We start from the raw sequence: 43,065 nt of genomic DNA, 5'->3' as shown, positions 1-43,065 counted from the left end.
AAGACGGGCTGGTACAGCGAACCAGGCGGCCGCAGGTTCTACTCCAACAGTTCTGGCGTGATGCAGAAGGGTTGGCTAAGGCTAGATAATAAGTGGTATTACCTGATGTCGAATGGCGCGTTGGCCACGAATCGTTGGATCAGCGGCATCTACTGGGTTGGTCCTGATGGCGTAATGGCTACCAATGCGTGGGTGGACAACAATAGGTATTATGTGAATGCTAGTGGCGTGTGGGTGCCAGGCGCCAAGAGGTAAGGCGCTTGCAACAACATGAGTTCGCACGGAGGAGGCTTGGATGTCCAAGCCTCCTTTCGTAGGAGAGGTCAATGAAGATAGCTTTGGTGTTCGATGGGCTAGGGATCGGTGGTATAGAGCGTGTTGGCGTGAACTATGCAAGGATGCTCTGTTCCTTGGGTCACGATGTAACGATCTTCAACTTGCAGCCCGATCTTGCAGATATGGAAGTTGAATTCCCGGAAGAGTGCGACATCATAAGGTCCTCATTCTCCAAATATGCTCTCCCAGAATCCTTTTTTGCTGTTACCAAAAGAACTTGGGGAAAGTACGTATATCCTCCCGTTTATCTTATTGCGAAGATCGGTCTTCTCATTAAGAAGCTTTGTTGGAAAACTACATGCAAAGAGGACCACTTTGACGTTGCCATTGCTTTTGCGGGGCATTTTCGAGATCTATCATTTGTAGCATACGAGTTTATCAAGGCGTATCACAAAATCGCATGGCTTCATGGTTCGCTTGCTGATTATCTATTGCTTTCGTATTCCTATGGGTTTCTTTACAGGAAAATTCGCAATCTCTGTACGCTTTCGGATGCTAATCAAGGATATGCGCTTGAGGTTTTTCCAGAAGTAGCTCGAAGCGTTCGAATAACCAAGATATATAACCCCATTCAGACCGAGCCGTCTCCTTCCAATTGCTCTCTTACTGGCCAGCTCAAGAACAGTGAGGATGATCTGCTCGTCATGGTCGGCCGATTCGACAAGGACAAAGATCAAGAGACGGTTATACGTGCTCTGAAGATCTTGCATGAAAAGCATGCGAAGCATCCAAAGCTTCTATTTGTCGGGGATGGTCCCACCCGTACTATATGCGAGCAATTGGCCCACGACTTGGGGTTAGCAGCTTCGATAGACTTCGTTGGGGCGAAGAGCAACGTGGATGACTATCTTCTCGCAGCTACGATAGCCGTTCACTCCAGCTCTGCCGAAGGATTGCCGACCGTCCTGTTGGAGGCAATGAGAGACGGCGTTCCTATTGTGGCGACGAACAGCCTTCCGGGAGTATCAGAGATCTTAGGAAACGATGAATATGGCTTAACGTGTGCTGTGGAAGACCCCGAAGACATGGCTGCAAAGATACAGCAGATGCTTGAAGACCCCGAGCTTCGATCTTGCTATGTGGAGCAGGGTTTGAAGCGAGTTCAAGATTTTTCGTTCGACACTATATCTAGGCAGCTTGAAACGATTCTCTCGCAGCTTGTTCCTGCCTCGTAGTGATAGGAACAAGCATTGCCTCAATCGGTCAATTGCTCGAACTCATCTTGGAGGACGGAAAACCAAAGAAGGTCGTGAAATGCACTGTCGATCCTAAGAGCTTGTCGGGAACGTCCTTCGTAACTGAAACCAACCTTTTCGTAGAAACCTCTTGCGCGTCCATTCAGATCAAGAACATTAAGATAGACTCTATTAAGTTCCAGTTTTTTGAAGGCGACATCGAGAATATCCAGAGTTGCTTGATAGGCCAGTCCTGTTCCATGGGCGATCGAGCGGGTGCTGATGGCATACTCGGCACAGCGGTTGGTCATGTCGATATTCTTCAAGCTTATGGTTCCCATATATTTATCATTATCGTCGATGATGGCGAGATGAAGGGCATCTTCAACACCTTGTGATCCATCGATGAAAGCCAGAACTTCGTTCGTACCCATAGAACCAAAATCGGTTTGGAAAAGCCCCGCTATTGCCGGATCGTGCATCCATTCCAGCATGCCTGGAGCATCCTTCGGATCAAGGGGCCTGAGCGCTTTGTACCCATCGCTGTATTGGAGTGCCGAGATCTTGCTCATAGAGAATTCCTCCTTATGTCACCGTGGCTTTTGCTAGCAGGAGTCATTCGCTCTGCTCCTTTGTACGAGAGAGCGAATTTTCTGAACTGCTCTTTTCAGTTCAACTCTGTAGAGAAGAGCGAACACAACACAGAGGGCGGCGCATGCGATCAGGAGAGGAGCAAGCTGTCCGATCAAAAGGAAACGCCATGCCAGGAAAAACATGGTAAAAGCTAGAAGTCCAACATAGAATCTTCCCGAAACGTTAATCAGCTTCATCCTTGTGAGGACGATCAAGGCGACAGCGTTTATCAGGAGATATCCGGCTAAGGTTGCGATCGCGGCCCCTTCGATGCCTATGGTAGGAATCATGACGAGATTCAGAGCGATGTTCATGACGACGCCAAGGGCGAGCATGAGCAAAGAGGGCCATGTTTTCTTGATGATAAGCAGTTGATTGGCCAATACTTGGAATAGCATCAAGAGCAATGGTGCCAAGAATAGATAGGGAGCGGCTGTTATGCCGGGGAGGTATTGGCTGGGAAAGAGCAGATCGAAGAGTGGGGCGATGAAGACAATGAGCCAGGCAGATACTATGAAGGAGATGGCCCCTAAGTATTCGTAGATCCTTGAGGTCATGGAAACTTGATCTTTGTCATGCATGGTAGAGAATGCGAAGTATTGCCAGCCTTGCGCAAATGCAGTGTAGACCAGCTGGCTCGCTTGGCCCACCATAGCAGCGATTGCGTAGATGCCCTCTTCGGAAATCCCAAGGATACTCGTGATCATCAAGCGATCTGCTGAGCTAAAAAGCCAATAGCAGAGAAACGTCGGCATGAGAGGGATGCCTATCTTGAGCATAGGAAGAAGGTATGGGAGGCGGAACTGTTTGATGCCGAACCATGATCGATTCAGGAGGCCAAAGACAACAAGGGATACGAGAGCTGCTGCCGCTGCTGCAACAGGGAGCGCTATAACATAATTGCCGGTGATCAGCAGTGGCACGGATATTCCGTAGGAAAGAAGAGAGGTGACAAGGTTCATCACGATGAAGGTGATACGTTTGTTCTGGATGCGCGTTGGTGCCTGGATGATGGAGCCACTGCCTCCGATGAACGTTGAGATCGACGCTATGATCACCAATGACACACATTCGGTTGTTCCGAAGAATAGCTTTGCAATAGGGTCAGAGAACAGCAGCATGGATAGGGCAACGACAAGCGAGAACCCGAGCACGAAGAAGAGTGCAGTAGAACAGATGGCTTTCTCTCGTTCGATGTCGTCGTCGTCAAAGAAGAAACGAAACATCGCATCATACATTCCCATAACCGAGAATGCTTGTGCAAACGAGACAATCGTGTTCGTCATGTCGCTCATGCCGAAATACTCTGTGCCTGGCATGAGGCGGGTCACGATGGGCACCATGATGAACGGGACGATCTTGGCGAGCACTCCGCCAAGCCCGTAGATGAGCATATTCTCGATGAAAAGGCGTGCTCGGCTCATATCACCGGGCGAAGTTATTGAGGCAATCTATGACGTGATCGATCTGAGCATCTTCCAAGCCATAGAATAGAGGAAGACTAAGTTCGGTACGGCTGATCTCTTCTGCGATAGGAAATTCTCCAGGTTTGTGATGCAGGTCTTGATACGCTATCTGATGATGGATGGGAATAGGGTAGTGGATCTGTGTTTGTATCCCCTGCTCGTGCAGATAGGTAGCAAGATCATCTCTCCTGGGATGCCTGATCGCGAAGATATGCCAGACCGGATCGGCTCCATCGATCATGATGGGAAGTGTGATGTTAGGATTGGTGATGCCGCTCAGGTATCTTTGCGCGATCCTTTTGCGCTCAGCGTTCATATCTTCAAGATGGGGAAGCTTTGCTGAAAGGAATGCGGCCTGTATCTCGTCTAGTCGTGAGTTGTTGCCCTTCATGATGTGATGGTATTTTCGATCGGATCCGTAGTTCCCAAGTTCTTTCACTACTCGAGCAATCGCTTCGTTATTGCTCACAACAGCACCACCGTCTCCAAGAGCGCCAAGATTCTTTCCGGGGTAGAAACTGAAAGCTCCTGCATCTCCAAAGGAGCCTACACGCTTGCCTTTGTAGAGAGCTCCATGCGCCTGCGCAGCATCTTCGACGACGAAGAGTTTATGGTCGTGTGCGATTGCAAGAATAGGGTCCATATCAGCTGGCTGTCCATACAAATGGACCGGTATGATCGCTTTCGTCCGATTGGTGATGGCTACTTCGATACGTTCAGGATCTATGTTGTACGTGTTGATGTCAGGCTCGACGAAAACAGGAACAGCACCGCAATACGAAACGGCCAATGCTGTTGCGATGTAGGTATTCGAAGGAACAATGACCTCATCTCCTGGTCCGATACTGAGCGCCTTCAATGAAAGGTAGATGGCATCGAGGCCGGTTCCGCACCCTACGCAGTGAGCCGTTCCGCAATACGAAGCAAAGGCTTTCTCGAAAGCCTCATCTTCTTCCCCGCGAATGTACCAGCTATTGTCCAAGACGCGTTCAAAAGCCGATCTGAGCTCAGAGCCAAGTTCGCGTTCGATCTCGCGAAAACTCACAAAAGGAACCGATATCACCGTCTTACTCCGATCTGATCGAGGAACGTGTCGTAGTCCCGAATGTAGTCGTCTTCGCTATAGTGCTTTGAAGCGAGCACTAGCAGAACGCAATCTGGTGAGAAGTTGTACATTTCACGCCAGATCATGCTATGCAACAAGATGCCTGTGAAAGGGTCCGTCAGTTCGATCGTCGTTTTTTCGTAGCCATCGTCGAGCAGGATCGTACATGAACCATGTACGCAAATGAGAACCTGCTCTAAATCCTTATGGGCGTGTGCGCCACGCGTTACTCCTTCAGGGACATCTCCTATATAGTAGATACGTTCGATGTTGAATGGGATATCCTGACTTCCTTCTAGGGGAACCAAGAATCCTCGCCCATCTCCGCGAGGATCGAACTTCAGTGTCTCTATATCGAGCATTTCGAGTGCGCCTTCCATATTCGGGTTCGATATGGATATTCTATTGCAATCCTTCGATGAAACCTAATGCTAAACCTTGTATAGACTCGATATATGCCCCCGACCTTTGTTCTGCGTGACTTCTTTGATCGAGGATCTCTTGCGTGTTCTTGTCGCGAGCACGAAGGCGTTTGCAGATGGCTTTGTCTTGATAGAACCGAACCGCTCGTTTGATCTTTGCTGGCAAGGATGATCCTGACGTGGTGGGATAGTAGCGCTCCTTCAGCTTCATCACATCAAGCTCATAGGGGGAGGGCTCTTCGGTCCTTGAAGCGTTTCGGTGGCTCGTTGAGACGCCGCTACCTACTCTGTATAGCACATAGGGCCGCGCATCAATGCGTACAGGGAAGGGTCGAGTTCTCTCAAGGAAGAGAAACGACCACATGGGGTAGTCTTCCAGATACGTGTAGGCCTCGATCGCTCGCAGCAGATCTGAATCGATAAGATCCTTCCCAAGGAAGGCACCTGGGGCGCTGATGCAGTTCTCAAAGCGAAGCTTCTTCAGGATCGTAGGACGCAGTGCATCCTGTACTTGCGCGTGGGCGAAGAGAAGAAGGTTGTCGATATCGGGCGCGGGAACCACGGTGGCATCTCTGAACCAGAAAGGCTGAGTGAGGGTGAGACCGGGCTTTTCTGCGATTTGAAATACATTGTTGTCGAAATAGAGGTCGTCTCCTGCCAGTATTTTGAATCGATTCGATCTGACAGAGCGCAAAGCCCTCGTATAATTATGGGCGACACCAAGGTTTTTTGTGTTTGATATGATCTCCACATCGGAAAAGAGCATTCTATTCTGTTCAAGCCAGGCATCGGCGATCTTGACCGTATCATCGGATGATGAGTCGTCGAAGAGTCGGAAGACGCATGCCTCGCCGTCAGCATATGAGTGTATGACATGTTTAATACTTTCCAAATGCTCAACGATACAACGTGCGTGATTGTATGACAGAGCAATGAACTCCATAGGGCTCCTTTTGCATCGTCGTGGCTGTCCTTATAAGATATCTAGATGATACCTTGTTAAGGCCGAATCGGCATCGGCTCATAGGCAACGGATAAAAGATGATAGGATCGCACGTGACTGAGCCTTCTCGGATCGCAGTTATCATGTCCACCTTTGCGGAACAGCCGGAATGGCTTCGCGCCAGCATAGAGTCCATTCTCATGCAAACCTTACGTGATCTTCGATTCTATATCGTGCTGGACAATCCAGACAATCACGAAGTGAACGCTATCGTACAAGCATACGCCGACCAGGATGAACGTATCGTCGTACTGGCAAATGAAAGCAATCAAGGGCTCACGAGAAGTTTAAATCGTGCGATCGAAACATCAGAAGAGCCGTATATAGCCCGAATGGATGCGGACGACATCGCGCAACCCAACCGATTGCGGAAAGAACTTCACTTCTTGCAGGACAACCAACTCGATCTGGTTGCTTCGGGGGCAGACGTCATCTCTGATGGGGGACTTGTTGCAGGCCGAAAACTGCCGACGATGTTCACAGGTGCGCTGAGCGAGATCGAGGGATTCACGAACGTCATGTTTCATCCTACCTGGCTTGCAAGGCGCGAAGTGTATGAAGTGCTTGGCGGTTATCGAGAGATATCAAGCTGTGAGGACTATGATTTCATTCTGCGAGCTTTCCAACATGGATTCAAACTTGGACGAATGGCAGACATGTTGCTCGCCTATCGTTTTGCAGAAAATGGCATATCCTCTTCTAGCTGGATCATACAAGAGAAGAATGCACGTTTTTTGAAGGATTGCTATCGTAAAGGTAGGAACATCGGGGATATTCCTGTAACGGAGATAAATGATGTAAGCGCTGGATCTTCTGAGGAAGACAGCCTGGGGTACTCGTTTGCGAAGAGAAGCTACGATGGGCTCTTTGCTGCGGTGGGAAGCAGGAAAATACCGACCGCCCTCGTAATTTTTGCCAGAGGGATGTTGGGAAGTCGTGTGTTCCGTCAAAAAATGGCAGATGCATTGCGCGAGCGCGTGATGATCCCAAAAATTTGCAAGCGCTATGAAGGCGAGGCTTTGCATGAATAAGGTGATCATCCCCACAGGATATATGGGGTCTGGGTCGTCTGCATTGACGGACCTGCTCAGTGAGTTCGATGGTTTTGAAGCTCCGCAGGGTAGTTTTGAATATGTTTTCTTACATTGCCCCAATGGGGTCTTCGATCTGGAGGACAAGCTGCTTGTTGGGAATAATGCGCTCCGTAGCGATGAGGCGCTTCGTTCTTTCGAGATGGCGATGAGTGAGCTGTTCGATACGCCGTTTTGGTGGGTTGGAGATTATCGGCGCAACCTCAGCCCTCGCTTCATGGAGATCACACATGCCTATATCCACAAGCTGACACTCGTTGAATCAGAAAGCTTTTGGTACCCCCAAGAGCGTCGCGGCTGGGGAGTGTTTCCTCGTCTTGCGTTCAACAGGATATTGAGAACGGTCACGCAAGGAAAGATCTTTCCCCAAAAACCGTTGTTGTACGGGCGGATGCGTTTTTCGCTTCCAACGCCGGACGCATTCTATCAGGCAAGCAGAGAGTACCTTGCGGATCTATTCATGGAAATGGGAAGAGATCGAACGAATCTCATTCTCGATCAGCTTTTGTTGCCATTCAATGCGTGGCGCAGGGAGCGGTATTTCGATGGTGATGCGGAATGCTTTATCGTTGATCGCGATCCGCGCGATGTGTTCATCTTAAATAAATATGTATGGTCGAAGAGCAATTCTCAAATCCCTTATCCAGAAAAAGTCGATGAGTTTTGCGAATACTATAGATGTATGAGAAGATCGGAGAAGATCGTTTCGGATCCGCATGTGCATCGCATGCATTTTGAAGATTTCGTATACGACTATGACAACACGGTGCAGAGAATAGCACATGCGCTGGGCGTGTCTACCAGAGACCATGTTAACCCCTTGTCGGGTTTCGATCCGAAGCGTTCGATCAATAATACGCAGCTTTTCTTGCTCCCCCAATACAGAGATGAAGCTTCAGTGATGGCGCAAGAATTGTCCGAGTATCTCTATGAATTTCCATATGAGCGCCATCCGATCGGCGGGGATGACATATTTTGATCAGAGCATGTATTTGATCAGGGGCATCCATCTGAGGTGATACGCTGCCCTGCATGCGATGCGCGCCCAGCCCGAATAGGTCAGATCTATTTTTGCTTTCTGCAAAAGAGGAAGATAAGACGTGTGCTTCGACGGCTTTTGAGAAGGTTTTGACTCTTCGATGCAGGTGAGCAATTCTTTGCCTATGGAGCTGCGGTATTCCTTTGACCAGGTGATTTGCCGAGTTGCAGAAAACAGCATTTCAAGGCGAAAGGCATCAAGATCATCTTGGTCTTGGTACTCGGCATGCTGTGCATATATGCAAATCTCGTTCATGTTGGCGATCAGATCGTGAGCCTTCTTTGGCGAAAATGTCATGGTCAATATGGAGTTGCTTCTTATATAGTGATAAAGAGGCCTGTGAACAAAAGCAACGCGATCGCTATGGAGAAACGAAAAGGCTGTTACGGGCATATCTTCAGCAAATCGATGGTCCTCGGGAAACCTCAATCTCATTTCAGAAAAAAGGGTCCTTTTGATCAGCTTGAAGCAAACACTGTTCAACACGGGAGGGACAAGTGATGAAAAGCAGCTAAAAGCCTCAAAGCCAGTGGCTACTGATTCCTTGATCGGTAAGGAGAGCGTATCTGTTTTACGGCACGTGTTCGCTGAATCGAATACATCGATGTATGCTTCGCAATTCGCAACAAGCGCTCCGGTATCGGAGAGCGCCGCTGTCATCATTTCGAGCATATCGGACTCGATGAAGTCATCGCTATCGACGAAAGAAAGATACGCGCCAGCAGCTTGCTCAATCCCGGTATTTCTTGCCGCACCGAGTCCTTTGTTGTTTTGACGAATGAGACGAATGCGGGGATCGCGTTGAACGTAGTTTGATGCAATCTCTGCAACATCATCGGGACTTCCATCGTCTACCACGATGATCTCAAGATCTTCCATCGTTTGGGCAAGGATGCTGTCGAGACAACGTGGGAGGGTGCGAGCCGTGTTATAAGCCGGTACGACAACGCTGACCAAAGGACCGCTCATCGTGTTTCCTCGGTTTCTTGGCTTCGGGAGGATTCTTCAGCGCGGTTATCCAGATCATTGCTTTTCTGACCGTTCTGATAGAAATGATTCAACACTTTCGCAATAGGGCGCGGCCAGAACTGGCTGAGCATGAACAGGTCCTCAGCCGTTCGCGTATCATCCACGATCAATGCTGATGTTTCCGAATCAGGATGGATGCGGTGGAACATCAATATCTCTGAATCGTAGTAGAACTGCCCATCCAGCAAAGCGATCTCGCTCCAGGCTTGCCAATCAAGATTGCTTTTCATGTTATCTTTGAACACTGGTTTGGGAATGTTGTTCATGGCAAGGGTTACCGAGGGACAGCAAATGGCAGAGCCAAGCGAAAGCGCCCTTCGTCGCGCCTTTTTGGAAGAAGCCCGTTGTCCATCGCACAATGGCGCGAGCAGTCGGCGTTTTACGGTGAGCAGTCGAGATTCCGTGACCGTCTTCTCGTTGCGAATCTCGCCATAATCGGTAAAGAAGAGCAGAGGGGTGCTCATCGAGCACATGGCTTTTCGCATGTGAGTGGAATATGCGGATGCATAGACATCATCTTGGTGTGCGATGGTCACATAGGGGGTCATTGCCTGCTCTAGTGCGAAGTTCCAATCGGAGGCAATGCCTGGGCCATTCGGATTTACGAAAAGTGGAATCTCGAATCGTTGAGCTGATGAACGAATGTGCTCGTTTGGCGTGGAGGTGCATATGATGAGATTGGAGGGATCTTCTTGGTTTTTCAGAGAGACAATGCACTCTTCAAGATACGGACTCTCCTTATATGCGCATATGGCAAAAGTGTGATCAGTCATCTTCAGCCAATCGCTCGTCGTTCTGGTGGCGTTCGAACTTCTCGATGGCGAGCTGCTGGGTGAGCTCTTTGATCTTCGTGTCCGATTGGGAGATGCGCACGCTCATAGTGAAGCATTGGATCAGCAGCACGAAGATGAAGAACAGGAATACCAGGTTGATGGGAGACTGGATGCCCAGCAGGTTGGTGAAGAAGAACACGATCTGCGGGAAGATGCTGATGATGATCAGCAGCATGCTCAAACAGACCCAGAAAATGGAATCCTCGATGCGGATGCGCGATTTGCGGACGCGGCTGATCACGAACGCGAGCGTGCCGATCGAGATGATTATCAGCAATATGCGCATAGCAAGGGACATGTCGCCTTAGGGTCGCTTTCGATTCCGATTATTCATTCTATCTGCATGATTTTACGGCAAGAACAGTTGATTGGCGATAGAGTTGGTGTGTCAATGGGGAATCTCAAAATTACTAACTGGTATATATGAGATATTATGTAACTGATATAATATCAAAAATATCTATCAGCAATTATGAGATTAAGGAAAGCGATGGATTTTTCCTCGTTCCCTGATAGCGGAAAGCAGTATGCAGGCAGTGAACGTAAGCGGGGCATCGTCATGGATGATGGCCTTTATATGGTTAAGTTTCAAGCTGAGGATGCCTTCGGAAAAAGATTCAACCACGTTTCCGAACATCTCGGTTCGCGTATATTCGAATTAGCAGGCATGAAGGCCCAAGATACGCTATTGGGTACTTATGAAGAACACCATGTTGTTGTTTGTCGTGATTTCAATGTCGGCGACACACAATTCGTGCCCTTCAACGATGTAGGTGAAAGCACGCTCGAAGAGGACAAGGATCGGTACCAATACGAATACATCGACATCATGAGAATGCTTGAGGACAATAGCAAGCTTACGAATGTGGATGAGACTATCGCTACCTTTTGGCGCATGTTCATCGTGGATGCTTTTATTGGCAACTTCGATCGACATGGAGCGAACTGGGGCTTTCTCAAGGAGGATAACAAGTATCGGTTGGCTCCGGTCTTCGACAACGGATCTTGCCTTTTCCCTCGCTTGCGTGATGACGATGCAATCCGTGAGGTGATAGAGAGCGATGAAGAAATGAAGAAGCGCATTTACGGCTTTCCAACATCACAGATCAAGCTGGATGGGCAGAAGAGCTCGTATTGTGAGGTTATCTCTTCGGGTCGGTTCGCTGAATGCAACGATGCGCTGGAGTATGTTCTCGATACGTTGGACATGCGGGATGTGCGCGATCTCATCGAAAGTATTCCAGGAATCAGCGATATGAGACGCTCGTTTTATATGAAGATGCTCGATATGCGCTATCAGCTCATTCTGCTTCAGGGCGCGCAAGGCGATGGGAGGGCTTCGCAATGAGGGAGGCTGTCACTCGTGGAATCATCTGCGTAAGGGATCCGGAAACCCTTATGGAATATTGGGTTGCAAGAATCACTTATACCGAATACGAAGACGGGACCTATGTGTACGGCATTCGACCCAATTACAGCGTGATAGAGCTGCTCGAGGCCCCGCTGTTCCAAGGGATTCCTGGCATCAACCTTGATCTGCGGCGAGCAGAGTATGTACGAGAGAATAAGACACCAGTCTTTGTCAGCGAGCGCGCCCCGGCGGAGAACCGCGAAGACCTTTGGAAGCTGCTCGATGAGGTGGACATGCCGTATCTGAATAAACTGGAGTGGCTAATCAGGACGGAAAGGACGTACTCGGGAGATAATTTGTACGTGGTTGCCGATTCGAATGCGGCTATGGAAGAAGTGGTTGACCTTGCTGCGCGAGATATAGGGCCAAGGTCATCCGACGCCCTTCGTGCGATCCTTGAGGCTGTTTGTGCGGGGAAGGTCGTATGTGGTGATGGTTTCAAAATTGATGACTCGAATCGTGTAGAGATGCATGCGCTTTTGAAGATGCTCTACGTAAAGGAGAAGAGCTATTTGGATGCACGGCGCAAGGAGAGTCTTGATGTGGCGAAAAGCCAGAAGAAACTCGGTCGGCCGTCCAAGCGTGTTGATCAGCTGAAGCTGATAGATGCGATTGAGAAGTACGCACGCGATGAGCTGAGCGCAGAAGAAGCCGCACAGGTAGCGGGCGTTAGCCGCGCTACGCTCTTTCGCAGGATGAAAGCGTTCGGTATAAGCAAGCGGTGATCATGAGGCCACTTTCTTGCGGAAGAATTGCATGAGCAGGATGGATATGGTCATCTGCATCATATAGACCGACGAGCGCCACGGGTTGAGGTAGCTTTCGCCGGCGGTGCGGTCGGCCATGGTCACCGGCACTTCGACCACCTGGGCGTCGGCGCGCTTGATCAGATATGAGATAGTGTCAGGCTCTGGGCCGTAGTTCAGGCCCTTTGCCATCTGCTTGATCATGCGCGCATTGAAGGCGCGCATGCCAGAGGTGGGGTCGGTGATGGTCTTGCCGGTGGTCAGCTTGATGGCACCGCGGATCAGGCTGCTGCCGAGCGAGCGCATGGAGGCACCCTTCTTGCCCTCAAGGAACCGCGACCCTATCACGATATCAGCATTTTGAGCAGCCTCGGCGAGCGCTGGAACGTATTCGGGTAGATGTTGGCCGTCGGCATCGAATTGAATGGCGCAATCGTAGCCGTGCCGCAATGCGTATTTCATGCCCGCTTGAAAGCCGCCCGCAAGCCCGAGGTTGGTGCTCAGGTCCAAGAACGGATAGCCGTTTCTGCGGCAGATCCCCACCGTTCCATCGGTGGAGCCGTCGTTCACGATGAGGATGTCCACCTCAGGCACGGTGCGGCGGATGGATTCAACCGTGGATTCGATCGATTCCTCTTCGTTGTATGCCGGTATGATCAGCAGGGTCTTCAAGCGCTCACCTGTATCGTAGTTTCATCAGTGTCGTGCATGAGCATGATTTTACGGCAAGATAGCACGATTTGCTAAGATGGCTGTTTTGGAAAAGGAGATTTACGTTTAAGGGGAACGCTATGAGCGGTTGGAGTTGCCAAGAAGGATATCTTTGGCAGCTCGACGGGCTTGGGCGTCGGCTTGGGTCCATTCATCATAGGCAGCGTGCGTGCGTTTGCTCTGAAGGCGTGCACGCAGTTGCTCGGCAGCTTGGCGCAATGCGTAGCGCAGACCGAACGTGTGGCGCCGCAGAGTGAAGAGAGCGAGCATCAACTGCCGTGAAGAGATACGTTGGTTCGGATCCATCACGGCGCGCACGATGGGGCCTGTGATCTTGGCGTGCGTCTGTTCGGTCAGAAAACCCTGATCGAAGTACCGCTGCCAGAGTATGCTCAGTTTACCTGCGGCATCGTCGAAAGCGCCCGCGTTCGCGCTGTGTATAAGGCTGCCGAGCATGAAATCCATGCTCCAGACGAACATCTCATGGGGCCACCGAGCGAGATAACCTGAACTGCTCCAGTGGCTTAGGATCTTCTCGAGGGCATCGATATGCTCATCGGAGCGCATGCTCAAGTCGTCGAAACGCAACGCCATCAGCGAATTCTTGCGCTTCACGCGATATCCGATCAGCTTGTCGGCTATGAACACAGTCTTCTTCGACAGCGGGTAAGCCTGAAAGAGGAATATCTGATCCTCAGCGAAATCGGTGTTCTCATCATAGCGGATGCTGTTCGTTTGCAGGAACTGTCGGCGAAATGCCGTGCGCCATGTGAATGGATGAGACCTCTCTTTGAAGAGGATGTCTGGGTGGAAGGCATCGTATTCCGCGTCGTGCGGCGAGAGCACTTCGGTGAGCCACGCGGACCCTTCCGAGGGCGGATAGGCATCGGCCCCATAGACGAGCGCGTCGAAAGGGGCGGCCGTGTAGGCGGCTGCGATCGTTTGCAGCGCGTCGAGGCGCATGAAGTCGTCAGAATCAAGGAAGGTGACCACATCGCCCATTGCACGGTCCATGCCGGTGTTGCGTGCTTTTGAGGGGCCGCTGTTCGGTTGGTGAACGGCGACGATGCGGTCATCAGTTGCGGCAAGCGCATCAAGCAAGGCGCCTGATCCATCAATGGAACCATCGTCCACACAGATCAACTCGAAGCTCGGGTACGACTGGTCGAGCACCGACTTCACACTCCACGCAAGGTAGTCTTCCACGTTGTAGACGGGCATGATCACCGAGATGCGAGGGATGTTCTCGCGTTCACCGTCTGTTTGAGCAGCGGCTGGACGCGCCGTGTGTTGTGCCGTTCGTTCAGTAGTTCTCATTGCGCACCTTGCTCGTTATGGCGCGAAGCACCAAAGGTAACCCACCTGCTCGGAAGCAGCGCACCAATGTTGAGAGTTTTCCGTGCTGGGCGCCACGTTCCTTCTCTTCGCAGAAGGCGATCGGGTCTGCGATGATGGCTTTGCGGTCGATGACCTTCCAGGGTTCCAGCAGATCGTAGGCGTTCGCTCCCGATCTATCTTCGGCGCGGAAATCCTCAGCCATGCGCCGTGCGAAACTCGCTCGCAGCTCAGGTGCTAGTCGCTCATAGTTCCACATATACGCATCGTAGCGCGCTTTCGCTGCAATGGGACGCAGTTCCTCTGCGTCTGCCCGCACGCTCACGAAGCGTGCGATTTCGTCGTATTCGTCGCATATGCAGAATGCCTTGGCTGGCGAATTGACCGACGAGGCTTCGTTGTCTTGGCGGTAATGGAGAAGCGCTCGGTCGATCAGCACCGCGCGCTGCGCGCAAGCCCACACCTTGAAATTAAACGCCGTGTCTTGGAATGACGCACCCGGCGTTTCAGTGAAACGGATTTTGTTCTGTTCTAAGAAGCTGTGCTGATAGAGACCTGACCAAATGGAGGGCTTACGATAGAACACATTGGTGAACATGCGGGGGTCATGCACGCCGGCATCGTTCGGCTTCACCCAGCCGAAGCGCTTGTCGCGCGGTGTTGGCATGGACCAATAGAAGTAGAAATCCGCCTTCGCCACGTCAGCATTTGCAGCCGTAGCTGCATCGTAGAGCACTTCAAGCGCATCAGCATCGAAGAAATCATCGGATTCCAAGATGCCGATATACTCGCCGGTGGCCGCATCAAGTCCCTGATTCATGGAGGCGCCATATCCGGAATTCGGCTTGTCGATCACGCGGAAGCGCGGGTCGCTCAGATATTCGTCGATGATCGCACGGCTGCCATCGGTCGATCCGTCGTTGATGCAGATGATCTCGATATCGTGCAGTGTTTGGGCGGCCGCGGAGTTCAAGCATGTGCGCAGATAGGCGTCTACGTTATAGACGGGAATGAGCAAGCTGACTTTGGGGCACCTCGTTTCACTCATGCGCTCGCCTCTTCGTCGAAGCATTCTCGTTATCACTTTCGTTGAACGCTTTTTGCGTAACTTCTCGTTTCACGCGCTCTAAGGAGCGCGCCCGGTATGCAGCATCATCAGCGTACCATTGTGCGTGCTTACGGGTGGAGTTGGCGTTTCGGCTATGACGTAAAGCCCTGATGAGGGAGATAGGAGCAATTCGTTTCAAGATGTTCTTGATGTGTCTTCCAAACGTGGGCTGGGCTTGAGAGGTGCGGCCTGTAAAGAAATGCTTTACAGCGTAGAGGAACTGCTTATCATCATAGACGTCCTTGTAAACCAGAGCGGCAAGATCGCGGGATCTCCCATCGAGAGCACGCAGAACAGCATCTTCGTCACCAAACCATGAATTCCAAGACTCCTTGATCGCCTCGAATACGTCAGGGCGTTGTTCGGCATCAAGTTCATCAAGGGGAGGCACCAAGAATTCAACCGACCAATCGAGCAAGTCGGTCCCGTATTCTCCCATGAGTCCGAGCGATTGCCAGTCTTTTGCAATGAGGGTGACTAGATTGCAATGCTCTTTCAATTTGCGCGCGTGGTCATTGCTGCGAGCGGTCGTCAATGACCCTTCGCGCCCGATCCGGTATAGATACAGCTTATCTCTGATGAAGGCAACTTTGTTCGCGCGAGGATACAAGGCAAAATGGAATACTTGGTCTTCTCCGAAGGGCACGTTCTCGTCGAAGGATATGCCCTGCTCTTTCAGAAAGGATCGTCTTACAGCAGTGCGACATGCATATGGATGCGAATGCTCCTTGAAAAGAATATCGCCCGAAAAGCTATCGTATACCGCATCTCGCGTTGTGGTCATTTCTTCGATGAAGCTATTGAAACAGAAGTCTGGGTAGCATGTTGCGCCGAAGGTGACCACGTCTGCGCCGGTGTTTTGGAATGTTTGCAAGAGGATCGCGCATGAATCAGGCAAGATCAGGTCATCCGAATCTATGAAGCAGAGGTAATCGCCCGTGGCTGCCCGGATGCCGACATTGCGAGCAGAGGAAAGACCGCCATTGGCTTTGTTTACCACGCTGATGCGATCGTCAGCTTGAGCGTATTGCTCTGCTATTTGTTTGGAGTTGTCGGTCGATCCGTCATTAACGCAGATGATCTCGATATCCTCCATGGTCTGAGCACGTAGCGACTCAAGGCATTGCGGCAGGTAGTCCTCAACGTTATACACCGGCACTATGAGGGAGAAAGCAGGCATGCGGATTCAGCTACCTTTTCTGAAACGCGCGGAGCTTATGCATATATGTAAGACCGCCTGTTCCCAACGCGTGTAGCACCGTTTTTAGGCGTGGTCGTTCAGGCCCATAAAATGAGATCGCTTGAAAGAAGTCGGGATCATTGATGATCCAATCCATATCGCGCAGGTTGTACCACTCGAATTTCTCAGGGTTTATCTCTCCCGCATCTTTATGCGCCCTAAACTGCGAAGAGAACTCTGCAAGGAATTCTCTTCGGAGATCTTCGCTCAGGCGGAAGAAGTTCCAAAGGTAGGCGTTGTACTTCGTGCGCAGAAACACCTCGTGTAATCGCTGCGCGCGCTCCTTATTGGGCAGTTCGTCGATCATATCTTCGATGGCCTGGTATTCCTCGCATACGCAGAATACCTTGCCAGGGGAGTTGACGGAAGACGCTTCGTTATCTTGCCGGTAGTGCAGATGTGCTTCGTGAATGAATACGACGCGTGTGGCGTGAGCTAACACGGCGAACGCGAACGATGCATCTTGGTAAGACGCACCCGGTGTTTCATTGAAGCGGATGTTGTGGTCTCTGATGAATTCCGTGCGATAGAGAGCCGACCAAATAGAAGGTTCGATATGAAAGACTCGGTCATCGTCAATGGGGTCGACGACTTTGCCGCACATATCTTCTTTCACGAGGCCCGAGAGAACATTGCGCTCGCTCGGGGTGCTCCAGTAATAGTAGAAGTTCCCTTTTACCATGTCGGCGTGGTGCTCTTGAGCGGTTTGATAATACAACTCCATCATGTCAGGCTCTATGAAGTCATCCGGCTCTAAGATGCCGATATATTCGCCGGTCGCCGCATCAAGCCCTTGGTTCATGGAGGCACCGTACCCAGAATTCGGCTTATCGATCACGCGGAAGCGCGGGTCGGCTAGGTACTCGTTGATGATCGCGCGGCTGCTGTCAGTAGAGCCGTCGTTGATGCAGATGATTTCGATATCGTGCAGCGTTTGGGCAGCCGCAGAATCAAGGCATTCGTGCAGATACGTCTCCACGTTATAGATCGGTATCAGCAGGCTGACTTTAGGTTGCGGAGTCACAATCTACTCTTCCGTTGTTGCGTTCTCTATTTTGTAAAGGCGCATATCGCCTTCCGAGAGAACGAGTTCCAAGCCAGGCGTATCGTCGGTGATCTGAAGAAGGCCGAGCCACTGTCGTGGAGTGAATTTATTCAGATCCCCGAATACGGTGCTATCCAGGTCATCAACCTCGTCTAACGTTTCGTTATCAAGGAGAAGGATGTACTCGAGACCCGTTTCATCAAGGGCCTTTGTTGTAGTCGGGTTCGTGGTGAGAGGGCTATCGCTCTTTCGGATGACAGAGCTATTATCGTTGTTGTCATTAGTTCCGACGTTATAGGTACGATAATACACGTTCAATCCATTCAAAGGTCCTGCAAGGATTGAGCCATCAGCGGGAAAATTGAGTACGGTGGAATTTTCGGGAATGATTTCTTTCACCTTTTTCACGAAAGCTTCTTCTTCAGGGCTATATACGAGATAGTCGTTTCCTCCATTGAAAAACATGGATATTTGATACGTGGTAACTCCGAACGGTGTGTCTTGTTGCTTACCGTACGTGTTATAGACGGGAGCAAAATCAAGGATACAGAAGCCGCAGAGCAAACAGGCTGCAACTAGGAAGGCAAGAGGTTTTGATCCAATATGTTCTTTCGCAGGGACGAGAGAGCGAAGCGCTTTCTTCACAATTTCGTATATGAGAGCAAACGCGCAGGCGGTTAATGGCACTGCTACGATTGCTACCATAGCAGAGAGACGCTCAGGATCGGTATACCAGAAACCCCCAGCCACATGCTTCACCGTTCCGCTGCCTGCAATGGTTGTGATGTACAAGAAAGCGATGAAAGCGAATGAAGCGGAAAGCCAGAGAGTTTGCTTGCTGCAGGCGGCCCGTACAAAGCCAGTGAATACAAGAATGGCGAGCAGTATTGCAGGGATTTGTAGACGCAGGGCCATAGTAGCCAGGTACAGGAGAGCGGTTCGCAGGGAGACATGGTAATCCCACTCGAAGCTAACAAGACTTGAGAGAAAAGGTAGTTTATAGAGAATCAGCCAGATGATCGCGATTCCAGTCAGAGCGAGCAGCTGGTACACGATCAGGCGCCTTCGAGGTAAGGGCGCGCTGGTATCGGAGCGCTTTGCCAAAAAGGGAACGAGTTTTAAAACGATGAACGGAACCAGCATAGCCAATGCTGCAAGGAATGCGCTGGGATGTATGCACGCAACGCCAGCGAATACAAGCAATGCCAGGACAAACCAGCGCAATCGCGCTTCTCGTGAAAGATGAATCGCGCATGAAAGAACGCCAAGAGAAAGAGCTATGGGAACCAGGGCCATACCTGTGGTAAATGGGTAGAAGCCATTAACCACAAGGCACCGCGTTGGAAACATGACACAAGCGCAGGTCAGGAAGGCGCCGAACATCACTACGGTTCGATTTGCTGGGAATGCGAGCTGCATGAACAGCGAGAATCCTAAGGGATAGAGTATGGCCACGAAGCCATAAATCACGGCATTTTCAGCTATACCGATAGGCAGCCCCGTCAGCGAGATTAAGAGGGAGACGAGAATATGGAATCCTTCCGGATAGTATGAGCGCGAAGGATTGATGATCTGGTTGTCGGGCACTATTCCCACATACGAGGAAGAATCTACCATGGAATAGTTTCCTACATTGACCATATCGGCAATGGTGGTGAGATGGGTGACATTGTCATCCATCTGATTGACATTTGTAGGATCGCCAATGTAATTAAGGAATAGAATAGCAATTACGGCCATGCCTACCCCAACATAGAGAATCGCAAATCGCCAATCCAGATGTTGCGATGTGAAATGCCGGGGAAGGAAGGCTTCTCGGGCAGGGCGTCTCTTAAGGGCATTCAGAACGAGGGCGCCAATCATGGCAAGGATCGCCAGGCCGAACGTGCATGCAAGTAAGGGGATATGCCCTGGAAATCCAAGGCGAAAGAGCACGATTCCGCAGAGTGAGAAAACGGTGCAGCTTATGGGAGCGGCTGCTACGGCCGAGAGGTACCTGGTTGCACCGATGGAGCGTGCGATTAGATACCCAGGTAAAATCACCAACAGGAGAAAGAGCGTCAAGGCTCCTGAAAAAGCTATCCAATCACTCACGATCTACTCGCTTCCTCAACTATTTCCGCAGCGTTCTTCGGATGCGTCCCTTAACCCTGCTCGCAAACGATCTATGAGGCGCGACAGTTGGCTTACGTTTTGCCATCCGATTGATGATTATCTCGTAGAACGATGTCGTGCGAGCATAGCGCCAGAACACTGCCGCATAGTCGCATTCAGGATTCACCCACGGTTTTTCTGAGCCAGCATAGTGAATGATGAAGGGGTCTTTCCGAGACTCGAAATACCCCTTGGATATCTCGGCCGGTGTGAAGCGCTTTATCAGATTACCGCGGCCTTCGCCGTTATGGTGATCCATCATAACGTTCCAGCGCATGTCTAAGAATTGCACGCGGCCCTGACAGACTACATTGAGAATATCCTGATCCATATATATGTACTGATCAGAAGAGGCCATGCGCATGAGGTCTTCAAGGGATATGACTTCGCGGAGTGCCTGTATGTTCAGCAGTAAGACGCCAGCCTGAAAATAGCTGAACGGATCTGCAAGACCCAAAACCCCTTCTGAATAAATGCGTCGCGATGATTCTTTGGAATCGCCGTCAATCATGTCGAAATTGTTCAACTGTGCTAGATAATCGGCGTCTATCACCGCCCCAATGAGGTCGTTATTGAGCGCCGTTGTGAGCAAGGGAAAGATGTCATGGTCGATGATCATGTCGCTATCAAGATAGAGGACCTGATCATAGGCAGCCATCACTTCAAGGATCAAGAAGCGGTAGAACGTTTCTACGGAAACGTGATCGATGATACCTTCAACTTTCGGGCTATAGCCATCGACCCATGGTGTGACGTCCACGAAGCGCACGTTGATACAAGGATACGGGGCAGCAATCTCGCAGAACCGCGCTTTACTGTCGGCTGAGAAATCTGTATTAAATATGGCGATATCGCAGGGCATCTGAGGATCAAGGTTTTCGCAGAGCGATTTTAGGCAGGTGCCAAGATATGGTGCGTATGCGTTATTCGCGGCGAAAACCACGCCTTTGGCATCTTCGGATGTTGGAGCAAGCTGTACCAGCGGTGCCGTTTTCTCGAAGCGCACCACTTCCAGCTCACGGAGACGCAATTGGTGGCGTGTTTGCAGCAAACGATAAAAGATGCCGGTAAAGCGCTCTGCCAGATGGCCGGTAACGCGTGTTGCCTCGATGGAATAGTGCGAAAAGTCCGCGCGATGCTCGAATTCAAAGAGCACATCGAACAGTTTGGTGCAGTATTCATCGAAGAGCTCTTTGCGTGCTACGAACATGTTACACGGATAGAAATCGTCGCCCGCAACATAGTCGCGTGCGATCTTGGCTAAGTCCGGGTATTTTTCTGCGATGATCTCCAGAAACAGATCAAGATCCTTTTCGTAGAGAGCATCGGCATTGCGCCAGTGATCGCGCACGTTCGATGCCTGCAGGTCTTGGGTTTTGATGTGTTCGCCGATCATGAAATCGTAATCGGCTACATCAAGCTCAGGATGCGCGTCACCCCATCCTATCTCTTGCAGGTTCCGCTCTGTGAGGCAGTTCATGGTATAAACGCCCCAGTCACGCTCAAGCGTGTTCTTAAGGCTGTGCGGGGCGAACGAGAGCAGGCGCCGATAGTGACAGAAGCTATAGTAGTCCGCCTGCACGTTCTTCCATGCCCAATAGAGCGTGGTCAGCTCGCAGAAACTCGGGTTGCGCTCGGAGATGTTGTCGCCAACGTTATCAGGCTGCATAGACGCGCATGCAGGCTCATCCTGAAAACAGGCACCTGCGGTCACATTCGTCACATAAGGGCGCTCGATCAGATAATTGTCACTGTTAGGCGAATGGGTTATGAAGACTTTCAGGTTCGTCATCTTCGTCCTTATCCGTTGTTTTTCTTGAAAAGATGTTTGATCCTGCGCAGCTTGTCCATTATGCGGTTGACGGATCGCATTTGATCTTTCAGTTCCTCTATCTGACCGAAGGCATCGCGAAAGACATTCTCATGATGGGCGATCATACCGGCATTATCGCGCACCTGCGCTTTCAGTGGATAGAGTTTTGCGATGCGATCTCCCACAATATCGAATGTGGAGAGTTCGCGATCGGTGGGCGTTGCAAGTGCTTGTTGCAGCCATTGCTGCCCAGCATCGATGCGTATCTGCAAGGCGTGTTCGATAGCTTCCCAGTCGAGCAGGGGGAACGACATGTGCTGCTCCGTGATCGAGCGCGCGTCAGGCACCAAGCACGCCTCCAGTGAGAGCATCTCAACGTAGTCACGGAAGCGCGTGGCGCCGCGGGCGCTGTTGACGATGGCAATGAACGGTTTATGGAACATCAACGCGAAGCACATGCCATGGAAAGAATCGGTGACCACGTATTTTGCATGTATGAACATGCTGAGCCAGTCCTCTGCCGAAGCATCGAACATGACTGGCAGGTTCCATATCGCCTTGTTCGGGGTACGTGCGTCAGTGATGATCTTGAGGTCCAGTCCTGTTCGTTGAGACAGGTAGTTCAATGCCCTCTGCTTATCCTCGTTCACATCCAAGATATAGCAGCCGATATAATTGCTGCCGTCTGCCGGAGAAGCGAGGGTCGTATAGACTTCGCGGTCGCAGATGAAGACCGGATCAATGGCCCAATGCGCATCCACGTCGAATACGTTCTGGCATATTTCGATGCCGCTCGACTCGCGCACAGAGACGGCATCGAAGCGCTTCAGGTAATACCGGAGCAGCTGGCGCTGCTCGTCTGATCCGTCCCAAGTGGCCTTTCCGAACGATGTTGCGTACGAGATCTTGTTGCGGTCCTTATGGATATAGTCCAGATAGCCGAACTGCGAGAACGGGTAGAACAGCTCGTCATGCCACATCTGATCAGACCCCAGCACGAAGGACCGGCATTGCTCGTTCAGCTGATGCATCTGCGCCGTTGATTCAAACAAAGGAGATAGATCGTAAGGGTCGTAAGGGTTCTCCTTGAAAAGCACCGGTCGATCGCTTGGGCGCCAATCAGAATCAGCGGGCCGCTCGATCATGAGGACTTCCAGCCCGAGCGACTTCAAATGCTTGTAAAGAGCCAGATAGGTTATCTCCGACCCGTAGTTATCTTCACTCCAGACCCCCAGCACGCCCACGTCATACCGGTGGTTGAGCGACCAATCCACCGCTTTGTCGAAGGGGTACTTGGCCAGCAACTCATAGAATCGGTCGCGTTCTGGTGCAGGCTCCGCTTTCAGCGGTCGGTTGCGATCGAGCAAGCGCAGCGGCTCTTCCTCGCACACGGGCAAAGCATTGCGGATGGCTCGGAACACCTCATCGCCCTTTTCGCTGTTCACGAGCAGCACGCTGGTACCCGCACCATCATCAAGGGAAGGATCGTGCTCGTCTATGTACCAGAAATCGCCCATAGTGATATCGCCTTGTTTCGGATACCCTGAGAAATGGCAATGCTCGCAAGCTTTGGGCATGAATAGCTTGGCATGAAAACCTTGCTGAAATGAGTCATTGCTATCACGTCTGAACTGTACGCTTCCGTCCTTGTATGTGAGTCGACAGACATCGGCCACCCAGCCGAAATCCTTAGTACGAAATCGCACCTCAGAAAGATTTGGCTTATCGCAGGCATCTTCTAAGTAACGTTGCAACACAGCGGGCGACGGCGCAAAATCACATAACATGTCCACCGTGAGTAGATTTGCTGGTCTGGTTCCCAAAAAGCCCACTAAGCCTGCAACCTGACAGGGGATACCGACGAAACAAACCTCTATCCCTTGTTTCAGGTCCTGTTTCACTTGTGCAAAGATATCTCCTGGTTGCGTCTGCACGTATTTGGATCCACGTGCAGGCATCAAATCAGCTTCATCTTCAAATCGCTGGTATATAGCTCGGAAATCCTTATCGAAAACCACGGCATATACAACGCCACCCTTTCGTAGCGTCTCATTGGCTACAGCTGTAAAAACGCCGCCTGAAGTGCTCACCGCGCGTACGGAATCATCCCCCTGAGCCGCATAGAGAACAGGACCATTCTCTGAGACATTTCCGGTTTCTTGTAAAAGAGGGCACGCCATACGGCATTTTCCGCAATCGATGCATTCCTGCTGGTCTATTTTTGAGATTAGACTGCCAATACAATCTGGAACCATGCTGATGGCGTGTGTGGGGCATACCATTGCGCATGCAGTGCAACCGGTGCAAAACAGATTATCTAAATGGAGTACAGAAATCATTACTGCTGCATCCTTTCATGGGTGAGCCGCAATGCTTTCTCTATGAGCATTTTATCGCGCTTTGAGAATTTCATCTCGTTTCCAAGAAAGATGACATCTTTGATAGTGCCAGGATTTTTCGAGAGCATATTTAATACACCCATCATGCTATCGAGATTAGCTGAGTCTACGATAACAATGCATGCGTTGCGACTTCCCGCGAAAACCCCTGCTGTTAAAGCATCTGAAGGGTCGCTGTCAGAAACAAGGATCAATTCTGCAGGCAGAGTTTCTTCAGCGTCTTCTATCCAACGGTTAACTGCAAGGCTTCCATCGTAAGGATCATTTCCGTATATCCGCACCGTCTCAACGCCACGTGATTTTGCTTCTATGAAGGCACTTTCAGGCAATCGACGGTCAGGTCCTTGGATTACCACACGGGCAAAGCCTCCTTGTGAAAGGAAAATCAAGGTTTCCTCGTCAATAACGCCATCTGTTTCGTTGAAGAACAGGGGACATTGATGTTTATACCGATAGGGCATGAGGGAGATCATGTCGCCAGTGCAGCGCGGATGGGCGACGACGGCTGTGTCTCCCCACGACGCCCCCGCATCCAAAGCTGCTCGATAGGCTGCTTTGGCCAGCTCGTGAGGCGAGGACGCATCAAGCCTTTCGATGCGCGCGTTGCTGAGTTGGCGAATCTGATCTTCGACGTTCTGGGAGATGCGGATGTCATCTCCCAGAAGGAATATGGTTTCAGGATTCGCGTTCTTGATCAGCTTTTCAGTGAGTTCGGGAAGTGCTTCCCATTTCGTTAGCAAAAGACCGGATCGCAAGGCTCCTGCAAGGCTGTTCCCGATCATGCAGGAAACAATTTCTTCACCAGGTGCTATGACGATCGCATTTGTTTTGATGCTGTCTGCAGCTGCGTTGAAAAGCTGCGCGGCAGTGTCATAACGATCAACTCCCGCGAATGTTCGGATCGCATCTCTCTCCGTATGGATCGGTTCGGGCGCTTCTAAGAGTTTCAGCACCTTCTCTTCCGCTTCAAGGCTGCCGGTATGGCCGCCGATCAGCCCGTATACGCGGCATACCTCTTTGGCGCTGCCGATCATGCGGGTGTGGCCCTTTTCGATCCAGATGGCCTTGTTGCACAGGCGTCTGATCTGGTCGTTGCTGTGCGACACGATCAGCACGGTCACGTCATGCTCTTTGATCAGGCTTTGGATGCGGCGCTCGCACTTTTGCTGGAACATGAAGTCGCCAACCGACAGCACCTCGTCCACGATCAGGATATCCGGCACGATCACTGTGGCGATGGCGAACGCGATGCGCGCCACCATGCCCGACGAGTAGTTTTTGAGCGGCATGTCCAAGAACTGCCGTATCTCGGCAAAATCCACGATCTCGTCGAAGTGCTGCGCGATGAACTTCTTGGAATAACCCAGCAGCGCGCCATTCAGGAAGATGTTCTCGCGCGCGGTCAGGTCCATGTCGAATCCGGCGCCTAGCTCGATCAGCGGCGCGATGTTACCGTTGATCTGCACGGTGCCCTCGGTGGGCTCCAGCACACCGGCGATGATCTTTAGCAGCGTGGACTTGCCCGAGCCGTTTGTGCCCATGATGCCGAACACGTCACCCTTTTTCACCTCGAGCGACACATTGTCCAGGGCGCGGAACTCCTTGAACATCAGCTCGCGTCGCGCGAATGCGATAGCGTATTCTTTCAGATTGTTCAGCTGCTCACTGGCCATGTTGAACACCATCGACACGTGCTCCACGCGCACCATGTCTGGCCGTGTGTCAGCCGCGTCGAATGCTTCCACATTCCCGATGGGCGTTATGTTCGCTTTGTCTGCCATGCGCCTCCGCTATACGTACAAGATGAACTTGCGTTCCGTCTTCTTAAACACGAACAGCCCTACCGCGAATGTGGCGAGTGCCATGACCAGGCAGGTCAAGTTCATCGAAAGGTCGGGCGTAATGTTCCAAAGCGCGATATCGCGGTAATAGGTCACGTACTGGTACATGGGGTTGTATGCTTCGGCTGCTGCCATCCAGGCGGGAAGAATGTTCTCAGGATAAAAAAGCGGAGTCGCATATGTCCAGGCAGTAATGACGACGCTCCAGAGGTGCTTCATGTCGCGAAAGAATACAGCGAGCGACGCTAGCAAGAACCCCAGTCCGGCGCTGAACAGCGTTACATACACGAGCAGCACCGGTAGCAGCAGCCAATTCCACGTGGGCGTTATCTGGAAAAACACCATCACGATGACCACAGCCACTAGTGAAATGGCGAAATTCACCAGTTGGAACAGTACTTTTTCGATGGGGAAGATGATCTTGTCGATACGGATCTTCTTGATGAGCGGCGCAGAATCAATGATAGAGCCCATGGCAGTGGACGTGGAGTCTGCCATGAATGCGAACAAGGTGTTGCCGAGAATTAGGTACAGTGGGTAGTTCTCGATGTCGAACTTAAAGAATGTACTGAAAACAGCCGTGAGTACGCACATCATCAGCAGCGGATTCAGCACTGACCAGAGCACCCCCAGCACACTGCGGCGGTACTTCAGCTTGAAATCGCGAGACACCATGGAAGTGATGGTGAACCAATTTCGACGCAACTGAGCTTTGTTCATCCGGCCGCTAACGAGCGCTCCTTCGCTTGCAGATCATGGTTGTTCTCGTGAGATAACAGTATAGCAGGGCAGCCCGATCTTCACCGTATCGGTGGAGCATGGATGAGCGCAAAGGGGGTTGGCGCGATCTCTCCCGGAGACCGTGTCGCTGTGTGATGCTCGGCGGCCGCCCGCACCGCCCTACAGCGTCAGCGTATACACCTGGCCCGCGCCGTAAAGCTTGCCGAAGAAATACTTATCCGACGCAGATTCGTAGGACACCCAGATGCGTCCGTCGTGGAATTCGATCCCTTCGCTCATGGGCGGCGTGGTCAACTCGCGCGTGAAGTTGGTCGAATTCAGGCTGTACAGCGGCACTTCCACCCCATCGGCCACAAACGTTCCCACGGGCAGCAGGGCTTCCATATCGTAGGCTAGCAGATGCGACGTAGCCAGCCCGTAGGATTGCGACAGCACGATCTCGCCCGATGGCGACTCGCACATCCCCTGTATCTGGTCGGTGATGGAGTACACGCGCTCGGGCGCCTCGGCGAACCCGAGCGGCGCGTCCGCATCCAGCGGATAGGCGTACATCACAGCAGGGTTCACCGTTCCGTCGGGCGCCTCGATGCGATGGTTCTCGGGCGTTTCATAATTTCCCGGACGGAAGAAATTGCCCAGATAGAGCGTGTTATCCTCAATGTTCATGAACGCAGGCGAGAAATCCAGATCGCGATCGGTCACCGCCTGTACGGCATCGCCATCGGTCGCCGCCAACACATCGGCAACGTTGAGCACCAGCATGCCGCCCTCGCGCGTCAGGAATATGCGGGTATCATCCGACGTGATGCCGGATCCGTGTCCGTCATACGGCACGCCGTCGAGCATCTTGACGAAAATGCGTTTGGTCGAACCATCGGCGGTGCGCACATAGATCGGCGAGGGGCCAGACGCTGCATATCCACTGAACAGCCACACATCGGCAACATCAAGGTAGTCAAGGTCTTGCGGGATGAAGCCCTCGTCAAGCCCAGGAATAGGGAATTGCGGTTCGGCGCTGTTGTAGAACTGGTTGTAGGAAATGCGCACGAGCGCGTTGATTGCCAGAAACGCCACCAACATCACGCCGAGCACGCTACACGCGATGATGCCGATCACCCATGCTGCACCTTTTTTCTGCTTCGTTTTCGCTGCGTTCATCGCATGCCTTCCGATCGGCTTGGTCATCGTGGCGTTGGTCAGTGTGAGACTTGGCCTTCGTCACGCCATACCGGATAGTAGCGCGGAACAAGCAAAGGAAGCCGCGGGTATCGCAGATGCAATAAGGCCGTAACGCGCAGGTAGCCGTTCGGTGTGCCGGTGAACGGCGAACCTTGCCAGTGCATGCGGGCAGCAATGCGCAAGTAGTTCAAGCAGTCGCTTCAGTGTGCCCGCTCAGAGAGCAGCAAAGGCTAGTACGTTATGCCGAAATGCTCTTTGAGCGCGGCGGACACGGCTTGCGGATCTTCAAGCTCGGCGGTGTGCTTCTTCCCATTCGCGCGCAAGGTCAGCACGTCATCGCGGAAGGCGATATGACCGTTCGACGTGCGCAAATTCGCCAGCTCGTGGTCACGGAAGAGGGTGCCCGGGGCGCTGAACACCTGGTTCAGCATGTCGAAATCCTGCTCTTCGGCGGTGGCCGTGCAGAATTCCAATTCGGTCTGGCGCTGCGAGGGCCGCTCGTCATCGTGCAGATCGGCACCGGCGCGCGTGATGCGCTCAAGAGCCCACCAATCATCGTCGATGGGCTCGGCGAAGAAGGCATTGCCATCGATGATCTGCTGTGTGCCGAATTCAAGCTTCAATGCGCCCGCGGGCATGGGGCCACCGAACCCGACATCAGCGAAAAAATCGCCTTGCGGAAGGCTGACCAGGATACCGCGGTGGTTGAGGGGCATGCGCGTCTCGCGTCCGCGCACCGAACGGCAGAAGATGGGGCGCGCATCGAAGCCCAGCGCGCGCAGCAGGTACTCGAACAGCTTGTTCAGCTCGAAGCAATAGCCGCCTTGATGTTGGGAGATCACCAGATCGAAGATATCGTCAAGGTTCATGCTGGGCGTTTGTCCCGTGCGGTGCAGGCGAACGGTCTCGAAAGGGATGTGCATCTGGTGCGCCCGCACCAGCGCATCAAGCCCTTCCTTACTGACGGTGGGGGCGTGGTCGAATCCCAAGCGCTCTAGATATGCCTGTGCCTGATCGGTGCTCAACATGATGTGCCTTTCCTTGCCCTGAGCGGGAGTGCCGAACCTCGAGCGAGCCGGATCGATATCGGCTGCTGGCAGGTTTTTGCGGCTTCGTGTTGCTGTGCTCCCGCGTTACTTGCCTGGTGCAAGGGTAAAGGAAAAAGTGGCAAGATGCACCTCTACAAGATGCACCTGCCACTTTTTCCTTGAAGACGTGAGATCTTCTTGTTTCGATAAGCACTGCCTGTCGCGCTGCTCAGCGCGAGCACTGCGCACGCGGTTCCTTCATCATGCCATGACAGCGCCGCTTCGTTCGTCGAGGCCGGTGGGGCACCGTATCCACGTTGGCTATTCGCCCACTTTACCGTCGCCGTCCAAGTCCTTCTTGGTGACCTTTTCGGCAGTGTTCTTCACGTTCTCGGCAACGTCGGCGCTCTTCTCTTTGGCGGCCGCCATCACGTCAGCGCCCTTTTCCTTGGCAGCTTCAAAGGCGTCGCCGCCCTTCTCTTTCGCTGTTTCGGCCGCATTGCCTAAGGCGTCCTTCGCGTTGTCGAGGAACGGTTTGGCGGATTCGCCTGCATGTTCCAGTGCTTCTTTGGCGTCGCCTGCGGCGCTCTTCAGAGAATCCATGACACCCATGATGCCCTCCTTCTTCGGGTTTTCGATGCTTTGGAGTCTACTCAGCTGCGATGGGGCAAGGCGGCTGTTCGGGCTCTTGTCACCTGATCGTGGTGCGAAGGTGGCGTGCGTGTCATATGCTGTGAATGGCCTGTTTTCCCGCATGTGCGGGCTGGCGCGGGGCATACATGTATAATGCGATTCTTGGTGCAGTTCTCTCATGCAGTTCTCGCCTATCGAAACGATATCGAAAGCAGCCGAAGGAGGCGCGTAGAATGCAAACCAACCACGCCAATGCCATCAAGGGGCTCAGCATTGCGACCATCATACTGGCCGCACTTGGCATTCTGGGGGCGGTGCTCACATTCGCGATAACGAGCATGATGGGCAGCATGCTGCTCGAATTTGGACCCGATATGGTGGCGAGCGGCCACGCGTCGGGAAGCGTGCACGGCATGGAATATGAGTACGATATGAGCGACGAACAGGCCGTGGCGCTGATTTCCATGCTGATGTCCACGGTTGGCGGTGGCATTTCTATCTGGATCTTGATCTGCCATGTTGTCATTTTGATCGCGGGTATCATGGGTCTGCGCGGATACAACAACCCCGAGAAGCTTGGCAGCATATTCATCTGGGCCATCGTGGGCGCGGTGCTCTCGTTCTTGGGTGGCGGCATCATCACCATGGTGCTGATGATCGTGGTGGCTGTGTTCGCGAACAAGGACAAGAAGCTCTCTGCCGGGGTGGCAGGTGCGGTTCCGGTAGCGGCGGTGCCGACTGCGGCTCCGGTGGCAGGTTCCGTTCCGACGGCGGCCGCTCCAACGGCAGCGCCGACTGCGACAGCGGCTCCGGTGGCGCAGCCCGCCGTTCAGCCGACGGCCCAACCCGTTGCTTCAGCGCCCGTGCAACCTGCGGCCCAGCCCGGTGCGACCTCCGCATCTACGGCGGTGCCTCCTGCGTCGAACGACCAGCCGATGGCGTAGCGTCAGCAGCGTCACCTCATGCGACCATGCGGGCCCGGCAGCGCAATGCTTCTGGGCCCGTTTTGTTTGCGAAGTCGTAGAGAGGCGCTGGACGATTAGGAGCCGCGCCACCGCGCTGCAGGGTTTGGAAGCGTATCTTGTGAAAGGTAAGCTCTCATGCGATTTTTCCGTTTGCTCCCCATCGTGCTTTGTCTCGTGCTGGCAGGTGCCGCTGCGTTCGGTATGACCGGATGCGCTGCACAGGGCGGACAGAAAATGGCTCGTGGCATGAGGCGCGCGCCGAATATCATACGCAACAAACAGCACGCGCGGCAGACGCGCACTACGCAACGCGTTCAGGGCGCGGTGTCATCCACGCATCGCTTTGGATGCGCAGGCCATTGGTGAGAGTGCGGCCACCCATCAAGACGAAATCGAAGGCACCCCAGAGCAGCCCGCAGCGCACAGGGCCATCGGCGATGTGCGAGGCTGCCCCACTGACGAGCAGCACCAGAACACCAACGTAGACAACGGCGACTACAGTGCAGGTCCAAGCCAGATAGCGAAAATCTCCTGCGCCGATCAGGATGCCGTCGGCTGCCCACATCCACCCTTGCAGGGGCAAAGCGATGCCGGTGATGACCATGCCGACGCTCACCAGCTGCTGCACTGAGGGGTTCGCTGAGAAGAGCGGTGGCGCCGCGAAGGCGAGCGTAGCGAACGCAAGACCGATGAGCGTACCTGTTGCCAGACCGGCCCGCAGCGTGGTTCGTGTCAACTGCCGTGCGCGGATGCCATCATGAGCACCCAGCGCTGCTCCCACCATCGTTTGTCCCGCGATAGCCACTGAATCCAGAATATTCAGCACGAAATTCCAACTGGCGTTTACCGCTTGGTAGCTTGCCAGTGTTTCGCTTCCCAGCGCTGCCGCCGCCATGACCGTTGCCACAAGGCCCGTTCGCAGTGCGAGCGTGCGCAGGAACAGCGGAAAACCATCTTTGCCTGCATGGGCGATACTGCTCCAATGGGGTCGCAGCGACGCACCTCCCCAACGCGCCCAGCGTACAGCGGGCACGAGCAACGCTATTCCCATGAACCACTGTGCGATGAAGGTGGCAAAGCCAGACCCTGCCACGCCCCATCCTAGACCGATCACGAACAGCACATCCAGCACGGTGTTCAGTACCGCGCCGCATACTGCCACGATCAGTGTGATGCTCACCTTCTGGAGGCCGCGGTACAGGCCGTTCGCAGCATAGACGAGCAGCATGCCGGGCGCGCCCAGCACCACTGCGCGCGTGTATGCGACACCTTGGACAAGATCGTCACTGCGTCCCCCGAGCGCTGCGCACAGCGGCTCGGCGGTGGTGAAGAGCGCCGCTGCCAGCACGCATCCGATCAGCAGAGAGAGCCACAGGTTGTCGATGCCAGCTTGGAGGCCCTCGCGCAGACGTCCTGCGCCGAAGAGATGCGCGACGTGCGAAGTGGTGGCATACGCCAGAAAGATGCAGAGCCCAACTGCGGTCAGGATGATGGTGGACCCCAGCGCGAGTCCCGCCAAGGCACCGTCGCCCACATGTCCCACGATGGCGGTATCGATGAGCACGAATGCGGGTTCGGCGATCAGCTGTCCGAACGTGGGCAGAGCTATCGTCGCTAATTGCTTGTATGTTGAAGGAGCGCCCATCTCAAGCAGGGTAGCATAGCGCATGCCTTGAAAACGTTGCCAAGAAGCTTGCTCGATAGCGCTTTCGACTTTCCTATACTATAAGCATCATAGATGCACATGCTCGTTGTGGGGTTCTCCAGCGGCGAAGCGGGAGTCTGCTCATGGATGTGGTTGAACAGGTTGAGGAAGCGTTCAAAGGGCTGCTACTGGGCAAGCCCTATAGCAAGATCACCGTTTCGGAGATTTGTCGAACGGCTGGCGTGACCCGTAAAGCGTTCTACTCGGTTTTTCATGACAAAGAGGCGGTCGTCGAAGCGCTGTTTGATAAGCATGTTGTGAAACGGCTGCGCGACCTGCATCGTTTGTTCGACCTGCAGGATCGATTGATTCTCAATGACACCTTCGTGAAGCGCATGTACGAGGCTCTTTATGCCGAAAAAGAATACTACCTCAATCTAGTCGGTCCGCTTCGCGGACACGATGACACATTCCTTCGCGTGGTGACGAATTCGATCTACAAGCTCAATATGGAGAGCACCTCGATACTTGACGTCATTCATCCAGAATACAAGCGCGATTACGTTGCCTATTTCTTTGCTTCGTCCCAGGCTATGCTCATGCAGAAGTGGATAAGCGAGCGAATGGTCATCAGTCCTGACGAGCTTGCAGATATCTACAACGATCTGACCATGCCATTCCTCTTGAAGCTTCTTGATTGACGTTTGAGTCAAGAGCGCCCTCGTTCAGTTTGTGCAAGGCTTCCGCTCGGGCGCCCTGAGTCGCCGCAGACACAAAAGCGATATATTGGTCATATTGACGGTACAGATAGGCGAAATTGTTCCCTTTGGTATCCAAAGTTCGGCGATTGAACCAGTGTTGGCCCAATGTGGGAATTATGGCTGCTGTTCCCGCTGTTCTCGCTCTGTTTTGATTGACTCAAGGAGTCCATCAGCACGATGGACGCATGAAGCGAGAGGAGCGTGGCATGGGGAGTGAGGGTATCCGGACCACTGCTGAGAAGCAAAGCGATTATTCGACAACACTTCAAAGCATCGCGTGCGGGGGAACGGGCGGCGAACTGACAGCCGTCGATGCGGTGGACGGCAAGATCGTTCGCATACGTCCGTACAACATCGACACGAAGTACACGAAAGAAGAACTCGCGGATTCTCTGTGGGAGCTAGAAAAAGATGGAAAGACGTTCTCCCCTCCGATGAAGACCGCGCCAAACTATTTTGCGTTGGCGTATAAGAACCGCGTCTATTCCAAGAACCGTGTTAGATATCCGCTGAAGCGCGTTGATTGGGAGCCGGGCGGCGATCCCGACAAGATCAACGCTGCGAACCGTGGGAAGTCGAAGTTCGTGCGTATCAGCTGGGATGAAGCGCTCGATATCATGGAGAGCGAACTGAAGCGCATCATCGACACCTATGGGCCCTATTCCGTTCTAGCAGTGGGCGAAGACGGGCATCGTGAGTCCAAGGATCTTCACGCCGGCGGCGGCATGCATGCGAATCTCATGAGCAAGCTCGGCGGCTATACCCGCGAGACGCGCACGCCTGACTCGGTCGAGGGATGGTATTGGGGCGCCAAGCATGTGTGGGGCTCCGGTTCCAATAAGGGCCTAGGCATGATCGCGCCGCCCCAGACCGGCTATAACTCATGGAACGTCATCAAGGACATCACGGAATACTCCGAGCTCATCTGCTTCGATGCTGGTGACTGGGAATTGACTCAGAACTATGGAAGTCAGTTCTGGTCCCGCTTGCTCAAGTACTGGGAGGAGCTGGGCAAGGAATTCGTCATCGTGGATCCGTTCTGCAATTACACGGCCGTTTGTCACGAGACCATGAAGTGGATTCCCATCCTGCCGAATACGGACGTTGCATTCGACTTTGGCGTCATGTACGTGTGGATCACCGAAGGTCTCTACGACAAGGACTACGTTGATACGCACACCATTCATTTCGATAAGGTGCGCGATTACATCCTCGGCAACGATGAAGAGGGCATCGCCAAGACTCCGCAGTGGGCATCCGAGCGGTGCGGTGTGCCGGTGCATACCATCAAAGCCTATGCACGCAACGTGGCCAAAAAGGTCACGTCCCATGCTCACTTCAGTTCTGGCTCGGTCAAGACGCCCTATTCACATGAGCCGGGTCGCACTGGTGCCTACAAGCTTGCTATGCAGGGGCTGGGGAAACCTGGTGTACAGCAGCTGCATCTGAACGCGTCCAGCATGGCGAAGGCGCGCATCGCGCGTTCAACCTCTGCTCCGTACAGTTCCATCAACCAGTGCCGCATGTTCTATCCCAACGCGCAATCCATTCCGCGCACCATGGTGGCCGAAGCTTTGCAGAAGGGTGAGGTCAAGTGGTGGGGTAGCCCCTGCATCGTCTATGTCGAGACCTCTGAGCAGTTCCAGGAGTTCAACTATCCCGCAAAGCCCGAAGCTGTGCTCGGCATGATGCGCGCGATGGCTGAGGCAGCCGGTATGGAGGCTCCCACCGAAGCACCGAAGGTGGGAAAGGTGCACATGCTCTGGTCCGAGAAGCCCTGCAACATGAATTGCTGGGACGGTGGCTTCAATTACCAGGATGCCATTCGCACCAACGAGGTGGAGTTCTTCGTCACTAACCATCAGTGGCTTGAGAATGACTCGCTGTTCGCTGATCTGGTGCTTCCGGTGACCACCTGCGTGGAGGACAATGACTCCATGGGCTCTGGCATGATCGTGGCACAGCCCCACTCAGGACTCACGCCTCCAGGTTGCGATCGTGTGGGAGAGTCTTTCTCCGACTTCGAGATCGCATGCATGATCGGCGACCGCTTCGGTGTGCGCGATCAGATCGATCTGGGCATGTCGGTTGACGAGTGGATCCAATACGGTTTCGATCAGTCTCGTCTGGGCGAAGAGATCTCATGGGATGAGTTCAAAGAGAAGGGCTACTACTTCCCGAAGCTGGACGAGAACTGGAAGGATCTGCCACCAGGAATGCGTCAGTTCTATGAGGATCCCGAGAACTTCCCGCTGGATACGCCGTCCGGCAAGATTGAGTTCTGGTCCCAGGCTCTTGCTGACAATTTCCCTGATGACAAAGAGCGCACACCGATGGCTCGTTGGATCATCGGCGGCCCAGCAGAAGAGGGGTGGACGCACGATGAGACGCTGTGGGGTGAACGCTGCAAGAAATACCCGCTGCTGGTGACGGCGAATCCTGCCCGCTTCCGCGTCCACGTGCAGGGAGACGACATCAAGTGGTTCCGCGAGATCGAGACCTGCAAGGTGAAGGGGCCGGATGGCTACCTGTACGAGCCAGTCTGGATGAACAAGGCGGACGCCGAGGCCCGTGGCATCGAAGCCGGGGACATCGTGAAGCTCTTCAACGAGCGTGGCTGCGTGCTCACGGCAGCGCGCATCTCTGAGCGCATCACGCCGGGCTCTGTTGTGGTCAACAAGGGGTCGCGCGTGGATCCCATCGCACCGCACTTGGACCGCGGTGGTGCCATCAACCTCATCAGCCCCAACAATCAGGTGTCGAAGCATTGCAAGGGCTTTGCGGTCACGGGTTACCTGCTTGAGGCGGAAAAGCTTTCGCAAGCAGAGTACGACGAGATGAAAGCGCAGTACCCCGAGGCATTCGCCCGCGACTACGATCCTGCCATCGGCATCAATTACAAATCTTGGGTCATCGAATAGCAACCGACCAACAGAGGAAGAGGATAGTTATGAAAGCATTTCTTATCGACCTGACGAAGTGCGTCGGCTGCCACGACTGCCAGATCGGGTGCAAGGACGAGCACTGCGATCAAGCATGGATGCCCTATGCCGAGGCACAACCCGAAGTCGGGCAGTTCTGGATGAAGGTCAAGCAGTTCGAGCGCGGGCACGCCCCTCACGTCAAAGTCACCTACATGCCGACGATGTGCAACCATTGCGAGAACGCTCCGTGCGAAGCTGCCGCGAAGAATGGCGCGGTCTATCGTCGCGAGGATGGTCTGGTGCTCATCGACCCGGCTAAAGCCAAAGGCCAGCGTGAGATCATGGATGCCTGTCCGTATCATGCGATCTACTGGAATGATGCCCTGAACATTCCCCAGAAGTGCACAGGCTGCGCGCATCTTCTCGATGGCGACCATCCCATCAGCGTGCCGCGCTGTGTGGACAACTGCCATGTTGATGTTATTACGTTCGGCGAAGAGGCGGACCTTGATCTGGAAGGCACCGAGGTGCTGCATCCGGAGTATGGCACGAAGCCACGTGTGTTCTATCGCGGGCTTCCCAAGAAGTTCATCGCGGGCACCGTATTCGATCCCGATGCTGAAGAGATCATCGAGGGTGCAACGGTAACGGCAACAGGAGATGCGGGCACGTTCACCGCCACGACAGACTCCTGGGGCGATTTCTGGCTCAGGGATCTTCCTGACGCCGAATGGACGGTGACCATCGAGCACGGTGGTAAGAAGAAGAGCGTTGCCGTGAGCACGGTCTCCGAGGATCAGGGTTTGGGAGACGTGGCGCTCAGCTAGACGCAATTTCCTTCCAGGAGCCCGGTTCACTCCCTAGCGTGGGCCGGGCTTCTTGTTCGTTCGATCGCGGGTCGATTGAGCGTATGCGCAATAGAAGACGACGAGGATGAAGGAGCAGGATCATGTGCTTCAGACCAGCAGAGATTCAAATGAAGAAATGCCCCAGTTGCGGCAAGGCGTGCAAGCCGGTTGATAAAGTGTGTTCAGATTGTGGCGCAGAGCTTGACAACACCATCAAGGATTTCGATGCCGATCAGGCAAAGCTCGATGCCGCAGCAGCCCCCAAGGCTCCTGGAGCGCCCCAAGCGCCCGGCGCACCTAAGCCTCCTTCGGCACCAGGGGCACCCAAGCCGCCAACTGCATAAGTCGGTACAGCAGAGGATACGGTAGAGAATGGCGTGCTCGTTCATGGCGTTGTACGCCTTCTGACTCACAGGTCAAACAAGGCGAGGGCACTTCACGTTCCCGACGAGCCCCATTGCTCCATCAAGGAGGTTTTTCAATGACTGCGAACATGTTCGACTCATATGGCGTCAAGCAACTAGGTTACTACGTAGCGAGCATCGAAGAAGCAGCGGCGCAGATGCGCGCTGCATTGGGTGCGGGTCCATTCATCGATCTTGGCTTGAGCAGCAACAAGAATGTGGATATCCGCGGAAAGAAGACAGAGCTTGATATGCGCACGGCCCTGGGGCATATCAACGATATCCAGCTTGAACTCATCGAGGTGGCAAGCGAAGGGCCCGATCCGTATCACGAGATGGGTCGATACGGCCTGCATCATTTCTGCGTCTACGTTGATGACGTGGATGTAGCGGTGAAGCAGATGGAGGATGCAGGCATGACCTTGGCTATGCGTATGACCAGCGGTCAGGGCATGGAGATCGCTTACCTGGATGCCCGCGATCTTCTTGGACAATACATCGAGGTCACCACTCCTTCAGAGCAGCTTTGGCAAGGTATCAAGGCCATTCACGAGAAGTCTCCTGTAGATGCTCCCGTCCTCATGCCTCTGTCGGTTCTTATGGGTGGCGAATGATTACCGAAGCGGTTCGCTGTTGAGGGCATGCGGCTTCGGTGTGAGAAACCCATCATGCAGTCTTGAGTTCGGAGTTCATCATGGTAGAGATTGGCGATACGGTGCGGATCCATTGCACGGGGCGCTTGGACGATGGTTCGTGTTTCTGCGATTCGCGAAGAGCAGGCCAACCCATAGAATTCACCGTAGGCTCTCAGATGCTTCTTGCTGCCCTCGAAGAGGCGGTGATCCATATGGAGCCAGGCGACGCACGCACGTTGCGGATTCCAGCCGAAAAGGCCTATGGTGCGTATGACGAATCGTTGCTCGAAACGATCCCGAGCGCGCAGTTCCCTGAGTGGGAGAATCTTCCTGTTGGCGGGTATATCGAGATGCGCACGGGTGTAGGGTCGATGCGGGTCCGGGTCGATTTCGTGGATGAAGAGGTTATCAGATTCGATCATAACCACGAACTCGCAGGAAGAGATCTTGAGTTCGATATTGAACTGATGGAGATATTGAAGTCTGATGCCATCGCCCAAGAGGCGCATGCAGCAGAATGCGGATGCGGTTGCCAAAGGTTGAAAGCGTCGCTTCAGTCATGAGCGGCGCCATTTCTCTCATTGATGAGCTCAGAGTTCAGGGCAAGCTTCGAGCGCTCCCTATCGTTTCCGCTGATGCATCATGCGCAATGTTGCTCGCTGCTGATGGTTCCCAGCTATTCGAATACGGTGGATTCGGTAGCGGAAGATGGATCCGCACGGGTGAGCTGTGCGATGGATCGATCCTGTATCTCGGCAGTGCGACCCATGCAGGTCATATCGAGCTGAAAGCATTCTCGGTGCTGATCGGAGGTGTCTGGCACAGGGTGTGACAATAGTGAGTGAGAGCGTGACAATAGGGTCAGGTCATTCCGTCACCGGTCAGATGAGGGCGGTGACCGCGAAGGCGAAGGCGGCGAACGTGGCGATGATGCCGCCGAGGATAGCCCAGGCCGCAGGACGCCCCCAGTTCATCGTCCACCCGATGCCGAATCGCTCCGGCAGGAACAAGCCCGCGTCGTCCGGGTTGAAGTAGAACAGCCCCGCCTTCCAGTGCGCGTCATCGTCTTCAGGCATGGCATCGGTCGCCTTCATGCGCGAGAACAAGCGCGACCCCGCCTGGCCATACACCACGGACAGCACGAGCGCGCTGCCCACAGCCGCCACCGCCAGCACGATGATGACGGCCGCCACCACGATCAGCGGGATCAGCTCCAGAGACGCCAGCAAGAACGATGCGCCCACCACAGCCACCATCACCGAACCGCAGACGAGGTCATACAGGCTCCAGGCGCGCGCATACAGCCCGTACGCGAGCGCAGAGGTGGCGGGCGCTGTTGGGTCCACGTGCTTCTTGGAGCGGTTGATGGACCAGAGCGCGAACGTGAAGCACCCGGCCAAGAACGCTTGCAAGATGATGGGGAACGCGATGACGGCAGGGCCCTTCGCCATCCACTCTTGCACCGTGCCATCAGCGCTCACGCGCACGGGGACTTGGTCGGGGAACAGGGGGTAACAGACGAGCGCGCACGCGAACGTGGCTGCGATGATGCCCGCAAAGACCCAGCACCAGGCAAGCGGCACGCGGCGGACGCCCTCTTCCGCGATGACCGCAACGCTGCGCTGCTCATGCGCTGCCCAGCTCATCTGATCCTTACGGGATTGCACCTTGCGCCGGAACAGCAGCATGAGCGCATAGTAGGCTATGAGCACGGCTGCGTCGGAACCGATCAGGTACCAATCAAGGGTGTCCAAGAGCCCTGCGTCATCTTGGATGCCTCCCGTGAAGAGCGCGCATGCGCCCAGGCTGAGCAAAACCGTGAGCGCGAGCAACGCAGCGGTGAAGCAGCGCTTCAAGCGGCGAAGGTAAGGGTCAGCGCTGGCGGATGCCGGCACGGTGACGGCGAAGCATTCCTGCCGGCGCGTAAGGTATGGCATGAACGCCAAGAAGGTGCCCAGCGCGAAGAGCAGCCCGATCAGGAAGACGTAGGCCAGCGTGAGGAACGACGTTGCCTGCATGGGCGCCGTCACGCTTGCGCGGGAAGGGCGCTGCCTGAGATCGCATCTCGCCCGGGGGCTTCCTTTTTCGCTTTCGCGATGGCACGCTGCTCAGCTGTTTCGGGCCGATCGAGCACGTCATAGGCGCGAGCTGCTTGTGCGGCAGCGCACTCCAAGAACGCTCCGCGTGCACCACCCCGCGCCCGGTGCGCCAGCGCCAGGCTGAACAGGTCGTCCTCCATGCGCGCGAGGGCCGCCTGTGCCGCATCCGCGCGGTCGGTCTCGCAGGGGTCCGCGATGCAGGCACCTGATCGGCCGCGCATGAGCACGTAGCCCTCATCGCGCAGGACCGCATAAGCCTTGTTCACCGTATGCAGATTGATGCCCAGATCGGCCGCCAGCGCACGTACGCTGGGAAGCGCTTGACCGGGTTGCAGTTCGCCTTGTGCGATGGCCTTGATGATCTGCGCACGCAGCTGCAGATACAGCGGCTCAGCTGATGACTGGTCGATGCTGATGATCATGGCGCCTCCCTTTCGCTGTTATGCGCCTTCCACGTTGATGGCATCTCGCCAGAAGAATACGGCGAACACCAGCCCCGCTGCCGCTATCATGAACGTGCCCGCAAGCCCCAGCAGCGCCGTGGCCGCACACCCCAAGACCACATACACCGCCGCGCCCAGAACGGAAGCGAACACGGATACCCCCCGTTTGACCGGCTCGTAAGGACTGGTCCAATCGAACCGAGGATACCGCACATCCATCATGAGACCAAATGTAGCTGAGAACGTCACGGCCGCCACCGCGCACAGCAGGAGCACTGCCGCCTGGAGCGCATCCATGCCGAACCCCCAGGCCAGAAGCGCCCCGCTCACCACTGCCGCCGGTACGCCCGTCACCAACGCCAAGCCGAGCTTCGCGCCCAGAACCGTGCGCGCGGGCACCGGAGCGGTGAGCATGAGCCAACGGCACTTTCCCTCCAAAGAGACGGATGCTGACGTGGTGGTCATCATCCCCACCATGAACGCCAGCACCCAGGGGATGAAGAGGACCACCATGCCGCGCATCTCTCCCGGTACCGCTTCAAGCGGATCGTACCCGAGCGCTGCGGCCACCACAACGGCCACGGAAGCCACCAGCGCCAGCACGAATCCCGCACATGCGTTCATGAAGTAGATGGGCGTGTTCATGAGCATGCGGGCTTCTTTCGCCAGGAGCGCCCCGAAGGGCGAGCGGACGCGCATCGGGCGCGCGCTCAGTCCCGCTGCGTCTTCTGCGCGCACTTGAGCCGAGGTAAGGCGCTGGTTCACGGGCTGGAACAGGCGGGTGAGCACCGCTATCATGAGCGCTCCCACGACCAGGGACGCACCCGCGAACAGCGCGAACGCACCGAGGTTCTGGCTGGTCATGCCCGCCGCAGCCCACGATGCCACTGGATAGGCATTTCCCAGCGCATCGATGGTGGAGGCGCCCATAGAAGAGCCCAGAGACACCAGGCTATCCTCAGCTCCAGGACCCGAGGTCATCACCATCACGCCGATGACGAGCGCCACCATGAACACCATGAGCACGCAGCTCATGACGATGTTCGCATGCCGCATGCGCGCGCTGGCGAATGCCGCCAACGCTGCCAGTACGACGGCCACAGCAGCAGGGATGGCCGGGGTCAGTACGACCGCCACGACCACGCACGCTATCGAAGCGGGTGCAAGGGAGCATGCGTGCGCATAGACCGCCATCATGGGAATCAGCACCACAGCGCTGAAGAGCATGCTCAAGGCGTACAGCGGGATCAAGCGGGACAGCACGACCACGGGCACCTTTACCGGAAGCGACATGATCTCGTCGTAGTCAGACAACATGAACAGCGTGCCATGGGCCTTCATGAACGTGGTGACCACCACCGCAGCGCTCACGATCACCACCCCGAGAAGCGGGATGGTGCGAGCGCTTCCCATGATCACCAAGGACTGCGCGATGAGCGCCATGTATGCGCAGATCGCAGCTCCGATGATGAGTGCCACCACCGCCACTACGGCCGCCGATGATGCCGTCTTGCGCCTGTTGGCATGCAGGCGCTTGTTGATGCCGAACATTCCGGCGAATTGAACCTTCAAGAGCAAGACGAGGTGCTTCATCGCACGTCCTCCTGCGTGGGCGTTCCCTCTGGCGGTTCTGTAGTTTCGCGCACCATCTCCAAGAACACCGCTTCTAGCCCCGCAGCGCCCCGTACTTCCTCGGTAGCGCCGCACGCCTGAATGCGCCCGTGCTGGATGATGGCCACCTGGTCGCAGAGCTTCTCCACCACTTCTAACACGTGGCTTGAAAAGAACACAGCGGACCCACGCGCGGCCAGCTCGCGTAGCATCCCCTTCACCTGGAACGACGCCTCCGGATCGAGCCCTACGAACGGCTCATCCAGCACCATGAGCAAGGGTTCGTGCAGAAACGCGCCGATGAGCACTAGCTTCTGGCGCATGCCGTGGGAATAGGCGGAGATGAGGCTGCCCAGATCCTGAGCGATTCTCAGGCGTTCTGCATGCGCGCGGATGCGCTCGTGCTGCAGGGCGGCGGGCACCTCGAAAATGTCGGCGATGTAATCCAGGTACTGCATGCCCGTTAGGAATTCGTACACGTCCGGGTTATCCGGCACGTAGGCGGTCTGGCGCTTGCAGGCAAGGCCGTCCGTTAGCACGGACTGACCGGCTATTCGGATATCGCCCGCATCCGGCTTCGCCACGCCCACGATGGAGCGGATGAGCGTGGTCTTGCCGGCGCCGTTGGGCCCCACGAACCCGAAGATGCTGCCAGCGGGCACATCCAAGGACACGCCATCCAGTGCGCGCTTCTCCCCGAACACGCGTGTAACATTCAACACCTTCAGTACCGGTATCTCAGCTGCTGCCACCTTTGCTCCCTCTCCTTTGTTCTATTTGTTATATCTATACTATAACAAATAGAACAAAGGAGAGGGAATCGGACATGGTCTTTCGTCTCGATGATCGAGCATATACCCTTCTTGAATCAGATACCAAAGATATGCGGGGTGTACGGATGCCCTTGCGCGAGCGAAGCCGATACGATGTGAAGAGCCGGTATCTACACTGCGCAGGCGTCATCTCCATCCGCCTTACTTGGCACCTGTACGCTGGGACTGTTGCGCTAAATGCCTCACAACCCGAAGGCCGCAGGGCAGCTTTGGCTATTTTTGAGAAAGCTGCTCCTGGGCGTTGATTACGGCATCCGATCGGGCTTCGGCGTCACCGCCATCCTCGGGGCGGTTCCTGTAAGATTCGGGGTTAATTCTCAAAAAGTGTGTCCGGAATGGCCAACAATTCCCAGATCACGATGGGAAAACCATGGCTAAAAG

Annotated in this window: 38 protein-coding genes and 1 pseudogene; 13 read left to right on the top strand and 26 right to left on the bottom strand. The window is 54.2% G+C overall.

Annotated features, from left to right (window positions below):
• Nucleotides 1-255, top strand: a pseudogene (locus NFR19_RS07210) (choline-binding protein A); the annotation flags it as partial.
• Nucleotides 256-326: 71 nt separating this feature from the next.
• A complete protein-coding gene (locus NFR19_RS07205; protein ID WP_251213117.1) occupies nt 327-1,511 on the top strand; it encodes a glycosyltransferase in 1,185 nt (394 codons plus the stop codon).
• A 20-nt stretch (nt 1,512-1,531) separates the two neighbouring features.
• Here the strand turns inward: NFR19_RS07205 and NFR19_RS07200 are convergent, their stop codons facing one another.
• The 5 genes from NFR19_RS07200 to NFR19_RS07180 are packed head-to-tail and all read right to left on the bottom strand — an operon-like array spanning nt 1,532 to nt 6,080.
• Nucleotides 1,532-2,083 (bottom strand): GNAT family N-acetyltransferase, encoded by a 552-nt coding sequence (locus NFR19_RS07200; protein WP_251213116.1) that lies wholly within the window; start codon nt 2,081-2,083, stop codon nt 1,532-1,534.
• A gap of 33 nt (nt 2,084-2,116) precedes the next feature.
• Nucleotides 2,117-3,538 (bottom strand): oligosaccharide flippase family protein, encoded by a 1,422-nt coding sequence (locus NFR19_RS07195; protein ID WP_251213115.1) that lies wholly within the window; start codon nt 3,536-3,538, stop codon nt 2,117-2,119.
• Between the two features lie 31 nt (nt 3,539-3,569).
• The gene (locus NFR19_RS07190; RefSeq protein WP_251213114.1) at nt 3,570-4,673 is read right to left on the bottom strand and encodes a DegT/DnrJ/EryC1/StrS family aminotransferase; all 1,104 of its coding nucleotides are present in this window, start codon (nt 4,671-4,673) and stop codon (nt 3,570-3,572) included.
• Complete coding sequence (locus tag NFR19_RS07185; protein WP_251213113.1) at nt 4,670-5,077, bottom strand: sugar 3,4-ketoisomerase; 408 nt, start codon at nt 5,075-5,077, stop codon at nt 4,670-4,672. Before NFR19_RS07185 ends, NFR19_RS07190 begins: the two co-directional genes overlap by 4 nt.
• Before the next feature lie 40 nt (nt 5,078-5,117).
• A complete protein-coding gene (locus NFR19_RS07180) occupies nt 5,118-6,080 on the bottom strand; it encodes a glycosyltransferase family A protein (protein WP_251213112.1) in 963 nt (320 codons plus the stop codon).
• Between the two features lie 113 nt (nt 6,081-6,193).
• Here NFR19_RS07180 and NFR19_RS07175 point away from each other — a divergent pair, with 113 nt between their 5' ends.
• Nucleotides 6,194-7,171: a glycosyltransferase gene (locus tag NFR19_RS07175; RefSeq protein ID WP_251213111.1), complete on the top strand. Its 978-nt coding sequence runs from the start codon at nt 6,194-6,196 to the stop codon at nt 7,169-7,171.
• Nucleotides 7,164-8,210 carry a hypothetical protein gene (locus tag NFR19_RS07170; protein ID WP_251213110.1) on the top strand — a complete coding sequence of 349 codons (1,047 nt, stop codon included), beginning with the start codon at nt 7,164-7,166 and terminating at the stop codon, nt 8,208-8,210. Before NFR19_RS07175 ends, NFR19_RS07170 begins: the two co-directional genes overlap by 8 nt.
• On the opposite strand, the gene NFR19_RS07165 is transcribed toward NFR19_RS07170, so the two are convergent.
• Genes NFR19_RS07165 through NFR19_RS07155 form a run of 3 tightly spaced genes read right to left on the bottom strand, consistent with a single transcriptional unit; the run spans nt 8,211 to nt 10,430 of the window.
• The gene (locus NFR19_RS07165) at nt 8,211-9,239 is read right to left on the bottom strand and encodes a glycosyltransferase family 2 protein (RefSeq protein WP_251213109.1); all 1,029 of its coding nucleotides are present in this window, start codon (nt 9,237-9,239) and stop codon (nt 8,211-8,213) included. It abuts the gene before it with no gap.
• On the bottom strand, nt 9,236-10,072 hold the full coding sequence (locus tag NFR19_RS07160) for a glycosyltransferase family A protein (RefSeq protein WP_251213108.1): 837 nt from the start codon (nt 10,070-10,072) through the stop codon (nt 9,236-9,238). The genes NFR19_RS07165 and NFR19_RS07160 overlap by 4 nt, the downstream gene beginning before the upstream one ends.
• Nucleotides 10,065-10,430: a DUF2304 domain-containing protein gene (locus NFR19_RS07155; protein ID WP_251213107.1), complete on the bottom strand. Its 366-nt coding sequence runs from the start codon at nt 10,428-10,430 to the stop codon at nt 10,065-10,067. The genes NFR19_RS07160 and NFR19_RS07155 overlap by 8 nt, the downstream gene beginning before the upstream one ends.
• A gap of 192 nt (nt 10,431-10,622) precedes the next feature.
• Here NFR19_RS07155 and NFR19_RS07150 point away from each other — a divergent pair, with 192 nt between their 5' ends.
• The gene (locus tag NFR19_RS07150) at nt 10,623-11,480 is read left to right on the top strand and encodes a HipA domain-containing protein (protein WP_251213106.1); all 858 of its coding nucleotides are present in this window, start codon (nt 10,623-10,625) and stop codon (nt 11,478-11,480) included.
• A complete protein-coding gene (locus NFR19_RS07145) occupies nt 11,477-12,268 on the top strand; it encodes a recombinase family protein (protein ID WP_251213105.1) in 792 nt (263 codons plus the stop codon). The genes NFR19_RS07150 and NFR19_RS07145 overlap by 4 nt, the downstream gene beginning before the upstream one ends.
• Here NFR19_RS07145 and NFR19_RS07140 read toward each other — a convergent pair whose 3' ends face one another.
• From NFR19_RS07140 to NFR19_RS07080, 13 genes are all read right to left on the bottom strand, one after another.
• Nucleotides 12,269-12,961, bottom strand: coding sequence for a glycosyltransferase family 2 protein (locus NFR19_RS07140; RefSeq protein ID WP_251213104.1), 693 nt, complete (start codon nt 12,959-12,961; stop codon nt 12,269-12,271).
• Nucleotides 12,962-13,078: 117 nt separating this feature from the next.
• Nucleotides 13,079-14,317, bottom strand: a complete 1,239-nt coding sequence (locus tag NFR19_RS07135) for a glycosyltransferase family 2 protein (protein WP_251213103.1) — start codon at nt 14,315-14,317, stop codon at nt 13,079-13,081.
• Nucleotides 14,304-15,383, bottom strand: coding sequence for a glycosyltransferase (locus NFR19_RS07130; protein ID WP_251213102.1), 1,080 nt, complete (start codon nt 15,381-15,383; stop codon nt 14,304-14,306). Before NFR19_RS07130 ends, NFR19_RS07135 begins: the two co-directional genes overlap by 14 nt.
• Nucleotides 15,376-16,623: a glycosyltransferase family 2 protein gene (locus NFR19_RS07125; RefSeq protein ID WP_251213101.1), complete on the bottom strand. Its 1,248-nt coding sequence runs from the start codon at nt 16,621-16,623 to the stop codon at nt 15,376-15,378. Before NFR19_RS07125 ends, NFR19_RS07130 begins: the two co-directional genes overlap by 8 nt.
• A 10-nt stretch (nt 16,624-16,633) precedes the next feature.
• On the bottom strand, nt 16,634-17,707 hold the full coding sequence (locus tag NFR19_RS07120) for a glycosyltransferase family 2 protein (protein WP_251213100.1): 1,074 nt from the start codon (nt 17,705-17,707) through the stop codon (nt 16,634-16,636).
• A 3-nt stretch (nt 17,708-17,710) separates the two neighbouring features.
• Entirely contained in the window at nt 17,711-19,822 is a 2,112-nt protein-coding gene (locus tag NFR19_RS07115) for an energy-coupling factor transporter transmembrane protein EcfT (protein WP_251213099.1), read from the bottom strand.
• Between the two features lie 19 nt (nt 19,823-19,841).
• A complete protein-coding gene (locus tag NFR19_RS07110; protein WP_251213098.1) occupies nt 19,842-21,674 on the bottom strand; it encodes a DUF4422 domain-containing protein in 1,833 nt (610 codons plus the stop codon).
• Between the two features lie 8 nt (nt 21,675-21,682).
• A complete protein-coding gene (locus NFR19_RS07105; RefSeq protein ID WP_349665524.1) occupies nt 21,683-24,034 on the bottom strand; it encodes a polysaccharide pyruvyl transferase family protein in 2,352 nt (783 codons plus the stop codon).
• The gene (locus NFR19_RS07100; protein WP_251213096.1) at nt 24,034-25,704 is read right to left on the bottom strand and encodes an ATP-binding cassette domain-containing protein; all 1,671 of its coding nucleotides are present in this window, start codon (nt 25,702-25,704) and stop codon (nt 24,034-24,036) included. The genes NFR19_RS07105 and NFR19_RS07100 overlap by 1 nt, the downstream gene beginning before the upstream one ends.
• Before the next feature lie 180 nt (nt 25,705-25,884).
• Nucleotides 25,885-26,655 (bottom strand): ABC transporter permease, encoded by a 771-nt coding sequence (locus NFR19_RS07095; protein ID WP_251213095.1) that lies wholly within the window; start codon nt 26,653-26,655, stop codon nt 25,885-25,887.
• Nucleotides 26,656-26,835: 180 nt separating this feature from the next.
• Nucleotides 26,836-27,834, bottom strand: coding sequence for a hypothetical protein (locus NFR19_RS07090; RefSeq protein ID WP_251213094.1), 999 nt, complete (start codon nt 27,832-27,834; stop codon nt 26,836-26,838).
• Between the two features lie 251 nt (nt 27,835-28,085).
• Entirely contained in the window at nt 28,086-28,883 is a 798-nt protein-coding gene (locus tag NFR19_RS07085) for an arylamine N-acetyltransferase family protein (protein WP_251213093.1), read from the bottom strand.
• 321 nt (nt 28,884-29,204) lie between these two features.
• Nucleotides 29,205-29,495, bottom strand: coding sequence for a DUF5324 family protein (locus NFR19_RS07080; RefSeq protein WP_251213092.1), 291 nt, complete (start codon nt 29,493-29,495; stop codon nt 29,205-29,207).
• Between the two features lie 254 nt (nt 29,496-29,749).
• On the opposite strand from NFR19_RS07080, the gene NFR19_RS07075 reads away from it, so the two are divergent.
• Entirely contained in the window at nt 29,750-30,460 is a 711-nt protein-coding gene (locus tag NFR19_RS07075; protein WP_251213091.1) for a PT domain-containing protein, read from the top strand.
• A 322-nt stretch (nt 30,461-30,782) separates the two neighbouring features.
• Here NFR19_RS07075 and NFR19_RS07070 read toward each other — a convergent pair whose 3' ends face one another.
• Nucleotides 30,783-32,150, bottom strand: coding sequence for an MATE family efflux transporter (locus NFR19_RS07070; RefSeq protein WP_251213090.1), 1,368 nt, complete (start codon nt 32,148-32,150; stop codon nt 30,783-30,785).
• Nucleotides 32,151-32,269: 119 nt separating this feature from the next.
• Between NFR19_RS07070 and NFR19_RS07065 the strand changes: the two genes are divergently transcribed.
• The 6 genes from NFR19_RS07065 (at nt 32,270) to NFR19_RS07040 (ending at nt 38,530) form a co-directional block, all read left to right on the top strand.
• A complete protein-coding gene (locus tag NFR19_RS07065) occupies nt 32,270-32,827 on the top strand; it encodes a TetR/AcrR family transcriptional regulator (RefSeq protein WP_251213089.1) in 558 nt (185 codons plus the stop codon).
• 266 nt (nt 32,828-33,093) lie between these two features.
• Nucleotides 33,094-35,808, top strand: a complete 2,715-nt coding sequence (locus tag NFR19_RS07060; RefSeq protein WP_251213088.1) for a molybdopterin-dependent oxidoreductase — start codon at nt 33,094-33,096, stop codon at nt 35,806-35,808.
• A 29-nt stretch (nt 35,809-35,837) separates the two neighbouring features.
• Nucleotides 35,838-36,638: a 4Fe-4S dicluster domain-containing protein gene (locus tag NFR19_RS07055; protein WP_251213087.1), complete on the top strand. Its 801-nt coding sequence runs from the start codon at nt 35,838-35,840 to the stop codon at nt 36,636-36,638.
• A gap of 502 nt (nt 36,639-37,140) precedes the next feature.
• Nucleotides 37,141-37,677: a VOC family protein gene (locus NFR19_RS07050; RefSeq protein WP_251213086.1), complete on the top strand. Its 537-nt coding sequence runs from the start codon at nt 37,141-37,143 to the stop codon at nt 37,675-37,677.
• A gap of 80 nt (nt 37,678-37,757) precedes the next feature.
• Entirely contained in the window at nt 37,758-38,261 is a 504-nt protein-coding gene (locus NFR19_RS07045; RefSeq protein ID WP_349665523.1) for an FKBP-type peptidyl-prolyl cis-trans isomerase, read from the top strand.
• The gene (locus NFR19_RS07040; protein ID WP_251213085.1) at nt 38,258-38,530 is read left to right on the top strand and encodes a hypothetical protein; all 273 of its coding nucleotides are present in this window, start codon (nt 38,258-38,260) and stop codon (nt 38,528-38,530) included. The genes NFR19_RS07045 and NFR19_RS07040 overlap by 4 nt, the downstream gene beginning before the upstream one ends.
• Nucleotides 38,531-38,579: 49 nt before the next feature.
• Here NFR19_RS07040 and NFR19_RS07035 read toward each other — a convergent pair whose 3' ends face one another.
• From NFR19_RS07035 to NFR19_RS07020, 4 genes are read right to left on the bottom strand one after another with little or no spacing between them, the layout of a single operon-like run.
• Nucleotides 38,580-39,716, bottom strand: a complete 1,137-nt coding sequence (locus NFR19_RS07035) for a DUF1648 domain-containing protein (protein ID WP_251213084.1) — start codon at nt 39,714-39,716, stop codon at nt 38,580-38,582.
• Between the two features lie 8 nt (nt 39,717-39,724).
• A complete protein-coding gene (locus tag NFR19_RS07030; RefSeq protein ID WP_251213083.1) occupies nt 39,725-40,219 on the bottom strand; it encodes a GntR family transcriptional regulator in 495 nt (164 codons plus the stop codon).
• An 18-nt stretch (nt 40,220-40,237) separates the two neighbouring features.
• Nucleotides 40,238-41,833, bottom strand: coding sequence for a putative ABC transporter permease subunit (locus NFR19_RS07025; RefSeq protein WP_251213082.1), 1,596 nt, complete (start codon nt 41,831-41,833; stop codon nt 40,238-40,240).
• Nucleotides 41,830-42,603, bottom strand: coding sequence for an ABC transporter ATP-binding protein (locus NFR19_RS07020; RefSeq protein WP_251213081.1), 774 nt, complete (start codon nt 42,601-42,603; stop codon nt 41,830-41,832). The genes NFR19_RS07025 and NFR19_RS07020 overlap by 4 nt, the downstream gene beginning before the upstream one ends.
• Between the last annotated feature and the right edge of the window lie 462 nt (nt 42,604-43,065).

Origin of the sequence: Adlercreutzia murintestinalis (genome assembly GCF_943192905.1) — a bacterium.
Classification (GTDB): Bacteria; Actinomycetota; Coriobacteriia; order Coriobacteriales; family Eggerthellaceae; genus Adlercreutzia_A; species Adlercreutzia_A murintestinalis.
Note: the sequence above shows the minus strand (reverse complement) of the source record. Positions and strands in the feature narration are given on the sequence as shown.

Bases quoted from the DNA above. Each gene is read 5' to 3' on its own strand.
- NFR19_RS07160 (WP_251213108.1), bottom strand. From the start codon at position 10,072: ATGACTGATCACACTTTTGCCATATGCGCATATAAGGAGAGTCCGTAT.
- NFR19_RS07130 (WP_251213102.1), bottom strand. From the start codon at position 15,383: ATGAGTGAAACGAGGTGCCCCAAAGTCAGCTTGCTCATTCCCGTCTAT.
- NFR19_RS07105 (WP_349665524.1), bottom strand. From the start codon at position 24,034: ATGATTTCTGTACTCCATTTAGATAATCTGTTTTGCACCGGTTGCACT.
- NFR19_RS07200 (WP_251213116.1), bottom strand. From the start codon at position 2,083: ATGAGCAAGATCTCGGCACTCCAATACAGCGATGGGTACAAAGCGCTC.
- NFR19_RS07070 (WP_251213090.1), bottom strand. From the start codon at position 32,150: ATGCGCTATGCTACCCTGCTTGAGATGGGCGCTCCTTCAACATACAAG.
- NFR19_RS07110 (WP_251213098.1), bottom strand. From the start codon at position 21,674: ATGACGAACCTGAAAGTCTTCATAACCCATTCGCCTAACAGTGACAAT.
- NFR19_RS07035 (WP_251213084.1), bottom strand. From the start codon at position 39,716: ATGCAGGCAACGTCGTTCCTCACGCTGGCCTACGTCTTCCTGATCGGG.
- NFR19_RS07170 (WP_251213110.1), top strand. From the start codon at position 7,164: ATGAATAAGGTGATCATCCCCACAGGATATATGGGGTCTGGGTCGTCT.
- NFR19_RS07055 (WP_251213087.1), top strand. From the start codon at position 35,838: ATGAAAGCATTTCTTATCGACCTGACGAAGTGCGTCGGCTGCCACGAC.
- NFR19_RS07040 (WP_251213085.1), top strand. From the start codon at position 38,258: ATGAGCGGCGCCATTTCTCTCATTGATGAGCTCAGAGTTCAGGGCAAG.
- NFR19_RS07145 (WP_251213105.1), top strand. From the start codon at position 11,477: ATGAGGGAGGCTGTCACTCGTGGAATCATCTGCGTAAGGGATCCGGAA.
- NFR19_RS07045 (WP_349665523.1), top strand. From the start codon at position 37,758: ATGGTAGAGATTGGCGATACGGTGCGGATCCATTGCACGGGGCGCTTG.
- NFR19_RS07195 (WP_251213115.1), bottom strand. From the start codon at position 3,538: ATGCTCATCTACGGGCTTGGCGGAGTGCTCGCCAAGATCGTCCCGTTC.
- NFR19_RS07150 (WP_251213106.1), top strand. From the start codon at position 10,623: ATGGATTTTTCCTCGTTCCCTGATAGCGGAAAGCAGTATGCAGGCAGT.
- NFR19_RS07205 (WP_251213117.1), top strand. From the start codon at position 327: ATGAAGATAGCTTTGGTGTTCGATGGGCTAGGGATCGGTGGTATAGAG.
- NFR19_RS07090 (WP_251213094.1), bottom strand. From the start codon at position 27,834: ATGAACGCAGCGAAAACGAAGCAGAAAAAAGGTGCAGCATGGGTGATC.
- NFR19_RS07185 (WP_251213113.1), bottom strand. From the start codon at position 5,077: ATGCTCGATATAGAGACACTGAAGTTCGATCCTCGCGGAGATGGGCGA.
- NFR19_RS07135 (WP_251213103.1), bottom strand. From the start codon at position 14,317: ATGAGAACTACTGAACGAACGGCACAACACACGGCGCGTCCAGCCGCT.
- NFR19_RS07100 (WP_251213096.1), bottom strand. From the start codon at position 25,704: ATGTTCAAGGAGTTCCGCGCCCTGGACAATGTGTCGCTCGAGGTGAAA.
- NFR19_RS07075 (WP_251213091.1), top strand. From the start codon at position 29,750: ATGCAAACCAACCACGCCAATGCCATCAAGGGGCTCAGCATTGCGACC.
- NFR19_RS07155 (WP_251213107.1), bottom strand. From the start codon at position 10,430: ATGTCCCTTGCTATGCGCATATTGCTGATAATCATCTCGATCGGCACG.
- NFR19_RS07080 (WP_251213092.1), bottom strand. From the start codon at position 29,495: ATGGGTGTCATGGATTCTCTGAAGAGCGCCGCAGGCGACGCCAAAGAA.
- NFR19_RS07065 (WP_251213089.1), top strand. From the start codon at position 32,270: ATGGATGTGGTTGAACAGGTTGAGGAAGCGTTCAAAGGGCTGCTACTG.
- NFR19_RS07180 (WP_251213112.1), bottom strand. From the start codon at position 6,080: ATGGAGTTCATTGCTCTGTCATACAATCACGCACGTTGTATCGTTGAG.
- NFR19_RS07125 (WP_251213101.1), bottom strand. From the start codon at position 16,623: ATGCCTGCTTTCTCCCTCATAGTGCCGGTGTATAACGTTGAGGACTAC.
- NFR19_RS07025 (WP_251213082.1), bottom strand. From the start codon at position 41,833: ATGAAGCACCTCGTCTTGCTCTTGAAGGTTCAATTCGCCGGAATGTTC.
- NFR19_RS07085 (WP_251213093.1), bottom strand. From the start codon at position 28,883: ATGTTGAGCACCGATCAGGCACAGGCATATCTAGAGCGCTTGGGATTC.
- NFR19_RS07095 (WP_251213095.1), bottom strand. From the start codon at position 26,655: ATGAACAAAGCTCAGTTGCGTCGAAATTGGTTCACCATCACTTCCATG.
- NFR19_RS07050 (WP_251213086.1), top strand. From the start codon at position 37,141: ATGACTGCGAACATGTTCGACTCATATGGCGTCAAGCAACTAGGTTAC.
- NFR19_RS07030 (WP_251213083.1), bottom strand. From the start codon at position 40,219: ATGATCATCAGCATCGACCAGTCATCAGCTGAGCCGCTGTATCTGCAG.
- NFR19_RS07165 (WP_251213109.1), bottom strand. From the start codon at position 9,239: ATGAGCGGTCCTTTGGTCAGCGTTGTCGTACCGGCTTATAACACGGCT.
- NFR19_RS07060 (WP_251213088.1), top strand. From the start codon at position 33,094: ATGGGGAGTGAGGGTATCCGGACCACTGCTGAGAAGCAAAGCGATTAT.